This window comes from Banduia mediterranea, from assembly GCF_031846245.1.
In the GTDB taxonomy this organism is placed as follows: domain Bacteria; phylum Pseudomonadota; class Gammaproteobacteria; order Nevskiales; family Nevskiaceae; genus Banduia; species Banduia mediterranea.
In genome coordinates, this window is record NZ_JAVRIC010000015.1 from 1 (window position 1) to 57,671 (window position 57,671).

43 protein-coding genes, 3 pseudogenes and 1 CRISPR repeat array are annotated in these 57,671 nt (G+C 64.0%); of the genes and pseudogenes, 24 read left to right on the forward strand and 22 right to left on the reverse strand.

The window, feature by feature from the left end; all coding sequences use genetic code 11:
- The first annotated feature begins 977 nt into the window (after window positions 1-977).
- Together RM530_RS11045 and RM530_RS11050 are read left to right on the forward strand one after the other, a co-directional pair.
- Window positions 978-2,090 (forward strand): DNA topoisomerase IB, encoded by a 1,113-nt coding sequence (locus RM530_RS11045; RefSeq protein ID WP_311365287.1) that lies wholly within the window; start codon window positions 978-980, stop codon window positions 2,088-2,090.
- A gap of 261 nt (window positions 2,091-2,351) precedes the next feature.
- The gene (locus RM530_RS11050) at window positions 2,352-4,157 is read left to right on the forward strand and encodes an alpha-amylase family glycosyl hydrolase (protein WP_311365288.1); all 1,806 of its coding nucleotides are present in this window, start codon (window positions 2,352-2,354) and stop codon (window positions 4,155-4,157) included.
- 37 nt (window positions 4,158-4,194) lie between these two features.
- Here the strand turns inward: RM530_RS11050 and RM530_RS11055 are convergent, their stop codons facing one another.
- The 5 genes from RM530_RS11055 to RM530_RS11075 all read right to left on the reverse strand — a co-directional run bounded on the left by RM530_RS11055 (window position 4,195) and on the right by RM530_RS11075 (window position 10,042).
- Window positions 4,195-5,232: a sodium:calcium antiporter gene (locus tag RM530_RS11055; RefSeq protein WP_311365289.1), complete on the reverse strand. Its 1,038-nt coding sequence runs from the start codon at window positions 5,230-5,232 to the stop codon at window positions 4,195-4,197.
- A 355-nt stretch (window positions 5,233-5,587) separates the two neighbouring features.
- Window positions 5,588-6,757 (reverse strand): YecA family protein, encoded by a 1,170-nt coding sequence (locus RM530_RS11060; RefSeq protein WP_311365290.1) that lies wholly within the window; start codon window positions 6,755-6,757, stop codon window positions 5,588-5,590.
- Between the two features lie 321 nt (window positions 6,758-7,078).
- On the reverse strand, window positions 7,079-8,542 hold the full coding sequence (zwf, locus tag RM530_RS11065; RefSeq protein ID WP_311365291.1) for a glucose-6-phosphate dehydrogenase: 1,464 nt from the start codon (window positions 8,540-8,542) through the stop codon (window positions 7,079-7,081).
- 480 nt (window positions 8,543-9,022) lie between these two features.
- Window positions 9,023-9,547: a hypothetical protein gene (locus tag RM530_RS11070; protein WP_311365292.1), complete on the reverse strand. Its 525-nt coding sequence runs from the start codon at window positions 9,545-9,547 to the stop codon at window positions 9,023-9,025.
- Between the two features lie 198 nt (window positions 9,548-9,745).
- Window positions 9,746-10,042: a hypothetical protein gene (locus RM530_RS11075; RefSeq protein WP_311365293.1), complete on the reverse strand. Its 297-nt coding sequence runs from the start codon at window positions 10,040-10,042 to the stop codon at window positions 9,746-9,748.
- Window positions 10,043-10,255: 213 nt separating this feature from the next.
- Between RM530_RS11075 and RM530_RS18995 the strand changes: the two are divergent.
- Window positions 10,256-10,777 (forward strand): annotated as a pseudogene (locus tag RM530_RS18995) (GGDEF domain-containing protein); the annotation flags it as partial.
- A 200-nt stretch (window positions 10,778-10,977) separates the two neighbouring features.
- A CRISPR array of direct repeats spans window positions 10,978-12,844; the repeat unit is 36 nt; unit sequence GCTTCAATGAGGCTGCGGCTTTCGCCGCAGAGCAAC.
- A gap of 210 nt (window positions 12,845-13,054) precedes the next feature.
- Here RM530_RS18995 and cas2 read toward each other — a convergent pair.
- Together cas2 and cas4g/cas1g are read right to left on the reverse strand one after the other, a co-directional pair.
- On the reverse strand, window positions 13,055-13,345 hold the full coding sequence (cas2, locus tag RM530_RS11080) for a CRISPR-associated endonuclease Cas2 (RefSeq protein WP_311365294.1): 291 nt from the start codon (window positions 13,343-13,345) through the stop codon (window positions 13,055-13,057).
- A 7-nt stretch (window positions 13,346-13,352) separates the two neighbouring features.
- Window positions 13,353-15,071, reverse strand: a pseudogene (gene cas4g/cas1g / locus RM530_RS18740) (CRISPR-associated endonuclease Cas4g/Cas1g).
- Window positions 15,072-15,136: 65 nt separating this feature from the next.
- On the opposite strand from cas4g/cas1g, the gene RM530_RS11095 reads away from it, so the two are divergent.
- Together RM530_RS11095 and RM530_RS11100 are read left to right on the forward strand one after the other, a co-directional pair.
- On the forward strand, window positions 15,137-15,382 hold the full coding sequence (locus tag RM530_RS11095) for a ribbon-helix-helix domain-containing protein (protein ID WP_311365296.1): 246 nt from the start codon (window positions 15,137-15,139) through the stop codon (window positions 15,380-15,382).
- On the forward strand, window positions 15,379-15,747 hold the full coding sequence (locus RM530_RS11100; protein ID WP_311365297.1) for a PIN domain-containing protein: 369 nt from the start codon (window positions 15,379-15,381) through the stop codon (window positions 15,745-15,747). The genes RM530_RS11095 and RM530_RS11100 overlap by 4 nt, the downstream gene beginning before the upstream one ends.
- Before the next feature lie 65 nt (window positions 15,748-15,812).
- Here the strand turns inward: RM530_RS11100 and csb2 are convergent, their stop codons facing one another.
- From csb2 to astD, 6 genes are all read right to left on the reverse strand, one after another.
- Window positions 15,813-17,399: a type I-G CRISPR-associated protein Csb2 gene (gene csb2 / locus RM530_RS11105; protein ID WP_311365298.1), complete on the reverse strand. Its 1,587-nt coding sequence runs from the start codon at window positions 17,397-17,399 to the stop codon at window positions 15,813-15,815.
- A 5-nt stretch (window positions 17,400-17,404) separates the two neighbouring features.
- Complete coding sequence (gene cas7g / locus RM530_RS11110; RefSeq protein ID WP_311365299.1) at window positions 17,405-18,424, reverse strand: type I-G CRISPR-associated RAMP protein Csb1/Cas7g; 1,020 nt, start codon at window positions 18,422-18,424, stop codon at window positions 17,405-17,407.
- Window positions 18,425-18,438: 14 nt separating this feature from the next.
- Window positions 18,439-21,414, reverse strand: coding sequence for a type I-G CRISPR-associated protein Cas8g1/Csx17 (gene cas8g1, locus RM530_RS11115; RefSeq protein ID WP_311365300.1), 2,976 nt, complete (start codon window positions 21,412-21,414; stop codon window positions 18,439-18,441).
- Window positions 21,404-23,959, reverse strand: coding sequence for a type I-G CRISPR-associated helicase/endonuclease Cas3g (cas3g, locus tag RM530_RS11120; protein ID WP_311365301.1), 2,556 nt, complete (start codon window positions 23,957-23,959; stop codon window positions 21,404-21,406). Before cas3g ends, cas8g1 begins: the two co-directional genes overlap by 11 nt.
- Entirely contained in the window at window positions 23,952-25,271 is a 1,320-nt protein-coding gene (locus RM530_RS11125; RefSeq protein WP_311365302.1) for a WYL domain-containing protein, read from the reverse strand. Before RM530_RS11125 ends, cas3g begins: the two co-directional genes overlap by 8 nt.
- Window positions 25,272-25,540: 269 nt before the next feature.
- Window positions 25,541-27,022: a succinylglutamate-semialdehyde dehydrogenase gene (gene astD / locus RM530_RS11130; RefSeq protein ID WP_311365303.1), complete on the reverse strand. Its 1,482-nt coding sequence runs from the start codon at window positions 27,020-27,022 to the stop codon at window positions 25,541-25,543.
- A 203-nt stretch (window positions 27,023-27,225) separates the two neighbouring features.
- Between astD and RM530_RS11135 the strand changes: the two genes are divergently transcribed.
- The 4 genes from RM530_RS11135 to RM530_RS11150 all read left to right on the forward strand — a co-directional run bounded on the left by RM530_RS11135 (window position 27,226) and on the right by RM530_RS11150 (window position 31,466).
- The gene (locus RM530_RS11135) at window positions 27,226-28,695 is read left to right on the forward strand and encodes an NAD-dependent succinate-semialdehyde dehydrogenase (protein ID WP_311365304.1); all 1,470 of its coding nucleotides are present in this window, start codon (window positions 27,226-27,228) and stop codon (window positions 28,693-28,695) included.
- Window positions 28,696-28,798: 103 nt separating this feature from the next.
- On the forward strand, window positions 28,799-30,421 hold the full coding sequence (locus RM530_RS11140) for a phytoene desaturase family protein (protein WP_311365305.1): 1,623 nt from the start codon (window positions 28,799-28,801) through the stop codon (window positions 30,419-30,421).
- Between the two features lie 53 nt (window positions 30,422-30,474).
- Window positions 30,475-31,053: a helix-turn-helix domain-containing protein gene (locus tag RM530_RS11145; RefSeq protein ID WP_311365306.1), complete on the forward strand. Its 579-nt coding sequence runs from the start codon at window positions 30,475-30,477 to the stop codon at window positions 31,051-31,053.
- Window positions 31,050-31,466 carry a group II truncated hemoglobin gene (locus RM530_RS11150; protein WP_311365307.1) on the forward strand — a complete coding sequence of 139 codons (417 nt, stop codon included), beginning with the start codon at window positions 31,050-31,052 and terminating at the stop codon, window positions 31,464-31,466. Before RM530_RS11145 ends, RM530_RS11150 begins: the two co-directional genes overlap by 4 nt.
- Window positions 31,467-31,475: 9 nt before the next feature.
- Here the strand turns inward: RM530_RS11150 and RM530_RS11155 are convergent, their stop codons facing one another.
- Window positions 31,476-32,288 carry an enoyl-CoA hydratase-related protein gene (locus tag RM530_RS11155; RefSeq protein WP_311365308.1) on the reverse strand — a complete coding sequence of 271 codons (813 nt, stop codon included), beginning with the start codon at window positions 32,286-32,288 and terminating at the stop codon, window positions 31,476-31,478.
- Between the two features lie 222 nt (window positions 32,289-32,510).
- On the opposite strand from RM530_RS11155, the gene RM530_RS11160 reads away from it, so the two are divergent.
- From RM530_RS11160 to RM530_RS11175, 4 genes are read left to right on the forward strand one after another with little or no spacing between them, the layout of a single operon-like run.
- Window positions 32,511-33,119 (forward strand): paraquat-inducible protein A, encoded by a 609-nt coding sequence (locus RM530_RS11160; protein ID WP_311365309.1) that lies wholly within the window; start codon window positions 32,511-32,513, stop codon window positions 33,117-33,119.
- Window positions 33,116-33,754, forward strand: coding sequence for a paraquat-inducible protein A (locus RM530_RS11165; RefSeq protein ID WP_311365310.1), 639 nt, complete (start codon window positions 33,116-33,118; stop codon window positions 33,752-33,754). Before RM530_RS11160 ends, RM530_RS11165 begins: the two co-directional genes overlap by 4 nt.
- Window positions 33,747-35,420: a PqiB family protein gene (locus RM530_RS11170; protein WP_311365311.1), complete on the forward strand. Its 1,674-nt coding sequence runs from the start codon at window positions 33,747-33,749 to the stop codon at window positions 35,418-35,420. Before RM530_RS11165 ends, RM530_RS11170 begins: the two co-directional genes overlap by 8 nt.
- The gene (locus RM530_RS11175; RefSeq protein ID WP_311365312.1) at window positions 35,420-36,028 is read left to right on the forward strand and encodes a PqiC family protein; all 609 of its coding nucleotides are present in this window, start codon (window positions 35,420-35,422) and stop codon (window positions 36,026-36,028) included. Before RM530_RS11170 ends, RM530_RS11175 begins: the two co-directional genes overlap by 1 nt.
- Before the next feature lie 25 nt (window positions 36,029-36,053).
- Here the strand turns inward: RM530_RS11175 and RM530_RS11180 are convergent, their stop codons facing one another.
- Complete coding sequence (locus RM530_RS11180) at window positions 36,054-36,329, reverse strand: hypothetical protein (protein WP_311365313.1); 276 nt, start codon at window positions 36,327-36,329, stop codon at window positions 36,054-36,056.
- Window positions 36,330-36,513: 184 nt separating this feature from the next.
- Here RM530_RS11180 and htpG point away from each other — a divergent pair, with 184 nt between their 5' ends.
- Window positions 36,514-38,370, forward strand: a complete 1,857-nt coding sequence (gene htpG, locus RM530_RS11185) for a molecular chaperone HtpG (RefSeq protein ID WP_311365314.1) — start codon at window positions 36,514-36,516, stop codon at window positions 38,368-38,370.
- A gap of 40 nt (window positions 38,371-38,410) precedes the next feature.
- Here the strand turns inward: htpG and RM530_RS11190 are convergent, their stop codons facing one another.
- Together RM530_RS11190 and RM530_RS11195 are read right to left on the reverse strand one after the other, a co-directional pair.
- Complete coding sequence (locus tag RM530_RS11190; RefSeq protein ID WP_311365315.1) at window positions 38,411-38,992, reverse strand: LOG family protein; 582 nt, start codon at window positions 38,990-38,992, stop codon at window positions 38,411-38,413.
- Between the two features lie 31 nt (window positions 38,993-39,023).
- Window positions 39,024-39,950: a peptidylprolyl isomerase gene (locus RM530_RS11195; protein ID WP_311365316.1), complete on the reverse strand. Its 927-nt coding sequence runs from the start codon at window positions 39,948-39,950 to the stop codon at window positions 39,024-39,026.
- Between the two features lie 163 nt (window positions 39,951-40,113).
- Here RM530_RS11195 and RM530_RS11200 point away from each other — a divergent pair, with 163 nt between their 5' ends.
- From RM530_RS11200 to RM530_RS11215, 4 genes are all read left to right on the forward strand, one after another.
- Window positions 40,114-41,781: a carbon starvation CstA family protein gene (locus RM530_RS11200; protein WP_311365317.1), complete on the forward strand. Its 1,668-nt coding sequence runs from the start codon at window positions 40,114-40,116 to the stop codon at window positions 41,779-41,781.
- On the forward strand, window positions 41,778-42,053 hold the full coding sequence (locus tag RM530_RS11205) for a cory-CC-star protein (protein WP_311365318.1): 276 nt from the start codon (window positions 41,778-41,780) through the stop codon (window positions 42,051-42,053). The genes RM530_RS11200 and RM530_RS11205 overlap by 4 nt, the downstream gene beginning before the upstream one ends.
- Window positions 42,044-43,027 (forward strand): ArsA family ATPase, encoded by a 984-nt coding sequence (locus RM530_RS11210; protein WP_311365319.1) that lies wholly within the window; start codon window positions 42,044-42,046, stop codon window positions 43,025-43,027. Before RM530_RS11205 ends, RM530_RS11210 begins: the two co-directional genes overlap by 10 nt.
- A 93-nt stretch (window positions 43,028-43,120) precedes the next feature.
- A complete protein-coding gene (locus tag RM530_RS11215; RefSeq protein ID WP_311365320.1) occupies window positions 43,121-44,857 on the forward strand; it encodes a choice-of-anchor B family protein in 1,737 nt (578 codons plus the stop codon).
- Here RM530_RS11215 and RM530_RS11220 read toward each other — a convergent pair.
- Window positions 44,839-45,921 carry an alkene reductase gene (locus RM530_RS11220; protein ID WP_311365321.1) on the reverse strand — a complete coding sequence of 361 codons (1,083 nt, stop codon included), beginning with the start codon at window positions 45,919-45,921 and terminating at the stop codon, window positions 44,839-44,841. The genes RM530_RS11215 and RM530_RS11220 overlap by 19 nt on opposite strands.
- Window positions 45,922-46,078: 157 nt before the next feature.
- Between RM530_RS11220 and serA the strand changes: the two genes are divergently transcribed.
- Window positions 46,079-47,314 carry a phosphoglycerate dehydrogenase gene (gene serA, locus RM530_RS11225; protein WP_311365322.1) on the forward strand — a complete coding sequence of 412 codons (1,236 nt, stop codon included), beginning with the start codon at window positions 46,079-46,081 and terminating at the stop codon, window positions 47,312-47,314.
- A 78-nt stretch (window positions 47,315-47,392) separates the two neighbouring features.
- Window positions 47,393-49,330 (forward strand): CASTOR/POLLUX-related putative ion channel, encoded by a 1,938-nt coding sequence (locus RM530_RS11230; protein WP_311365323.1) that lies wholly within the window; start codon window positions 47,393-47,395, stop codon window positions 49,328-49,330.
- Between the two features lie 25 nt (window positions 49,331-49,355).
- Here RM530_RS11230 and RM530_RS11235 read toward each other — a convergent pair whose 3' ends face one another.
- The gene (locus tag RM530_RS11235; protein WP_311365324.1) at window positions 49,356-51,263 is read right to left on the reverse strand and encodes a c-type cytochrome; all 1,908 of its coding nucleotides are present in this window, start codon (window positions 51,261-51,263) and stop codon (window positions 49,356-49,358) included.
- A 171-nt stretch (window positions 51,264-51,434) separates the two neighbouring features.
- On the opposite strand from RM530_RS11235, the gene RM530_RS11240 reads away from it, so the two are divergent.
- Genes RM530_RS11240 through RM530_RS11250 form a run of 3 tightly spaced genes read left to right on the forward strand, consistent with a single transcriptional unit; the run spans window position 51,435 to window position 54,552 of the window.
- Complete coding sequence (locus tag RM530_RS11240; protein WP_311365325.1) at window positions 51,435-51,863, forward strand: universal stress protein; 429 nt, start codon at window positions 51,435-51,437, stop codon at window positions 51,861-51,863.
- A 56-nt stretch (window positions 51,864-51,919) separates the two neighbouring features.
- Window positions 51,920-53,623 (forward strand): DUF8614 domain-containing protein, encoded by a 1,704-nt coding sequence (locus RM530_RS11245; RefSeq protein ID WP_311365326.1) that lies wholly within the window; start codon window positions 51,920-51,922, stop codon window positions 53,621-53,623.
- 14 nt (window positions 53,624-53,637) lie between these two features.
- Complete coding sequence (locus RM530_RS11250; protein ID WP_432276093.1) at window positions 53,638-54,552, forward strand: oxygenase MpaB family protein; 915 nt, start codon at window positions 53,638-53,640, stop codon at window positions 54,550-54,552.
- 9 nt (window positions 54,553-54,561) lie between these two features.
- Here the strand turns inward: RM530_RS11250 and RM530_RS11255 are convergent.
- Window positions 54,562-55,052, reverse strand: a pseudogene (locus RM530_RS11255) (acyl-CoA thioesterase).
- Window positions 55,053-55,121: 69 nt separating this feature from the next.
- Entirely contained in the window at window positions 55,122-55,823 is a 702-nt protein-coding gene (locus RM530_RS11260) for a dienelactone hydrolase family protein (protein WP_311365328.1), read from the reverse strand.
- Between the two features lie 313 nt (window positions 55,824-56,136).
- Between RM530_RS11260 and RM530_RS11265 the strand changes: the two genes are divergently transcribed.
- On the forward strand, window positions 56,137-56,280 hold the full coding sequence (locus RM530_RS11265; protein ID WP_311365363.1) for a hypothetical protein: 144 nt from the start codon (window positions 56,137-56,139) through the stop codon (window positions 56,278-56,280).
- Window positions 56,281-56,294: 14 nt separating this feature from the next.
- Here the strand turns inward: RM530_RS11265 and RM530_RS11270 are convergent, their stop codons facing one another.
- Window positions 56,295-57,614 carry an SH3 domain-containing protein gene (locus tag RM530_RS11270; RefSeq protein ID WP_311365329.1) on the reverse strand — a complete coding sequence of 440 codons (1,320 nt, stop codon included), beginning with the start codon at window positions 57,612-57,614 and terminating at the stop codon, window positions 56,295-56,297.
- Between the last annotated feature and the right edge of the window lie 57 nt (window positions 57,615-57,671).

Sequence of the window (57,671 nt, forward strand, 5' to 3'; positions counted from 1 at the left end):
CAAGCCGTTTGCCGGCTGTGCGATAGCAAACGCCTTCACGGTGGCAAACCGACTCCGCTTGGACCTCACCCTTCCACCCGAAACGTCATAGACCCGATTTTTCTATATCTTCGTTGGGCGCCGTTATGCAGTTTCACGTTTCGCCGGGGGAAGTCCACATGCGTTACGGACGAATTGCTGGTGCGATTGCTCTTTCCTCCTTGCCGGCACTGGCGCGGCACGGCGTTTCGTTGGGTGGATGGTTCGGGCCAGCCAACGGCCGGGACAACCGCTTGGTTCATCGGGGATGGCCAGAACGTTGCTCCAAGCTCTACATCGTTCATGGTCAACTAGCGGGTGTCGGACCTGCATGGACTCTTGGCCGCCCTCCGTGTTGAAGGATGTCAGGTCCTGGAGAAAACTGAGGAATCGGAGTACGGAAAGTTTGGCTGGGTGATGGTCCCCGACGAGGGCAAAGGTAGAACTGTGGGAGCCTCCGGAAGGCGAGTGCCCCGTGTGCACCCGGCCGTTCGCGCTAGAGCGGCCTGAACGCCGGTGACAGGCTGTCCCTCGGTGGGCCGTACGGCTTGTTCGGGCGAGGGTCGGTCCGGCCGTTCACGGCCGGTGGCGCCGGCACGTCGGGCAATGATGAACATGTCCGCGTCAAATCTATTGAAAACGCTGCGCTTTCACTTCCTGTGAAAGATCGTACGCGCCTGGTCGTCCACTTCCTCGAGAGCCTTGGGATCGAGGGGCCGCTTCCGCCGCCGGTGGAGCGGACGGCGAGGGTGGCGGCGGCTGATTCCCCGTGACATGCAAGACTTGAAACGAAAGGGCCAGTCCAACCGGCCATTTCCTTGCCCGTCCTGCGGGCTGAGCCTGTCTGTTCCCGGGCGATTCAGTCGGCACCAACTACGCTGGGCGGCCCCACTGGGCGAGTGTCAGGCATGAAGGCGCGTCAGCGAACGATCCAAGGACGTCAGCGCTTCCAAGGGCGGATGAGTTTGCCGGATCACTCGAACGCCCGGGTCGCGAAACGTCGGCAGGCGCGGCAGCTGCGTCGTGTTGGGTTGATCCATGTGTCGGATCAGGATCGCGGAATCCGGCGTGTTCGACGCGGCAAGGGCTTCAGTTATGTCGGCCTGTCCGGCCGGCCGCTGCGCGACGAAAGAATTCTCGAACGCATCCGCAAGCTGGCGATCCCGCCCGCCTACGAAGACGTCTGGATTTGTCGTGACGCCAATGGCCATCTTCAGGCCACCGGACGGGATGCGCGCGGACGCAAGCAGTATCGCTACCATCCGTTGTGGCGCGAGCTGCGTGATCACACCAAGTACGATCGACTGCTCGATTTCGCCGACGCGCTGCCGGCGCTGCGCAAGCGGGTGGATGCCGATCTCAGGCAACAGGGTCTGGGACGCGACAAGGTTCTGGCCAGCGTGGTGCGGCTGTTGGAGACCGCGCTGATCCGCGTCGGCAATCAACGTTATGCCGATGAGAACCGCGCCTACGGTCTGACGACCCTGCGCGGTCGCCACGTGGACGTTCACGGCGGGCGTCTGCGCTTCGCGTTCCGCGGCAAGAGTGGTCAGCCGCGTGAGGTCGTGGTGGACGACCGGCGTCTGGCCGGAATTGTGAAGCGCCTTCAGGATCTGCCCGGCCAGTCCCTGTTCCAGTATCTGGACGACGAGGGGAAGCGCCACACGATCAGCTCATCGGACGTGAACGACTATCTGCGCGATGCGACCGAGTCGAATTTCACGGCCAAGGACTTCCGCACCTGGGCCGGCACCTTGTTGGCGGCACATGCCTTGGCCGAAGCGAGCTGCGGTGACAGCGAACACGCCCGGCGGACCGCCGCCGCTGATGTCATGCGCGCCGTTGCCAAACGGCTCGGCAATACCGCTGCGGTGTGCCGAAAATGCTATGTGCACCCGACGGTGCTCGCTACGCTCGTACGGACCGACACCCAGGTGCCGCTCGTGCTCCAGGCGCATCGCTTCATTGATCAACCCTGCCAACGCCTCCGGCACACCCTCCAGCCCTCGTTCGGCAATCAGTTCCACCGCAGACAAAGCTCCTTTATCCTGCTCTCGACAGACCAGTCGTGACTCCTTCGTCATTCACGCCAATGAATCCAACGCAAGAATAGCGGGTGGTCTGTCGCCTTTCCGACTCAGACCAAATTACAGAACGGATGGTGCACTACCGCGCCAAACATGGCGGGCGTCACGTGAACTGCCCGATGTGCCTCCGGCGACCGCCAACGGACAGTCCCGATTCAGTGTCGCCGACGCACCATGCCCTGCAATGGGAATTCATGCCGGCACAAAACCTGGGATCCTATGGCCAGAAATCGCGAGACTCCGACAGTGACGACACTGCGCGACGAAATGGACAGCCGCACCTGGTGGCGGGAACCGGTGCTCAACCGGCGCACCTGGAGCTGGCGTGATGACGCGCGCGAGCGCCGCAGCGGCGAATGGTGGCAGAACGCGGTGATCTATCAGATCACGCCGTGGTCGTTCCAGGACAGCGACGGCGACGGCACCGGTGATCTCGGTGGTGTCATCCAGCGCCTCGACTACATCGATTCTCTGGGTGTGGATGCGATCTGGCTGACGCCGATCTACGAATCGCCGATGGACGATCTCGGCTATGACATCACTGACATGCGCACCATCGGCGGCACCTTCGGCACGATGGAGCAGTTCGACTGCCTGCTGGCCCTGGCCCACCAGCGCGGCATCAAGGTCGTGCTCGACATGGTCTGGAACCATACCTCGGACGAACACCCCTGGTTCAAGGAGAGCTGCAAGAGCCGCGACAATCGGTACGCGGACTGGTATGTCTGGGCCGATCCGGCGCCCGACGGCGGGCCGCCGAACAACTGGCGTTCGGCGTTCACCGGCGAATCCGGCTGGAACTTCGTCGAATCTCGACAGCAGTACTATTTTTTCAACTTTCTCGAAAGCCAGCCCGATCTCAACTGGCACAACCCGGATGTTCGCAGAGCGATCCTCAAGCGCGCCCGATTCTGGCTGGATCGCGGCATCGACGGCATGCGTCTGGATGCCGTGAACTTCTACTGCCACGACCTGGAATTGCGCGACAACCCGGTGCGCGAATCCGGATCGAAAATGCCCGACGGCATCGATCCGGCCAATCCGGCTGCTGAACATTGCTTCGTCAACAGCTTCTGCCGCGAGGAGACCTTTGAATTTCTCAAACCTCTGCGCGAACTTTGTGACGAATACTCGGGGGCGATGCTGCTCGGCGAAGTCACGCTGTGCGAAGACACGATCGAGCAGGCCGCACAGTACGCGCAGGGGCCGGATCGTCTGCATCTGGCCTATCACAGCGCCTTGCACTTCAGCGAGCCGCTCAGTGCGAGCCGCCTGAGCACGATCATCGAAAAGGCGTTGTCCCATTTCGGCAAGGGCGGGATCTGCTGGATCGTGGGCAATCATGACTATGGTCGCACCACCTCGTACTGGGGTGGCAAGGAGCGAGACTATCCTGAGGACTACCACCGGATGGTGGCGGCCATGCTGATCTCGCTGCCCGGCGCCCTGTGTCTGTGGCAGGGCGACGAGCTGGGCCTGCCCGAGGCACGGATTCCCGAGGACATTCCGGCCGATCAGATCAAGGATCCGTTCGGCAAGCGCCTGTATCCGGATGTGAAGGGTCGCGACGGTTCCCGTACGCCGATGCCGTGGACGCGCGAAGGCCACCTCGCCGGATTCTCGACGGCCGACCAGGCCTGGTTGCCGATTCCGCATTCGCATCGCGAGCGCGCGGTGGACGTGCAGCAGTCCGATCCACGTTCCCTGCTCAATACCTGGCGCGAGCTGATGCACTGGCGCTCCTTGCAGCCGGCCCTGGAGGCGGGCGAGTCGCAGCTGCTGGATCTTCATCCCGAGGTGCTGGCCCTGGTGCGCGAGTATCGCGAGCAACGCCTGCTGTGCCTGTTCAACATCAGTGAGGAGCCGGTCGAACTTGATCTTTCGCCGTTTGAAGTCCTGCGTCCGGTGACCAGTCTCACCTTCACCCACGAGTACGACGCCGGCCGCATGCGTCTGCGACTGCCCGCCTGGGGCGTGATGTACGCGGATCTGCGCAGTGTCCAGGAGATGTACGAGCGCAGTGCCGAGCAGGGGCTGGCACCGTCCCGGTGAACCGTTCCTGCACTTGCGCGATCCACATCGACCGTCGTCAGCCGAGCACGATCATGCTGACGCCGGCGCCGTACAGCAGCAGTACCAGCACGCCTTCAAAGCCGATATTGGCGATTCCGTGGCGCTGGCGGCGCAGCATGCCCAGCAGCATCACGCCGACCATGATGATGCTCAGACCGAGCCACAGCGCCTGCTTGTCGGAAACGGCGAGATGGATCGAGCCTTCGCGCCAGGCGATGTCCGAAAGAACCAGGAACAGCACGTCGAAGGCATTGCCTCCGAGAATGTCGCCGACGGCCAGCGCCAGCGCGCCGCGCCGGACTGCGGCGATCGCCACCACCAGCTCGGGAAGCGAGGTCACGCTGGAGGTCAGCAGGTTGCCGACCACGGTCTGGCTGACGCCGGTGCGGTCGGCCAGCGCCATGCCCGTCTGCGCGATCAGCCAGCCGGCGACCGCGACGATGGCCGCCAGGATGCAGAACGAGAACCACAGTCTGTGAGTCTGGCTGCCGTCCGCGTCGGGCGTTTCGTCGGATTCCGACGGCGCGGTATGAGACGTCTGGCGCGGGCTCCACATCGGCGAGTCGTGGGCCATGGAGACCAGGCGAATGCCGAAGACATACATCACCACGATCGCGATCGACGCGACATCAAGCCCGAGCACGGTCACGCCGGGACCGGACATCGCGCTCAGCGGTATCGCCAAAAGCACCACCAGCAAGACCCCTTGCAGCAGGTTTTCCTCGGAGGCGGCGGCATGTTCCAGGTTGACGCCCCGATAGAGCATGTCTGCAATGACCAGGAACGTGGTCTGCGCGGCAATTCCGCCGATGGCATTACCGTAGGCCAGCTCGGCCTGGCCGGACAGCGCCGCGGTCACCGAGGTGACGGTGCCGGACAGCGAGGTGGTGGCGCCAAGGAACACGGCCCCGAGCACGGCCTGCCCAAGGCCGGTCAGCACAGCGAGCCGTTCGGCGATTTCGGTGAGCTTCAGTCCGGCCAGCAGAACTGCAAATCCGGAGAGAACGAAGCTCACCACCGTCAGGGACAGGCTGTCGGTGATTTCGGCGATCATCGGCAGCGGCTCACCGCAGTGTCTGGAATGGAAGTCGAACAGCCATCGGATCGAGCTTGGGCGGCGCGAATGAGCCGAGCATGAATCGCATGCTTTAGCAGCCGTTCACGCCTGCGCCCCGACAATGCCGAAGCGGGGGTGACCTCAGTCATTGAATACGTACGCGAGCGCTATACCAGCGCTGGCCAGGCGAGATCGCTGCCGGCCTCCAGTCCGCCGGAACTGATAAATGCCGCCGCTCCGGAAGGCTGATCGCCTGTCCGTGGCGCATGCGCCTAGCCCGAATTTTTCATAAAACCGGGGGAATCTCGTTTATCTATTTGATATAATTGCAATTATAAAAATAACATGCGGGTTAGGTGAATCCGTTCGATTGTCTCGTCGCCTTCATTTTCAGCAGAAAGCTTTCGGTGCCCAGATAGCGGGCCTGATCGCCCATCAGCCGCTCCACCGTCTCCTTGACCCGAACGGCGCTGCCTTCCGAAAAAGCGTCCGCAATGATGTACTGCGGATCGATCCGGATAATGCTGTGGCCAACGCTCCCGTCCACGGTATCGGGGTCCGCCCAGTAGAGATCCGCAGCCAGGACCCGCCCGTCTTCGTCCCGTTCCGCCCCTGCGAGCAGGTCTTCACGGCTGAGGTCCGGGTCCAGCGGAGCCAGTGCATCGAACGCTGCCTGTGGGCAATCGATCACGAACCTTACGCGATGACCGCCCACGGCATCCGCCTCGTCCCGCAGCAACAGTAATGCATTGGTCGATGCATAGAGCCGACGGATTGCCTCGCCATGTTGGTGGGGTATGTCCGCCGGTGAGATCGCATGTTCGGCCAGAATCGCCTCACGCAATTCGGACACCAGGACCTCGCATTCCGCCGGCAGCCGAACGGTGTTGCAGGCTTCGAACATGCACAACTCGTCGACGTCCACGAGCACGGCGAACAGGATTTCTCCCACGTCGGCGGTCAGTGAGATCTGCCGCTCTTGAACTTCGCGCCGCTCGTCGGTGAACAGATCCCGAAGCTTCAAGTCGATTCCGGGCCGACACGCCTCGACTACGTAGAAGCTGAAAGGAGACTGCATTGCAGCCTCGACGTAGCGTCGCGCATCCGTCGAGAGCTGATGTCCGCGACGTTCGAGAAAGACCCGTGTCGGCGTCCGCCCGTAGAGGGACTCGTCGGCCAGCTCGAGATCCTCGCGGGCCGGAATCCAGTGGTGCATCATCCAGGGACCCGCAAGCGGCAAGTAATCGTCCTGATAGCCCACTAGCCTCGGCTTGGGCGCGATGAACCGGATGAATGCCGCGGTGAAAGTCTCGGTTCCATAAGTGTCCTCGACGAATCGCATCATTCGTGTCGGCAGATCGTTGATCTTGCGCCGCAAACGCATGTGGCTCAGGTAGAGGGGCGACTGAGTCTCCTGTTGCGCCGTTGCCAGGCAGCACCGCTTGTACTTTTTGCCGCTGCCGCAAGGGCAGGGGTCGTTGCGTCCAATTTTCATGAGTTCCGATGCTTTGCTTGCAGCCATCCACGAACGGGGAATGCGCCGGGCATGTGGATGATGATCGTCGATGACGTGAAAGTTTATTAGCGGTTTCCACTCGTTTCGGCATGGACTCGAGCGAAAACTCCCTCAAACGCGAGGTTTTCTGATCAAGCAGCCAAAAACGGCATGTTCGTTGTGAGATTTGCCTGACAGCTGGGGCGGTGAACGGCCGCCGGGCGGGGCGGACCGCCCTGACCCAAAGGGCACGCCCGCGGCTGTCAAACGCTGGCGGCGTCGAGATAGAACCGGCGCGGGGAGAGTCCCGTTGATGAGGCTGGCTGTGCCAGCCGGTCACATCGGCGCCTAGGCGCCGGTGGGATTCGGCGCCCGCCACGCTCGCTCGAACGGCAGGCGCCAGGCATGCGGGGCGATCAGCTGGTGGATCGCCTTGGGGCCCCAGGAGCCGGGTTCGTAAAAACGCACCGGCGGCGGGTTCTCCAGCAGCGGGGCCGAGACTTCCCACAGCCGCTCGATGCCTTCGGCCGTCGTGAACAGGGTGTGGTCGCCGCGCATGGCATCGAGAATCAGGCGCTCGTAGGCTTCGAGCACATCGCCGATCAGGCCGGTATCGTGCATCGCGAACTGCAGGCTCAGCTTGTCCAGACGCATGCCGGGTCCGGGGCGTTTGCCGTAGAACGACAACGAGACCTTGGAGGCATCCGCGAGATCGAAGGTGAGATGATCCGGTCCCTGCGAGCCGATGCCGGAACCGGCCGGGAACATGCTTTTGGGCGGTTCGCGAAAGGCGATGGAAATGATGCGCTGCCCCTCGGCCAGGCGTTTGCCGGTGCGCAGGTAGAACGGCACGCCGGCCCAGCGCCAGTTGTCGATCTGGCATTTCAGCGCGACAAAGGTTTCCGTGTCGGACGCCGGGTCCACGCCTTTCTCCGTGCGGTAGCCGGCGTACTGGGCGCGCACCACGTTGTTCGGGTCCAGCGGCAACATGCTGCGGAATACCTTGTTCTTTTCCTCGCTGATGGGTGCGGGCTCCAGCGCGGTCGGTGGCTCCATCGCCATGAACGCCAGAATCTGGAACAAATGGGTCACCACCATGTCGCGGTAGGCGCCGGTCTGTTCGTAAAAGGCGGAGCGCTGGCCCAGGCCCAGGGTTTCGGGCACATCGATCTGCACATGATCGATGAAGTTGCGATTCCAGATCGGCTCGAACAGGCCATTGGCGAAGCGAAAGGCGAGGATATTCTGCGCCGGCTCCTTGCCCAGGAAGTGGTCGATGCGAAAGATCTGATCTTCGCTGAAGACCTCGTGCAGTTTGCTGTTGAGCGACACGGCACTGGCGAGATCGGTGCCGAACGGCTTTTCCATGATGATGCGGGAACGTTGCGCCAGCCCCGCTTCACCGAGTGCGTGCACCACCGGCAGAGCCGCGCTCGGCGGTACGCTGAGGTAGTGCAGCAGGCGGGACTCGCCCGACAAGGATTGCTGCGCCCGTTCGACAGCCGCCTTGACGGCTTCCGTGCCGGCGGACAGCGGCACGTAGTCGAGAGTCTTGGCGAAAGTATTCCAGTCGTCCTTCGTCAACTTGCGGGTCGAGAATTCCTCCAGCGCGCCGCGTACGATCTGACGGAAGCCGTCGGTATCGAGATCGTCCAGCGACAGACCGATGATGCGGCAGCCGGGAATAAAGCCGGCCTTCGACAGATGAAACAGACCGGGCAGCAGTTTGCGCCGTGCAAGGTCTCCGGTGGCACCCACCAGCACGACCACTTGCGGGAATCGCGGCCCAACCCCCGGAGGAACTTTTTTCACGGCGTGAACTCCCCTGTTGCTACGTTTTTGCCTCAATACCAGCATACGGGTCCGCACCGCCTGGAAATCATCCGGACCCAAACGGTATGCAAAGCAAGGCTGGCGCCAAGTTGCGCCGCCGGCGTCTCAGATCGTCTGTCGCCGTGCACCACGACTGATGATGTGCCCAAGGTCTCTGTCGTCATTCCGGAGCCCGCGCGGCGGGAATCCGGAAATCCAGGCAAGGCCTCCTGACGCCACGGGCCCGCATTGTCTTTGTGGGTGGTTCGCGTCCGGGCGGCATTCCCAGCCCCCCGTTCGTCGAAAGCCTGCGCAATCGAGGTGGAGGGTCTGCTAACTCTCGATGACTCGACGAATTTCAGCTTCGGCCAGGTGTAGGCAGTGCGACGAATGCTTTCTGGTGTTCCACGCTGGCCGCGAGCCCGTACGGCGAAACAGGGAGGGGAAATGATCGGCAAGACATTTGACATGAGGGGTCTCTCATTGCGAGTGTGCGGTTGCGTTCCTGTTCTGCTGGTGCTGCTCCTGGGTGTCATGCCGCGTGTGAGCGCCGCCGACATCGCACCGACGGCGGTCGAGCCGCAGGACGAGGCCGTGCTGCGTTGCTTTTCGCTGAGAAGCGGCAATCCTGCGGCGGCAGTCGACTTGGCGAAATCGATCCTCGGCGCCGCCTCCCTGACGGTTGAAAACGAGATCAAGGCGCTGGCCTGTCTGGGGCGGGCCGAGGGCATGGTCGGCAACACGCAGGGCGCGATCGATGCTGCGGTGCGGGTCCAGCAGCGGCTGGACGAACACCCGATGCCGAACGATTTTGCACTGCGCGCCCTGTCCAACGCCGGTGCGAGTCTTCATGTGGCCGGCGAGATTTCCCGCGCCGAAGCCCTGTATCTCAAGGCGTACCAATTGGCTGAAGCGGAAGACCTGGCGGTCGCGCAAAGCGTGATGTTGAACAACGTGGCGACGATCCAGAGTGAGTATCTCGATGCCCCCGAGCTTGCCGACCATTACTACCGGCAAGCCATCGCACTGAGCCGGGAAGGCGATGGTGGTGATCGAAATGTTCTGTTCTACAACTTTGCCGCCAACCTGGTTCGACTCGGACGCGATGAGGAGGCGGCCGTGGCTCTGGACCAGGCGATGGCGATCGCGCAGCGGACCAACAGCACGATGTTCATCGACCGACTCAAGTCCGAGCGGGCGACGCTACTGCGCAAACAAGGCCGATCCGCGCAGGCACAGGCCTTGTTGACGGAGGCCATCGCCAGCCAGAGGCAACTCCCGGACCCGGAGGGTGAAGCCCTGAGTCTGGCCAAGCTTTCCACGCTGCAACGGGAGCAAGGCAATGCGCTTGCCGCACTGGACGGCGCTCGGGCCGCGGTGCGCCTGGTGGACGGCAGCAGCTTCCGTGGCGCCTTGGTGGACAGCCTGCGTGCATTGTCGGCGGCACTTGCTGCGGCGGGGCAGGTGGACGCGGCGATGCAGACCGTAGAACGCGTACATGGCTTGCAGATGTCCAGTCTCAGGGATTACGAAAGGAGTTCACTGGCCGGCTTGCAAGCCCGGCTGCAGGACGCTGCCGGAGCCAGCGAACTCGAACGCCTGCGACATGAGCAGGCCCTTGGCGCACTACGTGCCGATCGCGCCCGGCTGGTACGCAACTGGGTCAGTGGCGTAGCACTCCTGCTGTGTTTCGGTGGTCTGACCTTCAGTGTGATGACGCGCCGGCTCAACCACCGACTCAAGGTGCTGAGCACCGTGGACGTGCTCACCGGCCTGCTCAACCGCCGTGCTGCCACCGAAAGCTTGATGGAATGTTCAGGCGCTCCGGAAGCCAATGGCGTTCTGATGCTGATCGATATCGACAAGTTCAAGAGCATCAACGACCGGTTCGGCCACGACGCAGGCGACCGGGCGCTGCGGGAGCTGGCCGCGCGGCTTGGAAAGGCCTGCCGCCCGGATGACCTGCTGGCTCGCTGGGGCGGCGAGGAGTTCCTGGTGGTCTGCAAGAACCTCGATGCTCAGCAGGCCAGTGCGCTGGCCGAGCGTTTGCGTCTGGCAGCCTCACGTTGGCCGATCGACGTGTCCGAAAAGCATCGTATCCAGCTGACGATCTCGATTGGATTCGCGCCCTACCCGTTCTTTGCGGGCCTGCACCGCACAGCGACGGGACCGACCAGCTGGCAGGACGTCACCCGCATCGCCGACCGCGCGCTGTATGCCGCCAAAGACTCAGGGCGAAACGCCTGGGTTGGTCTCTGGGGACTGGCCGGCGCAAAAAATGTGACGAACGAGACGCTCCTCGACGATCCTGAGGGCGCTGAGTCCAAAGGGCAGATCGAGATTCTTAGCAGTCGCCCGATTACTTGGAGCGTATTGCCCAAGGATGTTGTCGGAGAGCAGTCCAGACCGGTATTGACAGCGATCCCCGTTCGAGCGCTTCAATGAGGCTGCGGCTTTCGCCACAGAGCAACCCTCTCCACGAACGTAGGCAGCCACCGCTTTGCGACGCTTCAATGAGGCTGCGGCTTTCGCCGCAGAGCAACTGAGCAAGAACCTGCCTATTGTGGGCGGCGTCGCTATCGCTTCAATGAGGCTGCGGCTTTCGCCGCAGAGCAACAGTTTGACTGTGGAACTCCGAAACCTCGAAGCACGAGCGCTTCAATGAGGCTGCGGCTTTCGCCGCAGAGCAACCGGCGGGCTGGCGACCTTACGTCTAGGCGTCGATGGGCTTCAATGAGGCTGCGGCTTTCGCCGCAGAGCAACGGCGATCAGGTGAGGTTCACCTTCCAGGGCGTCACGGGCTTCAATGAGGCTGCGGCTTTCGCCGCAGAGCAACCACCCCATACCATAGTGCAAGTGCTTAAGTTGGCTAAGGCTTCAATGAGGCTGCGGCTTTCGCCGCAGAGCAACCCGAAGCGGCGTCGGTTCCACCATTTAACAGCGCGCAGCTTCAATGAGGCTGCGGCTTTCGCCGCAGAGCAACTAGTCGTAGCGCAGTGCTCCGCCCGATAGATCGCTGTCGCTTCAATGAGGCTGCGGCTTTCGCCGCAGAGCAACGCGACGGCCTGGCCGGCTTCCTCGGCCGAGATGTTGCTTCAATGAGGCTGCGGCTTTCGCCGCAGAGCAACTGACCCCACTGTAAGCGGCGAGATAGCTCTGCGAGAGACCCGGCTTCAATGAGGCTGCGGCTTTCGCCGCAGAGCAACAAGCCAATCCGGACGATCCGCCTGAGAGTCCTGAGCCGCTTCAATGAGGCTGCGGCTTTCGCCGCAGAGCAACCTGTCAACTCATCCTCCTCCTCCTCGATTGGACCCAAGCTTCAATGAGGCTGCGGCTTTCGCCGCAGAGCAACGCATGCGCTGAACAGATTGAACTGGCATATCCTGTCAAGCTTCAATGAGGCTGCGGCTTTCGCCGCAGAGCAACCAATATGAGCACAGTTCGTCTGAGTAAGTGTATCCGGGGCTTCAATGAGGCTGCGGCTTTCGCCGCAGAGCAACGACCTCGGCCTGGACAGCACCAGCCGGTTTTTCCACGCTTCAATGAGGCTGCGGCTTTCGCCGCAGAGCAACCGGCAATGCACACGCTGCCGATCACGCCGAGTCCCCCTGCTTCAATGAGGCTGCGGCTTTCGCCGCAGAGCAACATCGTCGGACGGCACCCTGTCGAGCCGGATCGACACCGCTTCAATGAGGCTGCGGCTTTCGCCGCAGAGCAACATGCGGCCATCGAAGCCGGAAGGGCTCGGCAGCAAAAGGCTTCAATGAGGCTGCGGCTTTCGCCGCAGAGCAACAGCGTATGGGCCTGCCCCCTATTCCGGCGTGCAGATGCTTCAATGAGGCTGCGGCTTTCGCCGCAGAGCAACCCCGGAAGGGGTATCAGCGCCTGTCGGACAGCGCTCGCTTCAATGAGGCTGCGGCTTTCGCCGCAGAGCAACCATGCGGCGTAAGGCCATCGTCTGCTGGGCTTATCAGCTTCAATGAGGCTGCGGCTTTCGCCGCAGAGCAACATCTGCTGCAGATCCTCGTCGGCGTGGCGGACAAGACCGCTTCAATGAGGCTGCGGCTTTCGCCGCAGAGCAACGCCGAACGAACTGAACGACCCCGGAAGCGGATATCAGGCTTCAATGAGGCTGCGGCTTTCGCCGCAGAGCAACGCGCGACCTCGGGGCAAAGCCCAAGGCCAAACAAACGCTTCAATGAGGCTGCGGCTTTCGCCGCAGAGCAACAGCTCACAGATCAAGGGGTCCGCGATCTGAATATCACGGCTTCAATGAGGCTGCGGCTTTCGCCGCAGAGCAACGCCCCCTGTGCAATTCGTTTGGCCGCAAGGCCTGCAACCAGGGATTGCGAGCGCTGTGGCGTCACGTTCCGGTTCAGCACCGGACAAGAGAGGCGATTGTGACTTATACACGGGTAATCGGCTGATTGTTAAGGAAACAAGCGACTGCGAGCGCTGCCGGGCTTTTTGTCAGCATTGGAGTGCTCGCGCCACTACGGCAAAAAAATAGCTTTACACAATCGTGGGTTCGCGAGCCACCGCTTTGAACGCCACCCCCAAGCTGATGACTCTGGGTCTGACGGTGTCGGCCGGCCCCAAATCCAGCATCACAACATGATCCTGCCCGTCCACAATGATTCCGTCCAGCAGTTGGATCAGTTCGGCCTGCCGGCGTGCGGAAAGTCGGCATTGAAATACCGACAATTGCAGCCATTCGCCATAGCCTTTCATCAGCTTGAAGATGCGCCGCCCGCGTTTGTCGTCTCGAATGTCGTAGGTGACGATGTACAGGTGTTCTTGCATGCGGGCTTCACCGTGTCGTGAAGTTGGGGTTCTCGGTCATTTCACCTTGCAGGAATCGCCCGAGCAGGCGGCATTGCAACTCCAGCAGGCGACGATAGCTCACGCGATAGCCGAACAGCGGATGCGTCACTTCGTGCGACAAACGCCGTTCGAACGCGGCGATGAATCGTTTGCGCCCTTCGTCGCTCAAGTTGGTGCGGCCAGCGCCGCCGACGAAATCGGTGGGGCGAACTTCACCATTGTTGATCACCTGCAGTACGGTGGAATCGGCGATCAGTGGGCGGAAGGGTTCCATCAGGTCCAGCGCCAATGCCGGCCGACCGTACCGCGGTTGATGGTAGAAGCCGCGGTAGGCGTCGAATCCCACTGTGGTCAATGTGTTCGTCAGCGTGCGGCTGAGCATGGCGTAGGCGAAGGACAGCAAGGCGTTCACCGGGTCCGCCGGTGGGCGGCGATTGCGGCGATGAAAGTCGAAGGCGAAGTTCGCCTCGCCTTCGCGTTTGATCAATTGGGCGAAGGCGCCGAAGTAGATGGACGCTCCGTTGCCTTCGATCCCCAGTAGCGATTCGAGACTGCGCGCGCGCACGCAGGCTTTGATGGCATGTTCGAGTTGGCTCAGGAATGGGTCCACCGGCGTGGTGCCGCGCCAGTTGCGGCGCAGCATCACTCGGCTGTTGACCAGTTTGGCGCGTACCCAGCCCTTGGCCAGAGTGAGGCAGATGTTTTCATCGTCCGCACCGCGGTGCTGCGCGATTCGCAGTTCCACATTCTTGTGGCCGATGCCAGCGGTGTAACCCAGGAACCAGCCGCCGTAGCTGTGCCAGGACACCGGGATCTGGCGCCGCATCAATTCATGCAGCGTCGGCGTGGTGACGTAGACGTTGCCGTGCAGAATCAGGTGGGAGATTTCCGCGAGGCGAGGGCGCGCAACGGCTTTGTCGTCCACGCTGATTTCGAGGTTGTCGCCGCTCTAGGCGACCTTGGCCTTGTTCGCCTGCACGTAGACCGGCATCGATTCGGAGACGCCCACTGCAATCGCCCGCGGCGGCGTGACGCCACGGCGCAAATAGTTCACCTCGTCCGGTAGACAAATGCTCACCAGCGAGCAGCGCGGGCATTTGGGCGAATCGTCCAGCGGCGGTGGAATGCGGCCGCCCAGGGCGATGCCGCGCAAGCCATGCAGGGCTGACAGCGCCAGTTGCTGAAGTTCCTCGTCGAACGGGACCGGCGCGCGTTCTCGCGATTCCACGAAATACAATACGCCCTCGGTGCATTCATAACCCTGGTCCTGGAGTAGCAGACCCTGTAAACAAAGCTGCACCCGTTCCGGGTCGTAAGCCGCCTTGGCAATGTGCGGACGCTTGCCGCGCTTGTAGTCCACCGGCACCACGCGGCCCTCATCCGCCTCGATCAGATCCAGCTTCGCGATTACGCCGTAGCGGTTGCTGGACAAGGTGATCGAACGGGCATGGATGCGGCTGTCTTCCGTCACGTCCTCGGGCGCGGGCAGGACATCCTTGCCGCCAGCATCCACACGTTTGTGCCGGCGCCGGCCGTCCACCGTATCGGCCGAATCCGCCCATTCACCCTGCACCCATTCCAGGTAGGCGAGGCGAGCGCAATACACGTATTCATTGACCATCCGCGCCGGCAATAGCGGCTGATCGCCGCTCAGCTCTGGAAACGGCAGCGCGAGTTCCTGCTGGATCGGGCCGTCATGCAGCATGGGGTGCCTCCAAGCTGCGTCGCCAGGCGATATCGAAATCCTCAAGAATTGATATCATGTTGCCCATGCGTAGAACCCTTATCACTCTGGATGCAGATGACAAGGCGTGGCTCGACCACGAGGCACGGCTGCGTCATATCCCCATGACCGAACTGGTGCGGCAAGCCATCCGCGACTATCGTCTGCGCGAAGAAAGCCTCTCGCGACCGACCCTGCAGACCGCCTTGGCAGAGACCTCCGGTATTTGGCGAAATGGTGACGGGCTGACCTACCAGCAACGCCTTCGTGACGAATGGGGCCCCGCCGGTTGAAGTACCTGTTGGACTCGGTGGTCCTGATTGACCATTTCAACGGCATCCAAGCCGCGACAGGATTCTTGGCAGAACACGGCGACGCTTGCGCAATCTCCGTCATCACGCGTGCCGAAGTCCTCGCTGGCTTCGATGAGGATGGCGCGCGCCTGGCGTTGGCGCTCTTGAATGTCTTCGTCACCTTTCCGGTGACCGTCGAAGTGGCGGACACCGCCGCTGCAATGCGGCGCACGCAGCGCTGGAAATTGCCGGATGCGCTACAGGCCGCCATCGCCAAGCACCACGAACTGGCGCTGGTCACGCGCAATACCCGCGACTTTCAGGCTGGTGGCACGCCGGAGGTTTGGGTGCCTTATCGGTTGTGACCACAGGGCGTAGCACGTTTTTCCGCTGGGCTTCTGCATTGGCGCGATAGCTGGGTCTCGACTGTTCATTCCAGTGGTTGAAACATTCCTAAGCCGAAATGGCACCCAAACCCCAATGCCACCGGGCCCCGGACGGCGGAGGCAAAGCGGATTTTCAACAGCCGCCCGTGCGTGTCCGGCTGCGTGAGGCCACGTTTCCCACGGAAGCGGTGAAAGCGGAGTGCGCGGAGCTTGCGGCCCCCGGCTGCAATTTCCGGCAGTTCCTCGATATGTTCGATCTCCGGCAGGCCCGCGCCGCGCATCGACCACTCCTTGCGAAGTTGCTGCTTGATCGCAGCCCACGCTGCGCCAGGATCTCGAAGCTCCGGCTTCTTGAGGTGCCACGGGTACAAATAGGGCGTGACGCTGCGCCATGTGCAAGCGCGCTCGGCGTATCGGGATATTGACTGGAACGCGGATGCCGGGCCGAGCCCCTCCAATATCAGGCGCAAGGGTTCGCCCTCGTCACGCTTCAATGCGCGCAGTGAGGTCAACAGTCGTACCGCGTCCTGGGTCAGGTGGTCGGGAACGTGTACGAGCAGGTGATCGATGGCGCCATCGTCGTCGGCGTCCTCCGGCAGCCAGAACGCATGGCCGTGCCGGTTGGCTTCCGGCAAGTCGTGTCCCGAAAGTTCCGGAGGGAGCAATTTCGCCGGCAGAACATGGTTCGCTTTGATGTTCGCGGCACGGCGCAAGGCTTCGCCGATACGGATCGCGTCTTCTATGCGTGGCAGCGGCTTGCCGTACAGCGCGAACCGCGCAGTGGTCATCACTGTTTTTGCTTGCCCGTCCGTGGGGCGCACCGTCGTTTTGCTGGCGGCTGTTTTCAGGGCCTGCAGTGGGCGCCGATAACTGATGGTGCGAGCGCAGGGCGGTGCACTCCAGCCGGCTGCCTGCAGCTCGCTGGTATCGACCGCCATGGCGTCGATCCATTCCGGAGGCAGGGTCGAGAGCAAGCGTTTCTGGTCCGACTTGAGCTTCTTTCGGTGCCCTTGCGATTCCGTGGCAATGCCTGCCTGGGTGAGCTGTGCGCCGCGAAAGTTTTCATATTCGCTTGGTGGCTGAGGCGCCAGCAAGCGCACGATTTCGCCCGTGACCTCTCCGGTTTCGATGTCGATATCAAGATCGGTCGGTACGCAGTTGTAGCTGTACTCGGCGGCATCGTCGATCCGGCGGGCCTCGACCCAGGATTCGGCCCGCCCCAGGTAGCCGAGATTGACTAGAAGGGCGTCCAGAAGCGTGTATTGCTCTGTATTCAGCGATAGGTTTTGCCAAGCGATTACGAGGGCATCGTCAGGTGAAAGTCGGGCAAACGCATCGAATACGAGCGTCTTTTTGTCGCCTTTTCCGGGCATGTAGTGCCGGGTATGGGCGTGAATCACGTGCTCCGGGAGCCGATACGAGGGTGGCTCGGCTTCCGCCAGGCTGGCCAGCAAGCCGTGAAGCTGATCCCGCGAAAACTGTCCATCGAGTTTGCGGTACCACGTTGCGATAAACGCACGGCTCAGGCGCCACAGGTCCGGTGGCCAGGCGACGTCCGCTTCGTTGACGTGCCGGCCCCAGGGTGTCGCGTGGTAGCGTCCCGCCGGGAAGGTGAAGGCGATGGCGAGCATCGGTATCAGTCTGCCGCTTCGGTATCGGCAGGCGCGTCCGCTTTTCCTTTCTTGGCTTTGGTCGTCGGCTCCCAGGTCAGCGTCGTTGCGGTGCGCTGAGGCCACTGCTGCTCTTCAGCGACCTGGGCGATCAATTCGGGTAGTGCCGATTCCAGGTCCGAAAGGCTGGGCATCTCAAAGTCGAGGGGGCGTGTGACGATAAGGCCCGGTTCTTCATTGACCTCCAGGTCGCAGGCGGTGCGCAGGCGTAAGCCGGAACTCAACAAGGCCTGGATCTTGAAAAGCGAGAGGGCGATCAGCAGCTCGGAAACGGTAGTGCCGAGTCCAAAAGCGCGAATCTGAGCGAGGTCGAGATTGAAGTACGCGACGATCTTGGGCGATGTGAATTCGGATCGGGCGAACGGAACGTTGCCGAAGCCGCGGGCGGTGTCGCCGGAAGGGTTCACATGATCATTCTTGACTCCGCCGCTTTGTGCTTCCTTCACGTCTTCCGCCTCAATAAAGGACGACAGCACCCGAGGAAGGCGTAGCCGACCGCCAGCCAGCTCGGATTTGGCAAGAAAGACGCCGTGGATCAAGGCATTGGTATCGAGCTTCAGCAACACGACAGCGAGTTGCTTGATGTCGACCGGCCCCTCTTCCATGCCCGCGAGTTCGGATTTCAACGTGTTAAAGACCGTCTTGTCCTTTCCTTCCAGAATGTAGGGTGAGTTGATGCGGTGTGCCTCAAGTACGGTATTGGTCAGAGCCGCGCCGTCCTTGTCTCGGACCTTGACCAGCGGCAGTCCCTGGAGTGGTGCAATCCAGTCGTCCGCGGCCTTGTCCCAGCAGACCGTTTCCAGGCGATTCGCCATGCTTTGCGCCGATTCCACCAGCAGCATGCGTTCGCCGTTCGGGCCGTCGTAGGTCGCGTGTCCGAGATTGGGAAAGCCGGTGGGCTGAAAGCGAGTGCCCTGAATCGGTTGGAGGCGAGCTTCCAGCAGCAGACGGGGAGCACTGGCGAGGGAGTCGAAGTTCAGCGGCATGGTTGCGATTCCTTTTAGTCGATCCGGGACGTAGCAGTTTCAGCAGGGGTTTTCGCTTCAAGCTCCAGCGACTCGATCAGTCGTTTGGTCTCGTGTTGGGTCAAGGGAATGCAGAGCGCGGCGAGCCAGCGGGCGCCGTATCCGGGGCCGGCGATCAGGCGCGGCGGGTTGCGGCCTGGCAATTTCACGCCATGGGCCCGCAAACGCTGCCAGGCGATCCCGATGGCTGCCTCGATATCATCCGCTGCCAGACGGGCCGGGATTTCGGCGGGAAGATGAAACGGCCGGTCTTCAGGCAGCCAGCTCAATTTCAGGCGGTGCAGCAGGTTTTCGGAAGTGAAGAAAATCTTCAGCAGGGCGAATGCTGGTGGCAGCACTGCCCCCCGACTCGCGGCGGGAAGCCCAATTTCGTACAGGTCGACACAGGCAAGTCCGCCCAGCAATTCGTCGATGCGAACATCATCGGTAGTTCCGGCCAGGAACGCTGCAACGTCATCGCAGGTCGCGCCCGTGACGCTACTTAGCACTTCACCTTCCGCGTTGAGCTTTGCCGCCTCCAGACGGCGGCGGCGCAACATGACGCCAAGATTCCTAGTCAGCGGACCGGGACCCCAGGTGGCCAGCGCGGACGTCGGTGTCCAGGCACGATCGCCGTCTTTGTTCCAAGACTCGCTGACATTCGCGAGCTGTGTGCGGATATCCAGACGGCGGCGCCCCTTGCCATCCACAATCCGCAGCCCGGCCAAGGCAGCAGCAATTCTGAACTCCAGCGAATCGTTCATTCGTTCGCCGCCGGCTCTGATGGCCCAGGCACTCGAAAGCCGCGGTACGGGCGAGCGCACTGCGTCCTGAGACTTTGGACTCCGGCTAAGTGCTGCCTCGATACGCCCAAGCTGTCGCAGGACGTTTTGTAGTGCGCCGCGGCTGGACTGCTGAGACAAAGCGAACAACGCTGTGTCGAGCCGGCGGGCCGCAGAGCGAAAGGCGTTGGGTGCGTTGTCGTTGCGAGCGTATTGTTGAACCGAGCCGAGCCAGTTGCGCTGTTCGAGATCGGTGATGAGGTCGGCGTCGGGATTTCGCTTAACTCGGACGCGCTGTAGGGGCGTTGCAAGAAAGGCTTTCCCTGAGCGCATCAAGAATCCGTAACGCTGGAAGCCGTCAATGCCACGGTCTACGCCGAGTTGCGCCACGGCGCGGGCAAAATCCAATCCATCGCGCGTCGCTTTTCCATTCAGTGCAGCGCGCCCTTCGGAGAGTAGTGAGCGTAGTTCGTCGATGCTGAACGGGTTTGACCACAAAGGCATCCAGATTTCACCGCGTGCGTCGCCGTCGTCTCCCGCGCTGGCCGAGCCGGCGGTTCCGGCGCGGCTGCGCACAGTGAACGGTGCGGCGAGGATCGCGGGGTCGCCCGATTCCAGCCTGCGCGCAGTGGATGCGCCGAACAGCACCGCACCTTCCAGCATCAGCACGAAATCCCAGATGTTGATACGGGCGGAACCTTCAAAGCCAGCCGCTGCGTTCGGCCCACCCGCGACGCCGGGCGAGAACTGTCCGATTGCGCGGTCCGACAAGCTTGTCGTTTGCGAACCCCATAGCGCGCTGTCCAGGGCTTCTGTGGCGTCCTTTTGGGCGGTGCCGGAGGAAACGTCGAACAGTTCGGTCAGGCGCTGCATGAAATTGTTGGTAAAGTCCAATCGGCCGTCGTTGCCCCCGGTGCCCAGCAGCGGCGGATAGCGTGGATCGTTTCCGGACAGGATGACTGCGGAGTCCATCCAACGCAGCAGCGGCTCCGGAGCGATGTTGCGCAGCCGCTGCAGGAACGCCGCTTTCTGAGCCAGCTTGGGGCTTTCTTTCAGGCCCAGTTGAGCGACGACTTTTCGTGCTGCACCGATGGCCTGCTTGTAGGGCGCGAAGCGCTCGGCTGCAGCCTCTCCGATTGCGCGGATGCCGTCCGCATTGTCCTTGGGATAAAAGCCGCTTCCGCCGTTCCAGGGCGCCACCAGCGGTGTCGGCCGATAGTGCTCGAGAAAGAAAGCGCGAAGTTGTTCGGCCGTCAGCCGCGTTCGCAGAACAAACACATCGTCGCGCCAGAAACCCATGGCTTCGGCATCGCCGCCGTTCTCGTCGCCCGCTTCGGCGACCAGCCGCAGGACGGCCAGCGCCTTTAGGTAGGACGCCAGTGGCGTGGGCGTGCAGCCTGGCAAGGGAATTTCGTTGACGTGCAGAGGTTCCGAGAGGCGTTCCTTCCAGAGGCTCATCAGCGGTCTCCAATCGCGCCTGTCCGCAGCGGCCAGGGCGTCGAAGTAGCGGACGCGAAATCGTGCGTCCGCCGGGACTACCGTCACCGGCGGCAATTGCAGGCGCCTCAGGATTTCCAGCAGCCACAGGCGGCTGATCCGGCCGTTGAAGTCCGGGAACGGATGGATCGACAGAAACTCGCCTTCCGCGTAGGCCAACAGTTCGAGCAGGCGGTCGTCGGCCTCGCCGCCGAGGTGCTCGATGCGGGTGGCGAGATTCAGGCAGTAGTCCCGCATGCGTTGCGGTACTTCAAACGGAGGCGGCGGCTGATGCGCGCGGATCTGGTTCTGGGTTTGACGGTAGAGGCCTGCCTGATCGGGAAACAGTTCAGCTGTCAGCCCGGCATGCAGATCACGCAGCAGGGTTTCGTCCAGCACGCGTTCGGAGAATCGTCGCTGGCGAATGTCGTAGTCGAGCTGTTGCAGCGGTTCCGACAGCTTTTCCGCCAGCTCGGTATAACTCAGCGTTCCGGCGGCTGTGATGAATCTCGGGATTGTTGCATCAGCAGTCTGTGTCGCGCCTGCAGCCGTTTGAGGCTCACCGGTTCGCGTTCGAACGCCATGCTCTGCCAGGTCTGCAGCGGGCTCTGTGCCAGCGTGCGCCGCTGCCGCTCTTCCGGCGGGAGCGTTCTCCACGCCTGAATGTTTTGTTTCCAGCTCATGTTTCGAATTGTGCTCCCGCTCAGTGCTCACTGTCAGCCTCCTGCTCCGCACGGGTGGCCCGCCAGTCGGCAATACGCACCAGTGCCTCCAGCCAGGCGAGGCGGAAGGGCCCGTGGCGCTTCAACAGGCGCTGCGTCCGGGTGGTCCAGGATGGTCCCATCCGACCTCCGCCCAGTTGCATGATGTCGAGGTGCAAGGGAATTTCCGGGAGCGTTTCGTCGTCCGAAAGATGGAAGGCGGGCAAAACGTCGCCGTCCCACACGCCCCGAGCAAACAGGCGCGAGTCGGGAGGTTCGGTTTCGTTCGGCAGGGCGCGCAGCGATAGGCGGACTTTGCCGTGATGGGCGGCGATCAGGTAGGCGATCAGGTCCGCATCGGGTTCGTCGTCATGTTGCGCCAGCCAGGCGAGCGCGGATGCAAGCTCGTGGCGGAAGTGCTTGCGTGGCTTGTCTTCACCCGCCACCTGATAATTCACGCGCCCACGGTAGTTGCCGCCGGACTTGGCCCAGAGGCCGTCGCCGAGGTCTTGCTGCAGGCCTTGTTGATGAGCGTCCCTGAGCATCGTCTGGAAGGCTTGGTGTGCTTTGCCCACGTCGTGCCATCGCGCCGCCCGGGTGACTGCGGCCGCATCCGGCACCTTCAAGGATTCGCAGAGGGTTTCTGCTTCGTTGCCCACGTCCTTCAGATGGCGCGTCAGCGAAACCTCCTGCGCGAGCAGGCTGCGCCGGTCGTCGTCCATCGCTTCAGCAGTGAGCGCATCGGTTTGCGCGGCCTTGAACGGCTCGACCGCCTCCGACGACTCCGGCGAAAGGCCGCGTTTTTCCGTATAGCCGCCGGCCGTGGTGCGCACCATGAGGATCATGCCTGGCCGCAGGCGCGGCTTGCCCAGGTGCGGAACCGCCGTCCATTCGCGGGCCAGCGTGTCCCACCGATAAACGTCCCCCGCTTTCAGGCGCTTGAGCAATTCGTTGGCGGCTCCCAGGCCGGCACGGCACAATTCGTCGGCATGCGCGGAAGCTTGATTCTTTGCGCTATCCGCGTCGGACCAGTCGCGCCAGAACAACAAGACATCGGCGTCGTCCGCGTCGCGGATGTACTGGGCAATGTCGATATCGAAGCCGGACAGGTCGGCCTCGGTACTGAACAAGTCCAGAAAGTCTTTGCGCCGCAGCACGGGGAACAAGGGTGCGGCGGCTTCGATGGGCGGCAGCGCTGCGGGAGAAACGCTGCTCAGTGGTGCCAGCAGGCGCTTGGTTTCGTCGAGTTCGGATGGCTCATAGGGTTTGGAATCGGCGACGTCGATCCAATGGACCTGCGCGTCGGCGGAGCCGTTGAATTCGCCGTAGCGATTGCAGCGGCCGAAGCGTTGGACCATCGATGTGAAAGGCGCCAACTCCGTGAACAGGACGCGCGAGGATAGATCGACTCCGGCTTCCACGGCCTGCGTGGCGACGATGATGCGGCCGGGGCCGTGCGGATTGGGCAGCGTTGCCAGTTTGTCGTTGAGCGCCTTGCGCTCCTGGGCGCGAAAACGCGAGTGCACGAGCAAAAGTTCGGGCGCATCCGAAAGCGATGGCGGATCGTCTGCTGCGCCTTTTCGCTTCTTCGAGGGCGGGGGCGATAGACGCTTGGTTATTTCATCGAACAAGCCCTGCGCGCGCGCGACGGTGTTGAGAATCGCCAGCGTGGTCGTTCCGGGCCGTTGCCGCTGAGCGGCAAGAACCTGAGTTGCCAGTTCCTGAAAATAGGACGCCAAGGCCGCCTTGCCATCCGCGCGCAGACTCGCGCTGCAAGCGGCCAGCGGCTTAATGGAATCGCGCCGCGCGCTGACCGTCTCGGCGCTTTTTTCCTCCTCGCTCAGTTGCAGCAAGGCGAGCGCGTCGGGATCGAAATCCACAGTTTTCATCCAAGCCCGGTCGAGCGTTGCGGAAACCCAAAGACTGCGGCTGTTGCGGGCACAGGCCAGTTCGCGGCGGAAGGCTTCGAGCTGTACGCCGGTGATCAAGCCCGGCCCCATCAGTTGAACCTCGTCGAATACCCACATCGCGTCGTTGTGCAACATCGCGAAGTGCACCGGCCACAGGTAGCGGCTCATGCCGTAGCCGCGCATCAATGCGCGGGACAACAGCATGTCCTGGGTGCCGATGAGGATCATGTCTTCTTCGGGGTGTTCGGCCCAGGTCTTCACGTCCTCGGCGCCACCGGCGAGCACATGCACTGACACTTTGCCGGTCCCGACGTCACCGTCTATTCCAAGACGGGAGAGCCAGTCGCGAATGCTGCGTTCGGTCTGTTCCACCAGCACCCGCATGGGCAAGCACCAAATCAGGCGGCGTGGCGTGCAAGCGTCCGGAATCTCACTGCGCTCCCCGGCGCGCCAGCCGCGCTTGTACAGCCAGGCTAGCGTGACTGCCGCAGTCTTTCCGAGGCCGGTGGGAACGTTGAGCAGGTCTGGCCAAGCCTCGCCATTCCAGCTGTCGGTAGCGAGCCTTCGCTGGTATTCAAAAGGTGCGAATGTAAGATCGGATTCCCGACCGCATGCAGCCCTGAAAAGCGCATCGAATGACTTAGTCATGGCGCGCGTCGCTACCGATTTCTGAACGGCTCAGTGCGGCAAGCAAGGTTTCAGGGTCGCAGATCTGAAGCGACGCCTTGCGAAAGTCCTTCACATTTCGCGTCGCTATGTGGGTGACGCCCGCCTGTCGTGCGGAGGCGTGGAAAACAGCGTCTTCAAAGTCGGGCCAGTTCGCAGTCAGAGCTTCGGCGATGGTTGATTCGTCTACCGGCAGCACGCGGAGAATGCCGAGCAGCTCGCTCACAATCGCACGTGCGCGGCGCGGGCCGTGCTCGCGTTTGATGAGGAAGTAGACGGTGCCCACTGAAGACGCAGGCAGGCAGCCACGGATGATCTGGCGGTCGCAAAGTCCCAGCAGGGCAGCCGCAGGCTTGGACCAAGGTTTGCGATCCACGAGTACATCCAGCAGGACGCTGTTGCGCGCACTTCTTGGAGTGAGGCGACCTGCCGTGTCGCTTGCTGGGTAACGGGAAAGCGCGGCACGCAGACGATCCGCAACTGCATCACGCAAGGAGGGCGGTTCCAGCACTTCCACGTCCGGGCCGTAGCGCAGGATGTCCATCAGCAGTTCCTCCGTGCGGTGAAAGGGAAAGCTGCGGGTCAGCGAGCCGTTTTCATGGCGCTCGTCCTGTTGCTGCGGGTGCCAGGTCTCGGCGCTGACCCAGCGGGCGATATGGGGAGAGAAGCGCAATACGGCGGTTGCCGTGGGCTGGCCGGCGAAGATGCCGTAGCTGGTGGCGAACACGTCGTCGAGCTGATCAGCGTCGATTTCCTGCGCGGGCGTGTCGATGATTTCCGCTGTGATGATGCGGTCCAGGGCGAAGGTGCGCAGATCGCTTCGTTTGTGACACCAGGCGTCCAGATACCAGTTGTCGCGATAGTGGGCCAGCCGTTGTGGCGACACCGTGCGGGGTCGCGGCATGCGGTCGTCGCTGCGGGCGTGATAGTCGATGAGCAGGCGGCGTCGGCGAACCAGCGCGTCCGCCACGATCGAGAACCGGTCTCCGGCAGGCCGGGCGGCCATGCGCAGCAGCCGCAGACGGGAGTCCCATTGCGGGGTTTCGGCACCGGTTTTGTGCAGCAGCGTTTCGATCTTGCCGCGTAGCGGCCGCAGCGCTTCGGACAGCAGCCCGATGGGCTGTTGTTCCAGAACCTGGTCGACAATCAACAGGGCGGCGAGTTCTTCGCTGCTGAACCAGAGGCCGGGTAGCTCATAGATGCCTTCCGATTCATAGCGGTAGACGCCTCTTGCCTGGTCGGCAATCAACGGTGCCTGCAGCACGTCGCGCAGGAAGCTGATCGCCCGTTTCAAACGCGTGGACCGCAGCCGATTTCCTCGCGCAAGGTTTGCGCGGGAATGCCGAAGCGCCGGTTCGCCGCCAGCCTCTTGTGAAGCTCGAATATGGTTTCGATGAGCTGCACGGCGAAAGCCCCCCCGACCCGACACCCTCAAATTCACTCTAGTGTCTTCCGCTTGTTTGGCCGTGTCGAGCTTCGCTGGCGCCGTTTATCCGAACTGATGCAACCGTTCGGCTGCTGGATGAGCAATGTGCGATTCAAGCGCGGGATGAACCTCCGCCGCTAGACCTCCGGCCCCAGCTCGATGCCGGGCGGGAGTTGCGCCGGCAGTTCGGATTTCGGCGCTTCCATCGAGGCGACCGGGTAGGCGCAGTAATCGGCGGCATAGAGCGCGGCCGCGCGATGGTTGCCGGATTCGCCAACGCCGCCAAACGGTGCGGCGCCGGAGGCGCCGGTGGTCGGGCGATTCCAGTTGACGATGCCGGCGCGAATGTTGGCGTAGAAATGGTTCCACTGCGCTTGGTCTTCGGACAGCAGACCGGCCGACAGGCCGTAGCGTGTGGCGTTGGCCTGGGCGATCGCGTCGTCGAAGTCATCGTAGCGGATGACTTTCAGCAGCGGGCCGAAGTGTTCCTCGTCCGGCAGATCGTCGATGCGCGTCACATCGAGCAGGCCCGGTGTGAGGAAGGCTTCGCCGTAGGGCAGGCGCTGCATCGGTACCAGCACTTCGGCGCCGAGGTCTACCAATTCCTGCTCGGCATCAAGCAGTTGCTGTGCAGCGGTCGCGGAAATCAGCGGGCCCATGAATGGTTGCGGATCGTCGTTCCAGCGACCGACCATGATCTTGCGGATGGCGTCGACCAGCACGGTGATGAAGAAATCGCCTTCAGGGCCTTGCGGCACGAACAGGCGGCGCGCGCAGGTGCAGCGTTGGCCGCTGGAGAGATACGCGGACTGAATCACGTCGTAGACTGCGGGCACGATGTCGTTGATCTTGCCGACCACCTGCGGGTTGTTGCCGCCCATTTCCAGCGCCAGGATCTTGCCGGGCATTTCGGCGAACTGACGGTTGAGGATGCCGCCGGTGCGTGAGCTGCCGGTGAAGTACAGGCCGTCCAGTTGCGGGTGCTGGGCGATGGACTCGGCGGTCTCCAGCTCGCCCGGCAGCAGGCTGAACACGCCTTCGGGTATGCCGGCCTCATGCCACAGCTTCACGGTTTCGATCGCCACCAGCGGGGTCTGTTCGCTGGGCTTGAAGACCACGCAGTTGCCGGCCAGCAGGGCCGGAACGATATGGCCGTTCGGCAGGTGTCCCGGAAAGTTGTACGGTCCGAACACGGCGACCACGCCGTGCGGTTTGTGGCGGATCGCGCTGAGTACGGCGCCATTCCGGTTTTCGCTCACGCCGGTGCGCTGCCAGTAGGCTTTTACCGAAAGATCGACCTTGTTGATCATCGCACCGACTTCGGTGCGGGTTTCCCACAACGGCTTGCCGGTTTCGCGGGCGATGGTGCTGGCGAGCGATTCCTTGTGTTCAGCCAGCAGTTCGGCGAATCGTCGCACGATGGCTTCGCGTTCCGCGAACGGGCGCGTGCCCCAGGCGCCGGCAATGGCGCGGGCGGACTTGAAGGCTACATTCACGTCGTCCGGTGTGGCGGCATTGCCAGTCCAAAGTGTTGCGCCGCTGCTCGGGTCGATACTCGAAAATTCGGCGCCGCCGCCGGGAGCCCAGTGGCCTGCGAGATAGATCGAATCGTTGTTCATGGGTCTTGGACGTTGTCTCGGGATTCGGTATGCAGCGGCGAGGCAAAGCCAACAAGCAGGGCAGCGCCGTGCAGGAATGGATGGAGCTAGGATACCGAAGCACAGCGTGACAGAGGCATGAACGGGCGGTTCACCACCCGGAGAGACGTGCGTCGGCGGCCACAGCAAACGACCATCCACGAAAAACAACCGGAGGTGCAGCCATGACCGAGAAACAGTCGACACCCCCCGAATTGAAGAACGCCTCGCTGTTTCGCGAAAAGGCGTATATCGCGGGCCGTTGGATTGGTGCCGATGGTGGCGAATCACTAGAGGTTCACAATCCGGCGACCGGTGAGCTGATCGGCCGCGTTCCGAACATGGGCGAGGCCGAGGCGATGCGTGCCATCGAGGCCGCCGAGTCCGCGCAGGTCGACTGGTGTGCGCGCACCGGCAAGGAGCGCGCCGCGGTGCTGCGGCGCTTCGCCGATCTGATGATGAGCAATCAGGACGATCTGGCGAAGCTGATGACGATCGAGCAGGGCAAGCCGCTGACCGAAAGCCGTGGTGAGATCAGTTATGCGGCTTCGTTCATCGAGTGGTTCGGCGAGGAAGCCAAGCGGGCCTATGGCGACGTGATTCCGGCGCATCAGCGCGACAGCCGGATACTGGTGCTGAAGCAGGCGATCGGGGTGGCGGTGGCGATCACGCCGTGGAACTTCCCGGCGGCGATGATCACACGCAAGCTCGGGCCGGCGCTGGCGGCGGGGTGCGCGATGGTGGCGCGGCCCTCGGACGCGACGCCGTTTTCGGCTCTGGCTCTGGCTGTGCTCGCCGAGGAGGCCGGTGTGCCTGAGGGTGTGTTCTCGGTCATCACCGGCAAGTCGCGTCCGATCGGCAAGGCTTTCACCGACAGTCCGATCGTGCGCAAGCTGTCGTTTACCGGTTCCACCGAAGTGGGTGCGCAGCTGATGAGCCAGAGTGCCGGTACGCTCAAGAAGCTCTCGCTGGAACTTGGCGGCAACGCGCCGTTCCTGGTGTTCGACGATGCCGACGTCGACGCTGCGGTGGAGGGCGCAATCGCCTCCAAATACCGCAACGCCGGTCAGACCTGCGTCTGCACCAATCGCTTCTACGTGCAGGCCGGCATCCATGACGAATTTGCGGAAAAGCTGGCCGCCGCCGCTGCGGGACTCAAGCTGGGCAATGGTCTGGATGAGGGTGTGAAGATCGGTCCGCTGATCAGTCCGAGCGCGGTCGACAAGGTGGAGCGCCACATCGCGGACTGTCTGGATCGCGGCGCCAGGCTGCTGCTGGGTGGCAAGCGCGGGGAGGGCACGTTCTTTCCGCCCACGGTGTTGACCGGCGTTGCTGCCGACGCCTTGCCGATGCGCGAGGAAACCTTCGGGCCGGTCGCGCCATTGGTGAAGTTCGAGACAGAGGACGAAGGTTTGCGACTCGCCAACGACACCGAGTTCGGCCTGGCCTCGTATTTCTATTCGCGCGATGTCTCGCGTGTCTGGCGAGTGTCGGAGGGGCTCGAAAGTGGCATGGTCGGCATCAACACCGGGTTGATCTCGACCGAGCTGGCGCCGTTCGGCGGCGTCAAGTCCAGCGGTCTGGGGCGCGAGGGCTCCAAGTACGGGATCGACGAATACATGGAACTGAAGTACCTGTGCATGGCCGGCATCTGATCCTCGCCGCGCGCCTGGAGTTGCGGCGCCACTGACACCGGGCGTTTGCGCGGGCCGGTGGTTCCGGGCAATGCTCGCCTGCCCGGACATGCCCCTGAATCCCATGCCGCAACCTGACTGCGATGCCCTGATCATCGGCGGTGGCCACAACGGTCTGGTCTGCGCCGCCTATCTGGCGGCAGCCGGCCTCAAGGTGAGGGTGCTGGAGCGTCGTGGTGTGGTCGGCGGCGCTGCGGTGACGGAGGAATTCCACCCGGGATTCCGCAATTCGGTGGCGTCCTACACGGTATCGCTGCTCGACCCCAAGGTGATCCGCGATCTGGAACTCGCGGTGCACGGTCTGCGCATCGTCGAGCGTCGGCTGTCCAATTTCCTGCCGACGGCGGACGGCCGCTATCTCAAGATCGGCGCCGGCAAAACCGCGCACGAGGTCGCCCGATTTTCGGCGCGGGATGCCGCGCGGCTTCCGGATTACGCAGAGAGGCTCGATCGCATTGCCGATCTGCTGCGTGAACTGGTGTTGCAGAGGCCGCCCAACGTCGTTGCCGGCTCGTGGCGCGCCGCATTGCCCGAACTGCTGCGTGCCGCGCGACTGGGCGGACGCCTGCGCCGTTTGAATCAGGATCAGCGCCGCGAGCTGCTGCGCCTGTTCTCGATCTCGGCCGGCGACTATCTCGACGGCTGGTTCGAATCCGACCCGATCAAGGCGGCTTTCGGTTTCGATGGCATCGTCGGCAACTACGCCAGTCCGTACTCGCCGGGCTCGGCCTACGTGCTGTTGCATCACGTGTTTGGCGAGGTCAACGGCAACAAGGGCGCCTGGGGCCACGCGATCGGCGGCATGGGCGCGATCACGCAGGCGATGGCGAAGTCCGCGCAGGCGCGTGGAGCGACCATCCTCGTGAACAGCGCGGTCCGCGAAGTGCTGGTCGAGAACGGCCGGGCGGTGGGCGCGGTGACCGAACAGGGCGCGGTGCTGCGTGCACCGATCGTGATCTCCAACCTCAATCCCAAACTGCTGTTTCAGCGGCTGATCGACCCGGCGGTGCTGCCGGCCGAGTTCCGCGAACGGATCGCACAATGGCGTTGCGGCTCCGGCACCTTCCGCATGAACGTAGCCCTGTCGGAACTGCCGGACTTCCGCTGCCTGCCCGGGCGCGAGCTGGCCGAGCATCACACCGCCGGCATCATCCTGGCGCCGGATCTGCGTTACATGGAGCAGGCCTATTTCGATGCGCGCACGCACGGCTGGGCACGCAGGCCCGTGGTCGAAATGCTGATTCCATCCACCCTGGACGACAGCCTCGCGCCGCCGGGACAGCACGTCGCCAGTCTGTTCTGCCAGCACTTCGCGCCGGAGTTGCCGGACGGATCGAGCTGGGACCAGCACCGCGAAACGGTCGCTGACCTGATCGTCGACACCGTCACCGCGCAGGCACCGAATTTCAAGGCCTCGGTGCTGGGTCGGCAGGTCATGAGCCCGCTCGATCTGGAACGGACCTTCGGCCTGATCGGCGGAGACATCTTTCACGGTGCCCTGAGTCTGGACCAGATGTTCTCGGCGAGGCCGATGCTGGGCTACGCGGACTATCGATCGCCGATCAGCGGTCTGTACCAGTGCGGTTCGGGCACGCATCCCGGCGGCGGCGTCACCGGTGCGCCGGGACACAATGCCGCAGCCGAGATCATCAAGGATCTGCGCGGCGGAGTATTCCGGCGTCGCTAGGCTTGGCAATATAACGTCAACAAGTCCAAAATATTGGACATATCCGACAGCCGATGCCGATGAGTACCGACGCCGCCGCCAATCTGTCCCTCAACGTTCTGGCATTGCGCCGTGGACGCAATCTGTCGCAGGCGCGGCTGGCTGTGCTGGCAGGAATTCCACGTTCGACGATCGCGCACATCGAATCAGGCGCCGGCAATCCTTCCTTGGCCAATCTCGCGCGTCTGTCTGCCGCGCTGGGTGTGGGCATCGAGGAATTGCTGGCGCGCCCGCGCAATGCCTGCGTGCTGGTGCCGGCCGCGCAGGTTCCGGTACGTCTGCGCGCGAGCGGCCGCGTGCAAGTGGCCGACCTCTTGCCGGAACGTGTACGTGGACTGGAGATCACGCGCGTGTGCATCGAACCGCAGGCGACGATGCGCGGCACCGCGCACGTGTTCGGGACCAAGGAATACCTGCATACCATCGAGGGTGAGGTTTCGGTGCTGGTCGCCGGCGAGGTGTTCGTGGTGAGTGTCGGCGATGTGTTCGCGTTTCCGGGCGATCAGGCACATTCCTACGTGAATCGCGGCTCGATCAATGCCGTGGCGCTGTCGGTGGTGGTGCCGGTGTCGATGGCGGGGCCGGAAGCATGAGTGCGGCAGAGTCGAACGAGCCTACGCTGTACCGGCAGCTTGGAGGGGACGCGGGTGTGCGCGCTCTGGTCGATGCCTTTTACACACGCATGGACACCGATGCACGGTTTCGTGTGCTGCGCGCGCTGCATCCGCCGTCGCTGGACGGTTCACGCGACAAGCTCTACTGGTTTCTGTGTGGCTGGAGCGGTGGGCCGGATTACTTCGTGGAGCGCTTCGGGCATCCACGTCTGCGTGCCCGCCATCTGCCGTTCTCTATCGGGGTGCAGGAACGCGATCAGTGGCTGTGCTGCATGGATGAGGCGATGACACAATGCAAACTGCCGCAGCGGCTCCATCAGCGGCTGCGGCAGTCGTTCCTGCAGACGGCGGACTGGATGCGCAATCGCGCGGAGCCCGGTTCGCCCGGTTGACGCGCGAAATCAGCGAGCTTTCCAGACCGCGTCGCGGCGCTCCAGGAAGGCACGCGGACCTTCGCGGAAATCCTCGGTGTGCATCAGACGACCGATCGAGCGAATGGTGTTGCGGGCAAGCTCGTCGTCATCGTGATCTTCGGCCATGCGCAGCAGCTTCATCGCTTCCTGCACCGCCAGCGGTGCGTTGGAGGCGATGCTGCGCGCCAGCTTGAGCGCTTCGTTGAGCACCTTGTCGTCATCGACGATCATGTTGACGAGCCCGAACTGCTCGGCCTTTCGTGCCGAGATCGGCTCGCCTGTCAGCACCAGCTGGTTGGCGAACACGCGCGGGATCGAGCGCGGCAGACGGAAGGCGCCGCCAGCGCCCGGCACCAGGCAGCGTTTGACTTCCGGCAGGCCGAAGGTCGAGTTCTGACCGGCAACGGCCATTTCACAGGCCAGCACCATTTCGGCACCGCCGCCCAGTGCATGTCCGTGCACGGCGGCGATCCAGGGCTTGCTGCGTGCGGCGAACACGAAGCCGCCGAAACCGGCCGGCCCGTCGGCGATGTTGCGCCCCTGGCCCTGGCACAGTTCGGTAAGGTCGGCGCCGGCAGAGAAGTTGTTTCCGGCGCCGGTGAGCACGGCCACGCGGATTTCCGGATCGTGCTCGATCAACCAGACGATGCGCAGCATCTTGCGCGACATCTCCACGTTGACGGCATTGCACACATCGGGACGGTTGAGCGTGACCAGCGCGATGTGATCACCGATTTTCTCCATCAGGACTTCGTCGGCTTTGTTGGCGAGTGTCGGGGCGATGGTTTCGGCAGTCCGCATGAGTGTCTCCTCGGTTCTGGCGCGACCTTTTTGTTATGGATTCCTGTCAGGGATTCAGGTGGCGTCCGGTCGCGGAAACCCGCCATTTGCAGCACTATAGTAGTACCTGCCGTTGGCGTCCGGGAGCCTTCCCCCAAGCCAACGGTCATGTTTTGGGGGCCGGCGGTCTGGCCGCTGCGTTCCCGGAACGCTCTCATAATTCGTGCCGAACCAGGACTGTCGATGGCGACACAGCCGCTTTGTGTCTGTGAGCACTGCGATGCGGTCTACCGGCGACGCGCGCTGGCCCGTCGCGAAATCGCGCGCTGCCTGCGTTGTGGCGCGGAGCTGTATCGCGATCAGCGCTACGATCTGAACGCGATGCTGGCGCTGACACTGGCGGCCTTGATCGTGTTCGTGATCGCCAACGTCTATCCGATCGTGCGCATCGAAGTTCAGGGCGTGGCCAGCGAAGCGACGCTGTGGGGTGCGATCATGGCGACCTGGAATTCCGGCGTCGGTGTGGTCGCGGCGCTGGCGGCCGCCACCGTGTTCTTCTTTCCGCTGGGCCAGATTGCGCTGTTCCTGCACGTGTTGCCGGCGCTGCGCCGCGGCCGCGTGCCGGTCCATTTTAGCGACGCGATGCACGCACTGCGGCTGGTGCAGCCTTGGAGCATGGTCGAGGTGTTCCTGCTCGGTGCCTTGGTGTCGGTGGTGAAGCTGGCGGGCCTGGCTGAAGTCATTCCGGGCATCGGCCTGTGGGCCTTCGGCATTCTCACGCTGCTGCTGACCACGCTGACCGGCTTCGACCTGCGCCGGCTCTGGGAAATCGCCGACGGAGCGCGCCGGTGAGCGCCCGGGGCGGGGTCGTCGAGGCACGCGATCTCGGTGTGCTCGGATGCCATGCCTGCGGTCTGGTGAGCCGTGACATCGGCGCCGACCACAGCCATTGCCCGCGCTGTCGGGCCAGTCTGCATCGCCGCGAACCGGCCAGCATCAGCCGCACCTGGGCGCTGCTGCTGGCGGCGGCGTTGCTCTATATTCCGGCGAACCTGCTGCCGATCATGAAGACCGCGACCCTGTTCGACAGCCATGCGGACACGATACTGTCCGGCGTGGTGGTGTTGTGGCGGTCCGGTTCGATCGATCTTGCGATCATCGTGTTCGTCGCCAGCATCGTGGTGCCGATATTCAAGATCGCGGTACTGGCGCTGCTGCTGATCACGGCGCAGCGTGGCAGCGATTGGCGTCGCCCGGAGCGCGCCAAGCTGTATCGTATGATCGAGTTCATCGGGCACTGGTCGATGCTGGACGTATTTGTCGTCGCCTTGTTGGCGGCGCTGGTCCACTTCCAGTCGGTGGCGCGCGTCGACGCCGGCCCGGGCGCGATGGCCTTCGGTGCCGTGGTCGTGCTGACAATGCTGGCCTCCCTGAGTTTCGACCCGCGCCTGACCTGGGATTCCCCGAAAGCACCCCGCAATGACTGAGCAAGACGACATTTCCCGCGACGCCGAGCTGCCCGAACCCGAACTCGCCACGCCGGGACGCTGGAGCGTTTCGCTGGTGTGGCTGGTGCCGTTGGTCGCGGCGCTGGTCGGTCTGGTGCTGGTGGTGCGCGCTTACCTTCAGGCCGGGCCCAGCATCACCATTACCTTCGATACCGCCGAAGGCATCGAGCCCGGCAAGACCGAGGTCAAGTACAAGGACGTGGTGGTCGGTAAGGTCAGCTCGGCCGAGCTGGAAGCCAATCATGAATTCGTGATCGTGCACGTCGACCTGAGCAAGGAGGCCGCATCGCTGGCGGTCGAGGATTCGCGGTTCTGGGTGGTGCGCCCGCGCGTCGACATGGGCGGCGTCTCCGGCCTGGGAACGCTGCTCTCCGGTGCCTATATCGGTGTCGATGTCGGCCAGTCGGACAAGGCGCGTACCGAGTTCGAAGGCCTCGAAGTGCCACCGGCCGTGACCAACGATCAGCAGGGCAAACGCTTCCAGTTGCGCAGTTCCGACCTGGGCTCACTCGACATCGGCTCGCCGGTGTATTACCGCCGTATTCCGGTCGGTCGCGTGGTCGGCTTCGATCTCAATCCGGACGGCCGCAATGTCACGATCCAGGTGTTCGTGGATCATCCCTACGATCGCTTTGTCACAAACCGTTCGCGGTTCTGGAATGCCAGCGGCGTGGACGTTTCGGTGAGCACTGGCGGCGTGCGCGTCAATACCCAGTCGCTGGCCACGGTGCTGGTCGGCGGCGTCGCCTTCCAGTCGCTGCCCGGTGACGATCCCGGTGAGATGGCCGACATGGATGCGGCCTTTCCGCTGTTCTCCGACCAAAATTCGGCGCTGGCGCCTCCGGACGGCGATCAGCTGAAATTGCGCATGCGCTTCTTCCAGTCCGTGCGCGGGCTCGCCGTGGGCGCTCCGGTGGATTTCCAGGGTATCGAGATCGGCACTGTCTCCGGCATCGAACTCGAATACGATCGCGACAAGAAGCAGTTCGCGGCCCTGATCGATGCCACGGTGTATCCACAACGTCTCGGCCGTGCCTATCGCGGACTGCGGGACGGCGTCGTCGACCACGACCACGGCGATGAGCAGCCGATCAATGCCGATCGCCAAGTGTTCACGGACATGGTCAATCAAGGTCTGCGCGCCCAGATGCGTACCGGAAACCTGATCTCCGGCCAGCTCTATATCGCGCTCGCCTTCGAGGCCAAGGCCAAGCCGATGATGGTCGCCGCCGACGATGGTCAGCCGCTGGAGGTGCCGACTTCGCTGGCCAGCTTCGACCAGATTCAGCAGCAGGTCGCCGACATCGTCGACCGGCTCGACGAGATCCCGTTCCGCGACATCGGGCGCGACCTCAGCGACACCGTGCGCAGCGCGCGTGATCTGCTGCGGCAGATCGACGGAGAGGTCACGCCAGAACTACGCCGGCTGCTCGAGGATGTGCGCGCCACCGTCAATGCGGCCAACCAGAGTCTGGCGCAACCGGATGCGCCGCTGCAGCAGAACCTCACCGAGACGCTGGACGAACTCGATCGGGCGGCGCGTTCGATGCGCTCGCTGACCGATTATCTGCAACGGCATCCCGAATCGCTGATCCGAGGCAAGGCCAACGACCCCGATCCCACCGACAACTTCCCGAACGAATGATGAGCATGCGAGCCCGGTTTCTGCTGATGGCGGTGCTGATCGTCGGTGTCGCGGCCTGCGCTTCCGAGCCGATCCAGTTCTACACCTTGATACCGCCGGATTCCGCGATGCCAGCCACGGGCGTGGCCGGCGCGCCGTATCAGATCGAGATGCTGCCGGTGGAGACGCCGACGCAGATCGACGGGCCGCAGATGGTGTTGCGCCGGGGCGGCGGCGAGATACTGCTGCTGGAAACCCGGCGCTGGATCGCGCCGGTGGCGGACGAGGTACGCAGCGCGATCTCCAACCGGCTGACGCGCGAACTGGGGACCGCCGACGTATACGGTTTACCGCGGACCCGCGACGCGGCGATCTACCGCATCAAGGTCGAGCTGAACCGCTTCGAGTCCTATCTGGACCGCAGCGCCCTGATCGAGGCCACCTGGTCGGTACGCAAGCTCGATACGGGGGCCGCACCGCTGGTCTGCAAGACGCGCACCGAGGAGCCGGTGACGGCCGGTTTCCCGGCGCTGGTGGAAGGCCATCAGCGTGCCGTGGTCCGGATCGCGGACGCCATCGCCGCCAGTTTGCGGCAGATGGCAACGGCCCAGGCCGCGAGCTGTCCCTGACCCGCCGAAGCGGGCCCGAAGACCCTCAGTGCGAGCCCGGTAGCGAACGGCGCAGTTCGGCCAGACTCTCGCGGACCGATTTCGCGAGCAGGCTGGCGGCGCTGCCGATTTCCTGGGCCGCGTGCTGCCCAGCCTGACGTGTCGGCGCCAGCTCCTGTTGCAGGCGAACCCAATCGGCTTTCAGCGAGGTCCAGCGGTCCTTCGCCTCGCTTTTCAGCAGGTGCGCCTGCAGCGCCAGCTCCTGGTAGGCCTGCTCCAGGCTTTCGACATCTTTCAGGCTGCGAACGTCTTCATGGCTCATCGCTTACTCCGGATGGTTGGGTGAAGCGCCATCATGAAGCCCGGCGCGGCGCTGGACATTGACCGGCGTCAGTCCGGTTGCACCGCCGCTGCGGGGCTGAAAGTCATGGGCGCACCCTTGAACGGCGCCGCAAAACCCCCATGAAGCCTCGACCCATTCACCGCGAGGAGCCGCAAGGCACGCCATGTCCGCAGAACGTCACGAATTCCAGGCCGAAACCCGATCACTGCTGCGCCTGATGATCCATTCGATGTATTCGAACAAGGAGATCTTCCTGCGCGAGCTGGTGTCGAATGCCTCCGACGCCTGCGACAAGCTGCGCTTTCTGGCGATCCAGCAGCCGGAATTGGCCGGCGACGACGAACTCGCCGTGGAACTGGCGATCGACAAGGAAGCCGGCACGCTGACGGTGCGCGACAACGGTGTCGGCATGTCTCGTCAGGAAGTCATCGACAACCTCGGCACCATCGCGCGCTCCGGCACCAGGCAGTTCATGGAGCAGCTCTCGGGCGATCAGGCCAAGGATTCACAGCTGATCGGCCAATTTGGTGTCGGCTTCTATTCGGCCTTCATCGTCGCCGACAAGGTCACCGTGCGGACCCGACGTGCCGGTGCCGACGAAGCGGTGGTCTGGGAGTCCGCAGGCGAGGGCGAATACAGCCTCGAAGCCTGTGACAAGGAAGATCGCGGCACCGAAGTCGTGCTCCATATCCGAGACGACGACAAGGAATTCCTGGAGCCGATGCGGCTCGAGAACGTGGTGCGCAAGTACTCTGACCACATCGGTCTGCCGATTCGCCTCAAAGGCGAGGGCGACGCCGAAACCCGCGTGCTCAACGAGGCGCGCGCCTTGTGGACACGGCCCAAGTCCGAACTCAGTGACGAGGACTACACCGGCTTCTATCAGCACATCGCGCACGACTTCCAGCCGCCGCTGGCCTGGGCGCATCACCGCGTCGAAGGCAATCTCGAATACACCTCGCTGCTGTACATCCCGTCGCAGGCACCGTTCGATCTGTACAACCGCGAGCAGCAGCATGGCGTGAAGCTGTACGTGAAGCGGGTATTCATTCTCGACCGTGCCGACGAACTGCTGCCGAACTACCTGCGCTTCGTGCGCGGTCTGGTCGATACCGCGGACCTGCCGCTGAACGTGTCGCGCGAAATCCTGCAGTCCAACCGCGTGGTCGACAAGATTCGCAGCGCGCTGGTCAAGCGCGTGCTCGATCTGCTGGACGACATGGCCGAAAAGCGCCCCGAGGACTACGCCAAGTTCTGGACGCAGTTCGGCCGCGTGCTCAAGGAAGGCGTGGTCGAAGACCCGGCCAACAGTGAGCGCATCGCCAAGCTGCTGCGTTTCAATTCCACGCAGGACAGCGCCGCGCAGACCGTGACGTTGGCTGATTACGTGTCGCGCATGCCCGAGGGCCAGGAGAAGATCCTGTATCTCACCGGAGAGTCGCTGCCCGCGCTGAAGAACAGCCCGCATCTGGAAGGCTTCCGCAAGGCCGGCTACGAAGTGCTGCTGCTGGCCGACCGCGTCGACGAATGGGTGGTGACCCACCTCACCGAGTTCGACGGTAAGCCGCTGGAATCCGCCGCGCGCGGAGACGCGGAAGCGGCCGGCAAGATAGAGACGCCGGACAAGGCGCGCTTCGAGGCCGAGTTCGCCGAGGTCGTCGGCAAGCTGCCGGAGGCACTCGGTGGGCGCATCGAATCGGCGCGCCTGTCGGCCCGCCTGACCGAATCGCCGTCCTGTCTGGTAGTTCCGGAGAACGGCATGTCGCGCCAGCTTCTGGAAATCCTCAAACAGGCCGGAGAAGCGGCGCCCGAGACCAAGCCGATCCTCGAAATCAATCCCGAGCATCCGCTGGTGGAGCGTCTCAAACAGGCCGAGGGCGAGGGCTTCGGCGACCTCGCCGAGGTGCTGTTCGGCCAGGCTGTGCTCGCCGAAGGCGGTCAGCTCGACGACCCCAGCGGCTTCGTCAAGCGCCTCAACAAGCTGATCCTGCAACAGACCGAAAGCCGGCTCATTCTGTAGGGAAGACGCGGGGCCCGCTCGGCCGGGCGGCGAATCGGGTTCAGCGAACGTCGCCCGCCAGCGGGCCCGCCGAGTCGCCATGCGGCTGCGTTCTCAAGCGGTGAAGCAGGCGCTGCGGGTCGGCGTCCGCAATGAGTAGGGCGCGGTGCGCCGGCTTCAGAAACTGCTCCGCGACGGCGTGATCGAGAAAACGCAGCCACGGCGTGAAGTACCCGGCCACATTGAGCAGGCCGCAGGGTTTGGCGTGTATGCCCAGTTGCGCCCAGGTCAGGACCTCGGTGAGTTCCTCCAGCGTGCCCATGCCACCGGGCAGGGCGACAAAGGCGTCAGCCCGGTCAGCCATGCGCTTCTTGCGCGTGTGCATCGAGTCCACGACCTCGAGCTCGGTCAGCCCGGTATGCGCCACCTCTTTGTCGACCAGCACACGCGGAATCACGCCATGGACCTTGCCGCCGCGGTGCAGTGCGGAATCTGCAATCACTCCCATCAGGCCGACCCGCGATCCACCATAGACAAGTTCCAGGCCTTGTTCGGCCAGCGCGGCGCCGATGGTGATTGCGGCTTCTCGATAGTCGTCACGAGCGCCGATGCTGGAGCCCAGAAATACGCAGACGCTTCTCATCTGATTCCTCTTCGTACTGCGCGACTTGTTCCTATTCGGCCGCGCCTTTCGGAGTGGCCGGCCGCACCGGCACCCCCACATTGCAAACCTCGATCTTGTCGGTGGATTCGACAAACCAGCCCAGGTCCCGTGAACGCCGTGATTCGGCATAGCGGCCGAAGGTTTCGATGTCGGTGCGCAGCACTTCCAATGGCGTGCGCGCAGCCGGCGGCAAGTCGGCCGCGATGCGGACCGAGCGGATCGTCGGCATCGTCTCGTCGCCCTCGTAGAAACCGAGCGTGCCGTGACCGCGCGGCAGGGCGGACAGGTATTCCATGCCCTGCAGCACGCGGCCGGCCAGGGTGATGTTGCGGTCCAGCTGGCGTGGGGAGTGACCGATCACCACGTAGAGCTGGGACCCGCTACCGCTGTCGGGTTCCGTGCCGCGTGCAACGCCGACCATGCCGTAGCAATGCGTCAGCCAGACCGCCTTGTGCTGCGCGTCGCGAGCCGCCGGAAAACCGTCGATGTAGCCGACCTCGGCCGCGTAGACGTCTCCGTCCGGCAGCGGCGTGAACGACAGGGTTTCATTCCAGGGAATGGCGTATTCGGCGGGAATCGGCTTGTCCGCCAGCGGCTCCTGGCGAGCTGCGCCGGTATCAGCCTTGGGGTCGCCCCACTGCGTCACGTAGTTGTCCTGCACGCGGATGATCGATAGTCCGTCGTAATAGCCCTTGGCGGCCAGTGCCTTGATGTTGGCGACAGCGGCGGGCGCGAACGTCGGATTGAGTTCGATGATGACGCGGCCTGCGGCGAGTTCCATGTACAGCAGATGGGCGTCTGCTGGACGCCTCCAGTCGGAGGGTTCAGAGTCTTCGAGGATCTCGGCGGAAGTTGTGGCGAACGTCGGCCCTGAAACAGCGAGTCCGGTGGCAAGCGCCAGCAGAGACAGGCGGAACGAGCGAGCGCGAGTGGACATCGGGAAATTCCGGTGAGATGTTGTTGCAACGCTAGCGCGTTCTCTACCGATCGTCACTTCAGGCATACGACCTTGGTCGATATGGTCTTCCCGGAGTGCACGCGGGAAAATGGTGGGCTTGCAATAATCGATGTAAAGAACGACGCCGGAGGATAGTTCAGGCATGAACGCGATCGTCTTGTTGGTGGTGGGGCTGGCCGTGATGCTGCTCGGCTATCGTTTCTATTCACGATTTCTCGCCACGAGAATCTACAGGCTGGACGAGAACTTCCGCACGCCGGCGCACGAGTTCGAGGATGGCATCGACTACGTGCCGACCAACAAGTTCGTGCTGTGGGGACACCATTTCACTTCGGTGGCCGGCGCGGCGCCGATCGTCGGTCCTGCCATCGCCGTGATCTGGGGCTGGGTGCCGGCGTTCCTGTGGGTCGTGATCGGTACGGTGTTCATGGCCGGCGCCCATGACTTCGGCGCGCTGTGGGCCAGCGTGCGCAACAAGGGGCAGTCCATCGGTTCGCTCACCGGCACGGTGATCGGCGGGCGGGCGCGCAATCTGTTCCTGGTCGTGATCTTCCTGCTGCTGCTGATGGTCAACGCCGCGTTCGCCGTGGTCATCGCCAATCTGCTGGTGTCCACGCCGACCGCAGTGATTCCGGTCTGGGGGGCGGTGCTGGTGGCCTTGATGATCGGTCAGCTGATCTACCGCGTGAAGATGAAGCTGCTGTGGCCGTCGATCATCGGCGTGGTGGTGCTTTACGGCATGATCCTGCTCGGCAGCGCCTATCCGATTGCCCTGCCGGACAGCGTGTTCGGCATGGGGTCGAAGACGGCCTGGATCATCCTGCTGTTCGTCTATGCCGGCATCGCTTCGCTGCTGCCAGTGTGGGTGCTGCTGCAACCGCGCGACTACATCAACGGTCTGCAGCTGTTCGTGGGTCTCGGGCTGCTCTACGTGGCCGTGCTGATCTGCGCGCCCGAGGTGGTGGCGCCGGCGATCAACCACGCCGTGCCGGAAGGCACGCCCAGTCTGCTGCCCTTGCTGTTCGTGACGATCGCCTGCGGTGCCATCAGCGGTTTCCATGGCCTGGTGGCCTCGGGCACCAGCTCCAAGCAGCTCGACAAGGAAACCGATGGGCGCTTCGTCGGCTACTTCGGTTCGGTGGGCGAGGGCATGCTCGCGCTGGCCGCGATCATCTGCTGCGTCGCCGGCTTTCCGGATGTCGATGCCTGGTCCGGTGTGTATAACAAATGGCAGGGCGGTGGCGTCAACGCCTTCGTCCAGGGCGGCGATACGATTCTCACGCAAGGCCTGGGGCTGCCGGCCGATCTGGGTGCCACGGTGCTCGCGGTGATGGCGATCCTGTTCGCGGCCACCACCATGGATACCGGTTTGCGCCTGCAGCGATATGTGGTGCAGGAGGCCGGCGAATTGCTGGGCCTCAAGGTCAACGGTCTGCTCGGCACGCTGATCGCGCTGGGCGTCTGTCTGGCCTTGTCCTTCGGTGCCGGTGCCGAGGGCTCCGGCGGCATGGTGATCTGGCCCTTGTTCGGCACCACCAACCAGCTGCTGGCCGGGCTGACCCTGGCGATCGTCTCGGTGATTCTGATCAAGCAGCAGCGCCCGGCGATCTACACCGTGGTTCCGCTGATCTTCGTGCTGGTGATGTCGGTCTATGCGCTGATCGTGCAGCTCGGACAGTTCTATGCGGCGCAGAACTGGTTGCTGCTGGGCATGGATATCGTGATTCTGATCGCGGCGCTGTGGGTCGCCCTCGAAGCGGCGGTGGCGATGCGGCGCGGCGTGGCAGCGAACGCGAGTTCGCCCGTGTGAACGAGCCACCCGCCTGGCGCCGCTTCACCGCCGCGTTCGGCGCCGGTCTGCGTGATTTCTACGCTGTGCCGTATCGGCGAACCTTTGCCCGCGCACGCCGCGACGAGGACGATTTGTTCATGCTGCTGGTATTCGGCGAGGCCCTGGGCCTGCCGAATCCGGCGCAGTGGTACTGCCTGGAACTGATGCCGCTGCTGTACGAGCGCTTTCATGACTGGCACCGCCGCATGGGCATGCCGCATTCGCCGCTGGAGTACATCTCATGCTGCTGACACTGGCGCGCGAACGGCGCCTGTTGCTGGTGGGCGGCAAGGGCGGCGTCGGCAAGACCACGATCGCGGCCGCCACCGCGCTGGCGATGGCGCGCGAGGGACGACGCGTACTGCTGGTTTCAACCGATCCGGCGCACAATCTCGGCCATCTGTGGGGACGTTCGATCGGCCCCGATCCGGTGCGCGTGGAGGCGGGTCTGGACGCGGTGGAGCTCGACCCGCAGGCGGTGGCCGATGCGCATCTGGACAGCGTAGGCCGGGAGCTGCGGCGCCTGATGCCGCCGCATCTGGCCGGCGAGGTGGACAAGCATCTGGCATTGTCGCGCGAGGCGCCCGGTCTGCACGAGGCAGCTCTGCTGGAAAAGCTCGCGCAGACGATCGAAGGCGCGCAGGACAGCCACGATCTCGTCGTGGTCGATACGGCGCCGTCCGGTCACACCGCGCGGCTGCTGGCCTTGCCGGAAATGATGGCGGCCTGGACCGACGGTCTGCTGCTGCGTCGCAAGCGCGCGGAGCGATTCACCACCGCGCTGTCCAATCTCGGCGCGCGTGACGTCGAAGATCGGGTGTTTGGTGCCGGCGGCGAATCGCAGAGCCGCGACCAGCGTATTCGCCAGGTCTTGTTGCAGCGCCGCCAGCGCTTCGAGCGTCTGCGCGAACGGCTGGCCGACATGGAGTCCACGGCCTTTGTCATCGTGCTGACCGCGGAACGCCTGCCGGTGCTGGAGACCATCGAGCTGCACGCGCAACTGCACAAGGCTGGCCTCGCCGTCGGCGGGCTGGTGATCAACAAGCGTTCGCCGCGCGATGCCGGTGGCTTTCTTGCCGAACGCTGGCGCCAGGAGTCGCTGCATCTGGACACGCTGCAGCAACAGCTACCGGATTTGGAACGTCTGGAGCTGCCGTTGATGCCGAACGATCTGGTTGGCGCCGAGGCACTGGTAGCGTTGTCTGTGCAGTTCGCCGACGCATAGCGGCGCCGGCCGCAAAGTTCGTCAAATCCTCTCGGTACGCCGTTCCGGCGCCGGTTTGTCGTAGCATCGGCACAAGAATTCCCGGGGTTCATGATGAAACTTCTCGTTCGCGGGCTCGCGCCGCTCGCCATGCTGATCCTGCTTGCTGCGACGTATCCGGCGGCCGCCCATGAAACCGAATGTGTCGATGGCACGGCCAAAGGCTATGCCTGTAGCCATGTCGATCTGCTGGCTCATCTGAGCCCGGCCGAACTGGGCGGTATCGCGGGCGAGTCGCTCAACGACGTCTGGGGCTGGACCGATGGTTTCGGCACCGAATACGCCCTGGTCGGCATGATCGAAGGCACCGCCTTCGTGCGACTGCCGCCGATCGGCAGCGAGGCCGCGCCGGAGCTGCTGGGTCGCCTGCCGGCCAGCGACGGCGCCAACGGTAATGACTTCAAGTGCCATCACGACGAAGGTTGCGGCGGTTCCAGCTGGCGCGACATCAAGACCTATGCCGGCTACGCCTACATCGTCAGCGAAGCCGACGGTCACGGACTGCAGGTGTTCGATCTGCGGCGTCTGGTGGGCGCACCGGCCGGCGATGCGGTGTTCGACGAGGACGGTCGCTACGACGGTTTCGGCCACGCCCACAACATCGTCATCAACGAAACCAGCGGTCACGCATTTGCCGTCGGCAATGGCAATTCCGGCAGCAATTCCAGCGGCGGCCTGCTGATGCTCGACCTGAGCGAAGACCCGGTAAACCCGGTCGCCCTGGGACGCATCGATCTCGACGGCTACGTTCACGATGCGCAGTGCATCGACTACGACGGTCCGGATACCGACTACAACGGTCGCGAGCTGTGCTTCGGCGCGGACGAGGACACGCTCACGGTGTTCGACGTGGAGGATGGTCCGGCCACCGCGTCGCTGGTCGCCCGCGTCGGCTATGTCGGCGCCGAGTATACGCATCAGGTCTGGCTGTCCGAGGATCGCCGCTACCTGTTCCTGAACGACGAGCTGGACGAATACGACACCGGCTCACGCACGCATCTGCGCGTGTTCGACGTGAGCGATCTCGATGCGATCACGCTGGCCGCCGAGTACCAAGCGCCGACGTTGTCGATCGACCACAACAACTACGTGCAAGGGCGCTGGCTCTACCAGACCAACTACACCGCCGGCCTGCGCATCCTCGACATCGCGGACCCGCTGAATCCGGTCGAGGCCGGCTATTTTGATACCCAGCCTTCACGGGATGCGACGGTATTCGAGGGCACCTGGAGCAACTATCGCTTCGCCAGCGGTCGCACGCTGCTCAGCGACATCGAGGATGGTCTGTTCGTGGTGCTGCCGCGCATTGCCGATCAGGACGGCGCCGATCTGAACCTCAGCCTGGAATCGGTCGGCGTGCCCGAAAGCCCGTCGGTCCAGCTGAATCTGAGCAATGCCGGTTCGGACGATGCCTACGATGTGCTGATGACGGCACATCTGCCGCGCGGCCAAGCCTGGTCGCTGATCGACGCCCCTGGCGCTGCGAACTGCGGCCCGGTCGGCCGCGTCGTACAGTGCCGACTGGCCTTGATGCAGGCTGGTGAGAGTCTGAGCTTTCTGCTCAATGTTGAGGTGAATGGTTCGGGTGTGCTGCCGGCGGTCGCGATGGCCTATGCCGACAGCGCCGACCCCAGTCCTGCGGACAATCTCGCCAAGGCCGATATCGAATCCTTCGCCGGTGACGAAGTGCGCGAGGTCGGAGACGACGGCGGTGCGCTGCCATCGCTGGCCTTATGCCTGCTCGGCCTCGCCGGCCTGGCGCGCCGCCTGATTCAGTCCAAGGCGGGATAGTCGGTGTAGCCCTCGGCTCCGCCGCCGTAGAAGGTGTCGCGGTTCGGTTCGTTCAGCGGCGCGCCTTCGCGCAGGCGTCTTGGAAGATCGGGGTTGGCGATGAAGGCGCGCCCGAAGGCCACCATATCGGCTGCGCCGCTCTCGATTGCTGCCGCCGCCATCGCGCCGTCGTAGCCATTGTTTGCGATCCACGCGCCGGCAAACGACCGGCGCAGCGCCAGAAAGTCAAAGCCCTTGAGGTCGCGCGGGCCTTGGGTCGCGCCTTCGATGACGTGGATATAGGCCAGCCCGAACGGCGCCAACCGTTCCACGGCGCGGCCGAACAGGGCCTGCGGATCGCTGTCGTAGGCGTCATTGGCAGGGCTCACCGGCGATAGCCGCAGGCCGGTGCGCTCGCCGCCGATCTCGGCGGTCACGGCCTGTGCCACCTCGTACAGAAAGCGCGTGCGGTTTTCGACGCTGCCGCCGTACTCGTCGTCGCGCCGGTTGCTGGAATCCTTGAGAAACTGATCGATCAGGTAGCCGTTGGCGCCGTGGATCTCCACGCCGTCGAATCCGGCGTCCATGGCGTTGCGCGCGGCGCGGCGATAGTCCTCGACGATCGCGGGAATCTCGTCCAGGCGCAGCGCCCGGGGCTCGGAGACGTCGGCGAACCCGCTTTCGATGAAGGTCTTGGTGTTCGCCCTGATCGCGGACGGCGCCACCGGCACCTCGCCCTCGGGCAGCAGGCTCAGGTGCGAGATGCGGCCCACATGCCACAGTTGGATCACCATGCGTCCGCCGGCGGCATGCACCGCTTCGCTGACCCTGCGCCAGCCGGCGACCTGTTCCGGCGAATGAATTCCCGGCGTGCGCAGATAGCCCTGGCCCAAGGGACTGATCTGGGTCGCTTCGCTGATGATCAGGCCGGCGCTGGCGCGCTGCGCGTAGTAGGTGGCATGCAAGTCGGTGGGAACATTGCCGTCCGCGGCGCGGTTGCGCGTCAGCGGTGCCATCGCGATGCGGTTGGCGAGCCTCAGGGCACCGACTGAAATCGGGTCGAACAAGGGGGATGGGGCGGTCATCCGAAGCTCCGGTGTCGGGAAGGGGTGAGTCACTATACGAAATCGGATCGCACTTGGAGATGAATTTTGTCGTTGATGCCGTCGGGCGCAAAGCGCCGCCCGTTCTGGCATAGTTGCGCCCCGTTTTTTCCGGGACTGCAAGGAACTGAGCGCCGCCATGACCACCACCTCGTTTCCCAAAGAGGACATCAAGGTTCTGCTGTTGGAGGGCCTGGCCCCGACCGCCGTCGAGACCTTCCGTGCCGCGGGCTACAGCAACATCGAGTATCACGAGAAGTCGCTGCCGCCCGCCGAGCTGGCCGCGGCTGTGGCCGATGCGCATATCGTCGGCATCCGCTCGCGCAGCCACCTCACCGCCGATATCTTCCAGAATTCCCGTCGGTTGATGGCGGTGGGCTGTTTCTGCATCGGCACCAATCAGGTCGCGCTCGATGCCGCGCAGGCACGCGGCATCCCGGTGTTCAATGCGCCGTATTCGAACACCCGCAGCGTCGCCGAGCTGGTGATCGCCGAAGCAGTGATGCTGATGCGCCGCATCCCCGAGAAGAACATGGTCTGCCATCGTGGCGGCTGGGCCAAGAGCGCGGCCGGCAGCTACGAAGTGCGCGACAAGGTGCTCGGCATCGTCGGCTATGGCCACATCGGCACGCAGGTCGGTGTGCTCGCCGAAAGCATGGGCATGCGCGTGATCTATTACGACATCGAGACCCAGCTCGCACTTGGCAATGCCAGAGCCACCGCCAGTCTCGATGATCTGCTGGCGCGTGCCGACATCGTGACCCTGCACGTGCCGGAAACGCCGTCCACGCGCATGATGATCGCTGAGCCGCAGCTGGCTGCGATGAAGCAGGACGCGGTGCTGATCAACGCCTCGCGCGGCACCGTGGTCGATATCGATGCGCTGGCCGGGCACCTGCGCAGCAAGCATCTGGCCGGTGCCGCGATCGACGTGTTCCCGGTGGAACCGACCGGCAACAGCGATCCTTTCGAATCGCCGCTGGTGGGCATGGACAACGTGATTCTGACGCCCCACATCGGCGGCTCCACCGGCGAGGCGCAACAGAACATCGGCCTGGAAGTGGCCGCCAAACTGGTGCGCTACAGCGACAACGGTTCAACCCTGTCGGCCGTGAACTTTCCCGAAGTGTCGCTGCCGGAGCACATGGACAGCCGCCGCTTGCTGCACATCCACGAGAACGTGCCGGGCATGCTCAGTCGCATCAACGAGCTGTTCTCGGCCGGTGAAGTCAACGTGGATGCGCAGTTCCTGCAGACGCGCGGCAAGGTCGGCTACGTGGTGATCGATGTCAGCGCCTCGGAAGCACAGGCCAGGCAGCTCAAGGACGGCCTCGCGGCGATTCCGGGAACGCTGAAGACGCGGCTGCTTTACTAGCAGTCCTGTTCCTGATTCGGCCGGGCGGGTTTGCGCTCGGCTGAGTACAGTGTCGGCTCCCGTGACTTGGAGCAGTCGATGACACCGCGCATTCCGTTCTGGGATCGTCTCAAGTTCTTTCTGGAACGGCAGTTCGTCAAGGGCCCGCACTATCAGTTGCTGGCAGTGGCGGCGCTGATCGGGCTGATCTCGCTGATCGGCGGGCTCGCCGTCATCGATACCGGCGCGCCGTTGGATGACACCGGCGGCGCGGTGTGGTGGGCGTTCCTGCGGCTGACCGACCCCGGCTACCTTGGCGACGATGTCGGTGCCTGGCGGCGCACGGTGTCCACGGTCCTGACGATCAGCGGCTACGTGGTGTTTCTCGGCGCACTGGTCGCGATTCTCACGCAATGGCTCAACACCAAGATGCGTCAGCTCGAACAGGGGCTCACGCCGGTGGCAACGCGAGGCCATGTCGTGATTCTGGGTTGGACCAATCGCACCACGCCGGTGGTGCGCGAGCTGATGCTGTCGACCGGGCGGCTGCGCCGCTTCCTGCGCAGCCGCGGCACGCGTTCTCTGCAACTGGTGATCCTGGCCCAGGAAATGAGCGCGGCGCAGGCGCAGGCCCTGCGCGACGATCCCGCGATCGGCCGCCGCGCGCGTGACATCGTGCTGCGCTCCGGCAACGCGCTCAATGTCGAGCATCTGCAGCGTGTCTCCTGCGGCACGGCCTCGGCGATCATTCTGCCCAGCGAGGTGTTCGGCGAGAGCGAGCTGATCTCCTCGGATGTGCAGACCGTCAAGACCTTGATGACGATCGAGGGCGAGGCGCTGGCGGCCGGGCGCGCGCCGCCGTATGTCGTGGCCGAGCTTCAGGACGCGCGCAAGGTATCGGTGGCGCGCAGCGCGTATCACGGGCCGCTCGAGGTTATCGCCAGTGACGCGGCGCTGAGCCGCCTGATCGCGCAGAACCTGCGCCAGCCGGGGCTGGCCCTGTTCTACGCCGAGGTGCTGACGCACAGCGTCGGCTACGAGTTCTACGTCAGGCAGTTTCCGGCGGCCGCCGGGCGACGCTTCGGCGAGCTCGCGGCAGGCTTTCCGAACGCTCTGCTGTGCGGACTGGTGCGTGAAGTCGACGGCGTGCATCAGGCGCAGCTCTGTCCGGACCCAGGCATGCCCGTACGGGCTGAAGATACTCTGGTGTTGCTGGCCGTCGACTATGCCGATACCGAATGGCGCGGCGCGACCGGCCCGCTGGCCCCGGCCATCACGCCGAAGAAGGCGGCGCGCCGCTCGCAGGCGCCGCGCCGCGTGCTGGTGCTGGGCTGGAACGACCGCCATCCGGCGATGCTCAGCGAGTTGGCGGCGCACGACGAGGATCGCTTCGAGGTCGACTTCGTCTCGGTGCTGCCGGCGGCGCAGCGCGATGCGGCGATCCAGCGCTATGCGCTGGGCAGCAAGCTTGCGCCGAGCCGCCAGTTCGAAACCGACTTTCTGGTCGAGACCGAACTGCGTGCCTTGTCGCCGGCGGATTACGACTGCGTGCTGCTGGCCAGCAGCGACGTGCTGGCCAGCGAGGTCGAGGCCGATGCGCGCACCGTGGTCGGCTACCTGGTGCTGCGCCAGATCCTTCGGGGTGCATCGCGCCGACCCCAGGTTCTGGTCGAACTGTCGGACGCCAGCAACGAGAAGATCGTCGGCGAAACCCGCGACGAGATTCTGGTGGGTCCGCTGCTGCTCAGCCACATGCTGGCGCAGGTGGCGCTGCGCCGAGAACTGCGCGCGGTATTCGAAGTCCTGTTCGGTGCCGGCGGCGCCGACGTCTCGTTCCTGCCCCCGGAGCGTTACGGTCTGTCGGGTCGGCGCAGCTTCGCGGATGTGGCGGCGGCGGTGGCGGCGGCCGGTGACATTGCGCTTGGTCTGTACCGTCCCGGTCTGGGCAGCGGCCAGCGGCTGCAGCTCAACCCGGATCGCAGCGTGGCGGCTGCTTTCGAGCCCGAGGACCGGATCGTGGTCCTCGGCAACGCCTGATTGCCCGGCCCTGTCCAACCGCCGATCAGCGCAGGCCGTTGACCTGTTGCGGCGAGGCTGGTGATGCGCGGTTGCCCCAATTCGACCGCACATAGCTGGCGACCGCGGCGATCTGTTCGTCGCTCATCGACGGGCCGAACGGCGGCATCGAATGCGGATGCGGTTCGTCGTCCGTGGCGGCGGCGAATCCGCCTTCGAGAATCACACGCAGTACGTTGGTCGGATCGGCGTCGGTTACGGTCGGGTTGCCGGCCAGCGGTGGATAGTCGGGGGCCTTGCCGCGTCCGTCGCGGCCATGACAGGACGCGCAGTGTTCGGCATAGGCGCCGAGTCCGGTTTTGGGATCGGACGGCGCGTTCGGACCGGCCTCCGCGGTCGCGGCGGGCGCGGACTCGTTCTGCGCCTCGGCATTCTTGAGGTAGTAGGCGATCGCATGCAGATCCTCGTCGGTGAGGAATTGCAGGCTGCGATGTATCACTTGGCGCATCGGTCCGGCGGCGATGGTGTGGTCCGGCGCCTGCCCGGTCTTGAGGAAGGTCTGCAACGCTTCGAGGCTCCAGCTTCCGATGCCGTAGTCCGGGTTGGAGGAGATGTTCGGCGCACGCCACTGCTCGACCACGCCGCCGCCCAGAGCCTCGTCGTTCTTCCCGGCACCGAGCAGATTGCGTGGTGAATGGCAGGCTTCGCAGTGGCCGAGCCCCTTGACCAGATAGGCGCCACGATTCCAGGTGTCGCTGTGCGTGCTGCTGGCCTCGAACGGATCGGGCCAGAAGAACAGCAGTCGCCAGCCCAGCATCAGCGGGCGCATCGAAAACGGCCATTGCAAATCGTGTTCCCGGCTCGGGACATCCAGCGGTTCCAGGGTATCCAGCCAGGCCTTGATCGCGTCGACATCCTCCGGCTTGACCAATGCATAGCTGGTGAACGGGAAGGCGGGGTACAGGTACTTGTGGCCGGGCGCCACACCGTCGAGCATGGCTTCGCGGAATTCCTCGGCAGTCCAGCCGCCGATGCCGTGTTCGGGATGCGGCGTGATGTTGGGACCGAACATAGGACCGAACGGCGAGTCCAGCCGTACGCCGCCAGCGAAAGGCTGATCCACGTCCTGGGTGTGGCAGCCGGCGCAGTCGCCGACGATCGCCAGATAGCGGCCGCGCCGAACCTGGTCGGACGCGGTGTCGGGCATCGGGTAGTACAGGCCGCTTTGCTCGGTGGCGATGCCCTGGGCATTGGAACCCACGGCTTCGCGGGTATCCGGTTTCGGCAAGGGCAGCGTTTCGTCGGGTCGCGCTGTCACAGGCAGCGAGGCCAGATAGGCGGCCGCGGCGTTGATTTCCTGGTCGCTCATCGATGCGGCGATGGCCGCCATTCCGGAGGCGCCGAGGTCCGGTCGTTTGCCGGCTTTCCAGTCCTGCAGGGCTGCACTCAGGTAGGGCTGATGCTGGCCGGCGATGGCTGGCGCGTGCTCGCGGCTGTCGCCGGCCAGTGTGGCGCCGTGGCATTCGATGCAAGCCTTCCCGTCCGCGGACTGCGGGGATTCCTGGACGAGCTTGCGCCCCAGCTCGAGCTGCGCCGCGTCACTGTTCACCGGCAGATCGAGTTTGGGCGGGGTCTGCCGGGCGAAGTATTTGGCGATCTCGCGCAGATAATCGTCAGGCAGGTCGCTGACGATGCGGTTCATCAGCGCGTAGTCGCGCTCGCCGGTCTGGAAGGCTCGAAGCTGTTGATACAGGTAGGGCGCGGACTGACCGGCGAGGCGAGGGTAGTAGGGAAAGCGCGCGTCGCCGCCCTCACCCTGTTCGCCGTGGCAACTGGTGCATGCGGCGATGCCTTGTGCAAAATCGCGCTCGGCACTCGAGTCGGCCGAGGCCTCACTCACGGAGACGCCCACCGCGAGCAAGGACACGGCGAGCCAGGGGACGGGACGCGTCATCGGCGGTTCCGGAATCGATCGGAGATGAGGTCGAGCCTTGCAGGCGAGCGCTGAACTCGCACTTAAGTTTTCGGGCTCGGAATCGGGCCCGTACTTGATCCGGATCAAGCCTGGGTTCGGCGCGGATGTGCAAACTGGGCGGCCACTCAAAGTTCGCAGCAAGGAGACAGCATGGCTAGAATACTGATGCCCTATGACGGTTCACAATCGTCGAAGCGCGCCCTCGATCATGTGATCAGAAGCCATGCGGACGCCGCGGCGGTCGAGTTGGTGCTGATCAACGTGCAGGAGCCGCCGGTGATGTTCGGCGACTATCTGACGGCGTCCATGGTCGAGCAGATCGACAGCGGCCAGCGCAGCTACGGGGACAGTCTGCTGCAGGAAGCCACCGCCCGTCTCAAGGAAGCCGGAATTCAGGTCCGGGCCGAAGTGATCGTGGGCAATATCGCGGACAGCATCGTTGCGCAGGCGGTCGAGAAGCACTGCGACAGCATCGTCATGGGCACGCGTGGCATGGGCAGTTTCGGCAACCTGCTGTTGGGTTCGGTGGCCTCGAAAGTGGTCCACCAGGCGGACATGCCGGTGACCCTGGTCAAATAGCGGGGGCTTTGCCGACGCTGTTAGCATTCACGGTTTTCGGTATTCCGGAGCACCCGATGCGTCGCCGCCTGAATCTCATCCCGCCGTTGTGCGCGGGACTGTTGTCGCTGTTGCTGCTGAGCGCGTGCGAACGTCAGGCATCTGCGCCCGCGCCGGTTGCGGAGGGCGCGCCGGAACCAGCGGATGGGCTGACTCCGCCGGTCGACGTCCAGGCACGGCTCGATGCCTACGTTGAAGTCCCCCTTGAGGCCGACCTGTCGGGGCTCAGCGAGATGCAGCGGCGCATGGTCGGCAAGCTGATCGAGGCGGCGCAGGCGATCGATCCGATCTTCTGGGAACAGAGCTGGGGGCAGCCGGAGTCGCTGCTGTCACGCGTGTCCGGCGCGGCCCAACGTGAATACGTGCAGATCAACTACGGTCCCTGGGACCGGCTCAATGGCGACGAGCCCTTCATCGCCGGGATCGGTCCGCGTCCGGCCGGCGCGCGCTTCTATCCCGAGGACATGACGCGCGAGGAATTCGAAGCGGCCACGCTCGCCGACAAATCCGGCCTGTATGCGCTGCTGCGCCGGGATGACGACGGCAAACTCATGACCGTGCCCTACCACCAGGCCTATGCCGCACAGCTGGAGATCGCCGCGAACCATCTGCGCGAAGCGGCGGAACTGGCCGAAGACTCCGGGTTCAGGCGCTACCTCGAACTGCGCGCGGACGCGTTGCTCGACGATGATTACCAGCCCAGCGACTTCGCGTGGATGGACATGAAATCCAATCCGGTCGACATCATCATCGGCCCCATCGAAACCTACGAGGACCAGCTGTTCGGTTACAAGGCCGCGTTCGAATCCTATGTGCTGATCAAGGACGTGGAATGGAGCGAGCGCCTGGCCCGTTTCGCCGAATATCTGCCGGAACTACAGCGCGAACTGCCGGTGCCGGAACCGTACAGGGCCGAGACGCCCGGCTCCGATGCGGACCTCAACGCCTACTACGCAGTCTATTACGCGGGTGACGCCAACGTCGGCGCCAAAACCATTGCCATCAACCTGCCGAACGACGAGCAGGTGCAACTGGAGAAAGGCACACGCCGCCTGCAACTCGAAAACGTGATGCAGGCCAAGTTCGACAAGATCATGCTGCCGATCGCCGAGGTGCTGATTGCCGACGAGCAGCAGGACAATCTTTCGTTCGACGCCTTCTTCCAGAACACCATGTTCCACGAGGTGGCGCACGGACTCGGCATCAAGAACACGCTGGACGGCGCGGGCACGGTGCGCAAGGCGCTCAAGGAATACGCCTCGGCGTTCGAGGAAGGCAAGGCGGATGTGCTGGGTCTTTACATGGTCACCAAGCTGGCGCAGAAAGGCGAGCTTGAGGAATCGCAGCTCATGGACAACTACGTGACCTTCCTCGCCGGCATCTTCCGCTCGGTACGTTTCGGCGCCAGTGACGCGCATGCCAAGGCGAACATGGTGCGCTTCAATTTCTTCAAGTCCCAAGGTGCGTTCACGCGCGATGAGGAAACCGGGCGCTACAGCGTGAATTTCGACCGCATGCAGCAGGCCATGAACGATCTGTCGGCGAAGCTGCTGAAGGTGCAGGGTGACGGCGACTACGCCGAGGCCGAGCGCATGAGCATCGGGATGGGCAAAATCGGCGAACCGCTGGCCTCCGATCTGAAGCGGCTGAGCGCGGCCGACATCCCGGTCGACATCCGCTTCCGTCAGGGGGCAGACGTGCTGGGGCTGCAGGCCGAATGAAGCCCGCGGACGGTCTGCGCCTATTGCGCCGACAGGCCGTGGCGCCGCTGCGCCAGCGCATCCTCACGGTGCTGCGCGGCAGCCCGAGCGCGCGCTTGTCCATCGACTACTCACAGCCGGTCGGCGACCCCGGCCTGTTCGGGCCGGACAGCGTCACCTGGAAGATTCATTCGGATTTCCCCGCGATGATGGCCGGCGGAATCTGTGCGCTGATGTTGCAGACCCTGCACCCATCCGCGCTGGCCGGCGTCTGGGATCACTCGGATTTTCGTGAGGACGTGCTCGGGCGTCTGCGCCGGACCACGGCGTTCGTGGCCGGTACGACATATGCGCCGACGGCCGGCGCGGAAGGTCTGATCGAACAGGTCCGGAACATTCACCGGCGCGTGCGCGGCACGGCGCCCGACGGCAGCGCCTACTCGGCGGACGATCCCGAGCTGCTGACCTGGGTCCATGTCACTGAGATGTGGAGCTTCCTCCAAGGCTATCGCCGGCACGTGGCGCCCGATCTGGATCGCGCGCTGGCGGACCGCTATTTCGATGAGACGCGATGCATCGCGGAGGCTCTGGGTGCGCGTGAAGTGCCCGGCTCTGTGGCGGCGGTGGATCAGTACTTCGAGGCCGTGCGCGGGCAGCTTGAATTCAGTGCACGCTCGCGCGAGGTGCTGGCGGTGCTGAACCGGATCGAACTGCCGATGCCCGGCGCTACTGCTGTGCGCGGTACCTTTCTCGGCGCCGGCGCGGCGCTGCTGCCGGACTGGGCGGCGCAGTTGCTAGGGCGTACTGCGCTGCGGCGCGCACGTGACCGTGCCGCCCAGCGCGCCTTGCGAGCGGCCTCGCCAGCGATTCGCCTGGCGCTGGCCGACGGCGCATCGGCCGTCGCCTGTCGCCGTGTCGGCCGCGACCGCTCGGCGCTGGCGTTCGGCTGAAGGTGCCGCTCAGAGGTTCTCGCCGGCGCGGATTGCAGCATGTTCGCGTTCCAGCTCCCGGCGCAGGGCGCGACGCCGCAGGGCGGCGTCACACCAGCGCTTTTCGTCGGGAGTTTCCGGTTCATACGGGGCACGGTACAGGGCTGGCGCTCGTCGTCCAGCGCCACCATCGTGAAGTAGCAGCTATTGGTATGACGCACCGTGCGACTGCGCGTGTCCTCCGCGATCACCTTGATGCCCACTTCCATCGAACTGCGTCCGGTCAGGTTCACCGAGGCCATGAAGTTGACCAGCTCGCCCACTTGGACAGGCTGTCGGAACGTCACCTGATCCACCGCCATCGTCACCACGTAGCTTCCGGCGTAGCGACTGGCGCAGGCATACGCGACCTCATCGAGCAGTTTCAGGATCGCGCCGCCGTGGACGTTGCCGGAGAAATTGGCCATGTCCGGCGTCATCAGTACGGTCATCGAAAGCTGGTGCAGCGGCAGCTTGAGCATGGCGGCGTCGGGCACGGGCTAGGCGGTGTGGGGCATTGTGCCGCAAGCCTGCGCGGTCACGCCCGTAGTTCAGCGTGCCTCACACAGCGTGCGGGCAAACCACGCCAGGCTGCGTGCGTGCGCCAGCGTCGCCGAAGGATGGTGATAGGCGGAACGTGCCCAGCAATTGAATCCATGGCCCGCTTCCGGGTAGACATAGACCTCGCCGGGCTTGTGCTCGAAGCTACGCTTGATCTGGTCCACCACCTTCATCGGAATCGAAGGGTCTTTGCCGCCCAGCTGGAACACCACCGGGCACTCGATGCGTGGTGCCAGATTCAGGTAGTTCTCGGTGCCGGCGCCGTAGTAGCACACCGCAGCATCGATATCGGTGGACGCCGCGGTCTGGTAGGCGATGCGGCCGCCGAAGCAGTAGCCGAAGGCGCCGACCTTGCCCTTCTGTTCCGGCCGCGCGCGTAGCGCCGCGAGTGTGGACGCGGCGTCCAGACGAATCTGTTCGTCGGTCATTGCTGCCTTGAGTTCCTTGGCCTGCGCCAGGTCATCCGAGTCGTAGCCCAGTTCCACGCGAGGGGCTTCGCGCCAGAACACGTCCGGCGCCAGCACCACGAACCCGTCCATCGCGTATTGCTCGGCCACCTGGCGAATATGCTTGTTCACGCCAAACACTTCCTGGAACAGGATCAGGCCGGGTCCGTGACCCAACGGCGGCAGGGCCAGATAGGCGCCGTACTCGCCATCGTTGTTGCTGATGTTGATCCATTCGGTATGCATGCTTCGCCTCCGTTTTGATGTCGAGGGGGCCCCTATGATGCGCCGTGAGCGATGGAAGTTCGACCGTGCGGGAAGCAGCGCAAGCCCTGCGCCGACCAATGCGGAGAGCCGATTCCAGCGGCTGCCGTCGGCGCCGCCCCCCGCGTCAGAATAGTTGTCACCCCGATTGGAATGCCATAGAGGGGGCGAAAGGATGATGACGTGGCTCGATACGGACAAGGATTCAAGGACCGGGCGGTGGCGAGATTGCTACCGCCGGAGAGTGCAGGCGTGGAGGACGTGGCCGCCGCGGTAGGTGTGTCGGGATCGCTACGTGAAACAGGACGGGCGCTGGTTGATCCAGCACGCCTGTTACGAGCGTGTTTACGAGATCGTGACGCCGATCGACGAGGCGCCGAACATCAGCGCCCACCTGCTCGCCCAGCGCGGCAAGCGTCTCCCGGAAGGGTGCGTGTAACCCCAGCGCCGTGGCTACTGTGCGTCGCTGAGTTCCAATTGCTCCGAACGGACCCAGCCGCCGGAGCCCTGAGCGGTACGCACGTGGTACCAGGCGGGCTGCGTATCCAGGCTGCGTTCCGTGACATTGAGCGGGCGTCCGTCGTCGATAAAGCCGATCCGGGCCGACCTTAGCGAGGGAATTTCGTAGACGTCGGCGCGGCCCACGGCGCGCGCGGAACGTCGGCTGATTACTTCGGTCCGGGGTCGCACGGGTGCCGGCATGACTGCGGCGACGGACTCTGCGGCGGACGGGGCGGTCGGTGCCGGTAACGGTGTCGTGGCGTCATGATCCTTGGCCGCAGGCGCGGCCTGTGCACTTGCGGGGACCGTACTACGGGTTTCGCCGCGCGCCGCCGCGAGCGGCTGTTGCAGCGCATCGATGGTTTCGGCCTGTGCCCGCAATGTATTGCTGTCCTGATCCCGGTCGGCTTTCGACGCCAGCAACGATCGATCACGTTCCGCCAGTTGTGTCCGCAAGCTGGCCAGTTCGGTGCTCAGCGTCGCAACCTGGGTCTGCAGTTCTGCTGTGTCCGAGCCGGCAACCCGGTTCAATCGTTCAATATCGGCCCGTAGTGATTCGTTCTGCTGCTGCGTCAACTTCAGTTGTGCCTGCAATTGCGCAAGTTGCGCGCCGTCGGCCGAGGGCGGCACGGCTTCGCCCGCTGTTGCCGCTGCCAGTTGTGTTTCCAGTCTGTCGATGCGGGCCACGTATGTGTTCAGGGATTCCCCATGGCGCTGCAACTTTTCGCGCAATTCGACCTGATTCTCGCTGCGCTGGTTTATTTCGCGCTGTGCCGCAGCCAGCTGCGCCTGGAGATTGCGGACTTGACCGCCATTGGCGGGGGCGGGCACGCGCGGCGGTGCGGTGGGCGCGCCGTCACCGGACTCCGCGAATTGCAGGCGTGACTGCAGGCGTCTGACCTCTTCATTGCGCACGGCGAGGGCGGAGCGCACGTTGCTGAGCTCTTCGAGGATGCTTTGCGGTGGCTCGCAACTGGGAGGCACCGCGTCGAGTTTCTTTTCGGCGAGGCGATGGGCCACATTGAGTTCCTGCTCGAGGTCGACAACCTGCTGTCGATATTGCTCGATGCTGGCCTTGTAGCGCGAGACGCGTTCATCCATGTCCTGCTCGGTCAGGTACGATTCCCAGGACGGCTTTGGGGAGACGGTATCGGCTGCCTGCGCCCAGACTGAAGCGGAGCTGAGCAAGCCGCTGCCGACCAATAGCAGTATGGCTGGCACGCCGAGGCGTGCGGCCGGTTTCGATACGGCGCGCTGATTATCGCTCCCCACCCAAACACTCCCTGCGGTCATCCGACCGTGACCCGGGTGCCGGATTCCGTCCCGGCA

Excerpts from the sequence above, each read along its gene's own strand:
- RM530_RS11045 (WP_311365287.1), top strand. The coding sequence starts at position 978 with ATGAGTTTGCCGGATCACTCGAACGCCCGGGTCGCGAAACGTCGGCAG.
- RM530_RS11055 (WP_311365289.1), bottom strand. The coding sequence starts at position 5,232 with ATGATCGCCGAAATCACCGACAGCCTGTCCCTGACGGTGGTGAGCTTC.
- RM530_RS11060 (WP_311365290.1), bottom strand. The coding sequence starts at position 6,757 with ATGGCTGCAAGCAAAGCATCGGAACTCATGAAAATTGGACGCAACGAC.
- RM530_RS11070 (WP_311365292.1), bottom strand. The coding sequence starts at position 9,547 with ATGGTCGGCAAGCTCGGGGGCATCGAGATACTCACTCTGGATCGTCGC.
- RM530_RS11075 (WP_311365293.1), bottom strand. The coding sequence starts at position 10,042 with ATGTACGCGTTCTACGGTCTGCATCGCCGCGTCCACCTGCCCCGCCGC.
- cas2 (WP_311365294.1), bottom strand. The coding sequence starts at position 13,345 with ATGCAAGAACACCTGTACATCGTCACCTACGACATTCGAGACGACAAA.
- RM530_RS11095 (WP_311365296.1), top strand. The coding sequence starts at position 15,137 with ATGCGTAGAACCCTTATCACTCTGGATGCAGATGACAAGGCGTGGCTC.
- csb2 (WP_311365298.1), bottom strand. The coding sequence starts at position 17,399 with ATGCTCGCCATCGCCTTCACCTTCCCGGCGGGACGCTACCACGCGACA.
- cas7g (WP_311365299.1), bottom strand. The coding sequence starts at position 18,424 with ATGCCGCTGAACTTCGACTCCCTCGCCAGTGCTCCCCGTCTGCTGCTG.
- cas3g (WP_311365301.1), bottom strand. The coding sequence starts at position 23,959 with ATGACTAAGTCATTCGATGCGCTTTTCAGGGCTGCATGCGGTCGGGAA.
- astD (WP_311365303.1), bottom strand. The coding sequence starts at position 27,022 with ATGAACAACGATTCGATCTATCTCGCAGGCCACTGGGCTCCCGGCGGC.
- RM530_RS11135 (WP_311365304.1), top strand. The coding sequence starts at position 27,226 with ATGACCGAGAAACAGTCGACACCCCCCGAATTGAAGAACGCCTCGCTG.
- RM530_RS11140 (WP_311365305.1), top strand. The coding sequence starts at position 28,799 with ATGCCGCAACCTGACTGCGATGCCCTGATCATCGGCGGTGGCCACAAC.
- RM530_RS11145 (WP_311365306.1), top strand. The coding sequence starts at position 30,475 with ATGCCGATGAGTACCGACGCCGCCGCCAATCTGTCCCTCAACGTTCTG.
- RM530_RS11150 (WP_311365307.1), top strand. The coding sequence starts at position 31,050 with ATGAGTGCGGCAGAGTCGAACGAGCCTACGCTGTACCGGCAGCTTGGA.
- RM530_RS11155 (WP_311365308.1), bottom strand. The coding sequence starts at position 32,288 with ATGCGGACTGCCGAAACCATCGCCCCGACACTCGCCAACAAAGCCGAC.
- RM530_RS11160 (WP_311365309.1), top strand. The coding sequence starts at position 32,511 with ATGGCGACACAGCCGCTTTGTGTCTGTGAGCACTGCGATGCGGTCTAC.
- RM530_RS11170 (WP_311365311.1), top strand. The coding sequence starts at position 33,747 with ATGACTGAGCAAGACGACATTTCCCGCGACGCCGAGCTGCCCGAACCC.
- RM530_RS11175 (WP_311365312.1), top strand. The coding sequence starts at position 35,420 with ATGAGCATGCGAGCCCGGTTTCTGCTGATGGCGGTGCTGATCGTCGGT.
- RM530_RS11180 (WP_311365313.1), bottom strand. The coding sequence starts at position 36,329 with ATGAGCCATGAAGACGTTCGCAGCCTGAAAGATGTCGAAAGCCTGGAG.
- htpG (WP_311365314.1), top strand. The coding sequence starts at position 36,514 with ATGTCCGCAGAACGTCACGAATTCCAGGCCGAAACCCGATCACTGCTG.
- RM530_RS11190 (WP_311365315.1), bottom strand. The coding sequence starts at position 38,992 with ATGAGAAGCGTCTGCGTATTTCTGGGCTCCAGCATCGGCGCTCGTGAC.
- RM530_RS11195 (WP_311365316.1), bottom strand. The coding sequence starts at position 39,950 with ATGTCCACTCGCGCTCGCTCGTTCCGCCTGTCTCTGCTGGCGCTTGCC.
- RM530_RS11200 (WP_311365317.1), top strand. The coding sequence starts at position 40,114 with ATGAACGCGATCGTCTTGTTGGTGGTGGGGCTGGCCGTGATGCTGCTC.
- RM530_RS11210 (WP_311365319.1), top strand. The coding sequence starts at position 42,044 with ATGCTGCTGACACTGGCGCGCGAACGGCGCCTGTTGCTGGTGGGCGGC.
- RM530_RS11215 (WP_311365320.1), top strand. The coding sequence starts at position 43,121 with ATGAAACTTCTCGTTCGCGGGCTCGCGCCGCTCGCCATGCTGATCCTG.
- RM530_RS11220 (WP_311365321.1), bottom strand. The coding sequence starts at position 45,921 with ATGACCGCCCCATCCCCCTTGTTCGACCCGATTTCAGTCGGTGCCCTG.
- serA (WP_311365322.1), top strand. The coding sequence starts at position 46,079 with ATGACCACCACCTCGTTTCCCAAAGAGGACATCAAGGTTCTGCTGTTG.
- RM530_RS11230 (WP_311365323.1), top strand. The coding sequence starts at position 47,393 with ATGACACCGCGCATTCCGTTCTGGGATCGTCTCAAGTTCTTTCTGGAA.
- RM530_RS11235 (WP_311365324.1), bottom strand. The coding sequence starts at position 51,263 with ATGACGCGTCCCGTCCCCTGGCTCGCCGTGTCCTTGCTCGCGGTGGGC.
- RM530_RS11240 (WP_311365325.1), top strand. The coding sequence starts at position 51,435 with ATGGCTAGAATACTGATGCCCTATGACGGTTCACAATCGTCGAAGCGC.
- RM530_RS11245 (WP_311365326.1), top strand. The coding sequence starts at position 51,920 with ATGCGTCGCCGCCTGAATCTCATCCCGCCGTTGTGCGCGGGACTGTTG.
- RM530_RS11260 (WP_311365328.1), bottom strand. The coding sequence starts at position 55,823 with ATGCATACCGAATGGATCAACATCAGCAACAACGATGGCGAGTACGGC.